The sequence below is a fragment of the Streptomyces sp. NPDC002306 genome (genome assembly GCF_053593435.1).
Map to the genome: position 1 here is coordinate 57,672 of NZ_JBSFCK010000021.1, position 55,448 is coordinate 113,119.

General features: G+C 71.8%; 53 protein-coding genes and 1 riboswitch (1 of these 54 only partly in view). Of the genes, 31 read left to right on the forward strand and 22 right to left on the reverse strand.

Features of this window, described 5'->3' with window-relative positions:
* Positions 1-176, forward strand: the 3' portion of a protein-coding gene (locus ACWCQK_RS30080) for a cell division protein PerM (protein WP_451160245.1). Its footprint begins 1,573 nt before the window's first position; the window shows 176 of its 1,749 coding nt (coding positions 1,574-1,749); its start codon lies off the left edge, out of view; its stop codon occupies positions 174-176.
* Positions 177-264: 88 nt separating this feature from the next.
* Here the strand turns inward: ACWCQK_RS30080 and ACWCQK_RS30085 are convergent, their stop codons facing one another.
* Complete coding sequence (locus ACWCQK_RS30085) at positions 265-1,050, reverse strand: hypothetical protein (RefSeq protein ID WP_451160247.1); 786 nt, start codon at positions 1,048-1,050, stop codon at positions 265-267.
* Positions 1,051-1,318: 268 nt separating this feature from the next.
* Here ACWCQK_RS30085 and purN point away from each other — a divergent pair, with 268 nt between their 5' ends.
* Together purN and purH are read left to right on the forward strand one after the other, a co-directional pair.
* On the forward strand, positions 1,319-1,948 hold the full coding sequence (gene purN / locus ACWCQK_RS30090; protein WP_451160249.1) for a phosphoribosylglycinamide formyltransferase: 630 nt from the start codon (positions 1,319-1,321) through the stop codon (positions 1,946-1,948).
* The gene (gene purH / locus ACWCQK_RS30095) at positions 1,945-3,516 is read left to right on the forward strand and encodes a bifunctional phosphoribosylaminoimidazolecarboxamide formyltransferase/IMP cyclohydrolase (RefSeq protein ID WP_451160251.1); all 1,572 of its coding nucleotides are present in this window, start codon (positions 1,945-1,947) and stop codon (positions 3,514-3,516) included. Before purN ends, purH begins: the two co-directional genes overlap by 4 nt.
* Positions 3,517-3,667: 151 nt before the next feature.
* Here purH and ACWCQK_RS30100 read toward each other — a convergent pair whose 3' ends face one another.
* Positions 3,668-4,291 carry a hypothetical protein gene (locus tag ACWCQK_RS30100; RefSeq protein ID WP_451160253.1) on the reverse strand — a complete coding sequence of 208 codons (624 nt, stop codon included), beginning with the start codon at positions 4,289-4,291 and terminating at the stop codon, positions 3,668-3,670.
* Positions 4,292-4,558: 267 nt separating this feature from the next.
* Between ACWCQK_RS30100 and ACWCQK_RS30105 the strand changes: the two genes are divergently transcribed.
* From ACWCQK_RS30105 to ACWCQK_RS30130, 6 genes are all read left to right on the forward strand, one after another.
* Positions 4,559-5,413, forward strand: coding sequence for a bifunctional methylenetetrahydrofolate dehydrogenase/methenyltetrahydrofolate cyclohydrolase (locus ACWCQK_RS30105; RefSeq protein ID WP_451160255.1), 855 nt, complete (start codon positions 4,559-4,561; stop codon positions 5,411-5,413).
* Between the two features lie 313 nt (positions 5,414-5,726).
* The gene (locus ACWCQK_RS30110; RefSeq protein WP_451160357.1) at positions 5,727-6,197 is read left to right on the forward strand and encodes a DUF3017 domain-containing protein; all 471 of its coding nucleotides are present in this window, start codon (positions 5,727-5,729) and stop codon (positions 6,195-6,197) included.
* A gap of 325 nt (positions 6,198-6,522) precedes the next feature.
* A complete protein-coding gene (locus tag ACWCQK_RS30115) occupies positions 6,523-6,984 on the forward strand; it encodes a helix-turn-helix domain-containing protein (RefSeq protein ID WP_451160257.1) in 462 nt (153 codons plus the stop codon).
* Between the two features lie 388 nt (positions 6,985-7,372).
* A complete protein-coding gene (locus ACWCQK_RS30120; RefSeq protein ID WP_451160259.1) occupies positions 7,373-8,563 on the forward strand; it encodes a helix-turn-helix domain-containing protein in 1,191 nt (396 codons plus the stop codon).
* Between the two features lie 409 nt (positions 8,564-8,972).
* On the forward strand, positions 8,973-9,962 hold the full coding sequence (locus ACWCQK_RS30125) for a malate dehydrogenase (protein WP_451160261.1): 990 nt from the start codon (positions 8,973-8,975) through the stop codon (positions 9,960-9,962).
* A gap of 134 nt (positions 9,963-10,096) precedes the next feature.
* Positions 10,097-11,221 carry a hypothetical protein gene (locus ACWCQK_RS30130; RefSeq protein ID WP_451160263.1) on the forward strand — a complete coding sequence of 375 codons (1,125 nt, stop codon included), beginning with the start codon at positions 10,097-10,099 and terminating at the stop codon, positions 11,219-11,221.
* A 13-nt stretch (positions 11,222-11,234) separates the two neighbouring features.
* Here ACWCQK_RS30130 and ACWCQK_RS30135 read toward each other — a convergent pair whose 3' ends face one another.
* Positions 11,235-11,924, reverse strand: coding sequence for a siderophore-interacting protein (locus ACWCQK_RS30135; protein WP_451160265.1), 690 nt, complete (start codon positions 11,922-11,924; stop codon positions 11,235-11,237).
* Positions 11,925-12,198: 274 nt separating this feature from the next.
* Here ACWCQK_RS30135 and ACWCQK_RS30140 point away from each other — a divergent pair, with 274 nt between their 5' ends.
* From ACWCQK_RS30140 to ACWCQK_RS30160, 5 genes are all read left to right on the forward strand, one after another.
* Positions 12,199-13,725, forward strand: coding sequence for an aldehyde dehydrogenase family protein (locus ACWCQK_RS30140; protein ID WP_451160267.1), 1,527 nt, complete (start codon positions 12,199-12,201; stop codon positions 13,723-13,725).
* Between the two features lie 49 nt (positions 13,726-13,774).
* On the forward strand, positions 13,775-15,340 hold the full coding sequence (locus ACWCQK_RS30145) for a GMC family oxidoreductase (protein WP_451160269.1): 1,566 nt from the start codon (positions 13,775-13,777) through the stop codon (positions 15,338-15,340).
* Positions 15,341-15,468: 128 nt separating this feature from the next.
* Complete coding sequence (locus tag ACWCQK_RS30150; RefSeq protein ID WP_451160271.1) at positions 15,469-16,545, forward strand: quaternary amine ABC transporter ATP-binding protein; 1,077 nt, start codon at positions 15,469-15,471, stop codon at positions 16,543-16,545.
* On the forward strand, positions 16,545-18,494 hold the full coding sequence (locus tag ACWCQK_RS30155) for an ABC transporter permease (protein ID WP_451160273.1): 1,950 nt from the start codon (positions 16,545-16,547) through the stop codon (positions 18,492-18,494). Before ACWCQK_RS30150 ends, ACWCQK_RS30155 begins: the two co-directional genes overlap by 1 nt.
* Position 18,495: 1 nt before the next feature.
* Positions 18,496-19,464, forward strand: coding sequence for an ABC transporter substrate-binding protein (locus ACWCQK_RS30160; protein ID WP_451160275.1), 969 nt, complete (start codon positions 18,496-18,498; stop codon positions 19,462-19,464).
* Between the two features lie 201 nt (positions 19,465-19,665).
* On the opposite strand, the gene ACWCQK_RS30165 is transcribed toward ACWCQK_RS30160, so the two are convergent.
* Positions 19,666-20,202, reverse strand: coding sequence for a carboxymuconolactone decarboxylase family protein (locus tag ACWCQK_RS30165; RefSeq protein WP_451160277.1), 537 nt, complete (start codon positions 20,200-20,202; stop codon positions 19,666-19,668).
* A gap of 47 nt (positions 20,203-20,249) precedes the next feature.
* On the opposite strand from ACWCQK_RS30165, the gene pdxR reads away from it, so the two are divergent.
* Positions 20,250-21,632, forward strand: a complete 1,383-nt coding sequence (gene pdxR / locus ACWCQK_RS30170; RefSeq protein WP_451160279.1) for a MocR-like pyridoxine biosynthesis transcription factor PdxR — start codon at positions 20,250-20,252, stop codon at positions 21,630-21,632.
* An 84-nt stretch (positions 21,633-21,716) separates the two neighbouring features.
* Here pdxR and ACWCQK_RS30175 read toward each other — a convergent pair whose 3' ends face one another.
* A complete protein-coding gene (locus ACWCQK_RS30175) occupies positions 21,717-22,580 on the reverse strand; it encodes a DMT family transporter (RefSeq protein ID WP_451160359.1) in 864 nt (287 codons plus the stop codon).
* 133 nt (positions 22,581-22,713) lie between these two features.
* Between ACWCQK_RS30175 and ACWCQK_RS30180 the strand changes: the two genes are divergently transcribed.
* From ACWCQK_RS30180 to ACWCQK_RS30190, 3 genes are all read left to right on the forward strand, one after another.
* The gene (locus tag ACWCQK_RS30180) at positions 22,714-23,079 is read left to right on the forward strand and encodes a hypothetical protein (protein WP_451160281.1); all 366 of its coding nucleotides are present in this window, start codon (positions 22,714-22,716) and stop codon (positions 23,077-23,079) included.
* A 31-nt stretch (positions 23,080-23,110) separates the two neighbouring features.
* Positions 23,111-24,295 (forward strand): glutathionylspermidine synthase family protein, encoded by a 1,185-nt coding sequence (locus ACWCQK_RS30185; protein WP_451160283.1) that lies wholly within the window; start codon positions 23,111-23,113, stop codon positions 24,293-24,295.
* A 147-nt stretch (positions 24,296-24,442) separates the two neighbouring features.
* Positions 24,443-24,531: riboswitch (ZMP/ZTP riboswitch) on the forward strand.
* Between the two features lie 41 nt (positions 24,532-24,572).
* Positions 24,573-26,027, forward strand: coding sequence for a glycine hydroxymethyltransferase (locus ACWCQK_RS30190; RefSeq protein WP_451160285.1), 1,455 nt, complete (start codon positions 24,573-24,575; stop codon positions 26,025-26,027).
* 100 nt (positions 26,028-26,127) lie between these two features.
* Here ACWCQK_RS30190 and ACWCQK_RS30195 read toward each other — a convergent pair whose 3' ends face one another.
* The 3 genes from ACWCQK_RS30195 to ACWCQK_RS30205 form a co-directional block, all read right to left on the reverse strand.
* Entirely contained in the window at positions 26,128-26,805 is a 678-nt protein-coding gene (locus tag ACWCQK_RS30195) for a hypothetical protein (RefSeq protein WP_451160287.1), read from the reverse strand.
* Between the two features lie 201 nt (positions 26,806-27,006).
* The gene (locus ACWCQK_RS30200; RefSeq protein ID WP_451160289.1) at positions 27,007-27,942 is read right to left on the reverse strand and encodes a hypothetical protein; all 936 of its coding nucleotides are present in this window, start codon (positions 27,940-27,942) and stop codon (positions 27,007-27,009) included.
* Positions 27,935-28,537, reverse strand: a complete 603-nt coding sequence (locus tag ACWCQK_RS30205; RefSeq protein ID WP_451160291.1) for an RNA polymerase sigma factor — start codon at positions 28,535-28,537, stop codon at positions 27,935-27,937. Before ACWCQK_RS30205 ends, ACWCQK_RS30200 begins: the two co-directional genes overlap by 8 nt.
* Before the next feature lie 232 nt (positions 28,538-28,769).
* Between ACWCQK_RS30205 and trpS the strand changes: the two genes are divergently transcribed.
* Together trpS and ACWCQK_RS30215 are read left to right on the forward strand one after the other, a co-directional pair.
* A complete protein-coding gene (trpS, locus tag ACWCQK_RS30210; RefSeq protein ID WP_451160293.1) occupies positions 28,770-29,783 on the forward strand; it encodes a tryptophan--tRNA ligase in 1,014 nt (337 codons plus the stop codon).
* 160 nt (positions 29,784-29,943) lie between these two features.
* Positions 29,944-30,522, forward strand: a complete 579-nt coding sequence (locus tag ACWCQK_RS30215) for a 2'-5' RNA ligase family protein (protein WP_451160295.1) — start codon at positions 29,944-29,946, stop codon at positions 30,520-30,522.
* 9 nt (positions 30,523-30,531) lie between these two features.
* On the opposite strand, the gene ACWCQK_RS30220 is transcribed toward ACWCQK_RS30215, so the two are convergent.
* Together ACWCQK_RS30220 and ACWCQK_RS30225 are read right to left on the reverse strand one after the other, a co-directional pair.
* Positions 30,532-31,287, reverse strand: coding sequence for a decaprenylphospho-beta-D-erythro-pentofuranosid-2-ulose 2-reductase (locus ACWCQK_RS30220; protein WP_451160297.1), 756 nt, complete (start codon positions 31,285-31,287; stop codon positions 30,532-30,534).
* A 47-nt stretch (positions 31,288-31,334) separates the two neighbouring features.
* On the reverse strand, positions 31,335-32,690 hold the full coding sequence (locus ACWCQK_RS30225; RefSeq protein ID WP_451160299.1) for an FAD-binding protein: 1,356 nt from the start codon (positions 32,688-32,690) through the stop codon (positions 31,335-31,337).
* A gap of 133 nt (positions 32,691-32,823) precedes the next feature.
* Between ACWCQK_RS30225 and ACWCQK_RS30230 the strand changes: the two genes are divergently transcribed.
* From ACWCQK_RS30230 to ACWCQK_RS30245, 4 genes are all read left to right on the forward strand, one after another.
* Positions 32,824-33,348 (forward strand): phosphatase PAP2 family protein, encoded by a 525-nt coding sequence (locus ACWCQK_RS30230; RefSeq protein WP_451160301.1) that lies wholly within the window; start codon positions 32,824-32,826, stop codon positions 33,346-33,348.
* Positions 33,345-34,325 carry a decaprenyl-phosphate phosphoribosyltransferase gene (locus tag ACWCQK_RS30235; RefSeq protein WP_451160303.1) on the forward strand — a complete coding sequence of 327 codons (981 nt, stop codon included), beginning with the start codon at positions 33,345-33,347 and terminating at the stop codon, positions 34,323-34,325. The genes ACWCQK_RS30230 and ACWCQK_RS30235 overlap by 4 nt, the downstream gene beginning before the upstream one ends.
* A gap of 167 nt (positions 34,326-34,492) precedes the next feature.
* Complete coding sequence (locus tag ACWCQK_RS30240) at positions 34,493-34,981, forward strand: GtrA family protein (protein WP_451160361.1); 489 nt, start codon at positions 34,493-34,495, stop codon at positions 34,979-34,981.
* Positions 34,969-35,871, forward strand: coding sequence for a YihY/virulence factor BrkB family protein (locus ACWCQK_RS30245; RefSeq protein ID WP_451160305.1), 903 nt, complete (start codon positions 34,969-34,971; stop codon positions 35,869-35,871). Before ACWCQK_RS30240 ends, ACWCQK_RS30245 begins: the two co-directional genes overlap by 13 nt.
* On the opposite strand, the gene ACWCQK_RS30250 is transcribed toward ACWCQK_RS30245, so the two are convergent.
* Positions 35,825-37,129: a D-alanyl-D-alanine carboxypeptidase family protein gene (locus ACWCQK_RS30250; protein WP_451160306.1), complete on the reverse strand. Its 1,305-nt coding sequence runs from the start codon at positions 37,127-37,129 to the stop codon at positions 35,825-35,827. The genes ACWCQK_RS30245 and ACWCQK_RS30250 overlap by 47 nt on opposite strands.
* A gap of 91 nt (positions 37,130-37,220) precedes the next feature.
* Here ACWCQK_RS30250 and ACWCQK_RS30255 point away from each other — a divergent pair, with 91 nt between their 5' ends.
* The 4 genes from ACWCQK_RS30255 (at position 37,221) to ACWCQK_RS30270 (ending at position 41,142) form a co-directional block, all read left to right on the forward strand.
* Positions 37,221-37,460, forward strand: coding sequence for an SCO4848 family membrane protein (locus ACWCQK_RS30255; protein ID WP_451160308.1), 240 nt, complete (start codon positions 37,221-37,223; stop codon positions 37,458-37,460).
* A gap of 22 nt (positions 37,461-37,482) precedes the next feature.
* The gene (locus ACWCQK_RS30260; protein WP_451160310.1) at positions 37,483-38,910 is read left to right on the forward strand and encodes a metallophosphoesterase; all 1,428 of its coding nucleotides are present in this window, start codon (positions 37,483-37,485) and stop codon (positions 38,908-38,910) included.
* Between the two features lie 174 nt (positions 38,911-39,084).
* Positions 39,085-40,626, forward strand: a complete 1,542-nt coding sequence (locus ACWCQK_RS30265) for an ABC transporter substrate-binding protein (protein WP_451160312.1) — start codon at positions 39,085-39,087, stop codon at positions 40,624-40,626.
* A gap of 108 nt (positions 40,627-40,734) precedes the next feature.
* Positions 40,735-41,142 (forward strand): ATP-binding protein, encoded by a 408-nt coding sequence (locus ACWCQK_RS30270; protein ID WP_451160314.1) that lies wholly within the window; start codon positions 40,735-40,737, stop codon positions 41,140-41,142.
* 215 nt (positions 41,143-41,357) lie between these two features.
* Here ACWCQK_RS30270 and ACWCQK_RS30275 read toward each other — a convergent pair whose 3' ends face one another.
* Positions 41,358-42,917 carry an ATP-binding protein gene (locus tag ACWCQK_RS30275; protein ID WP_451160316.1) on the reverse strand — a complete coding sequence of 520 codons (1,560 nt, stop codon included), beginning with the start codon at positions 42,915-42,917 and terminating at the stop codon, positions 41,358-41,360.
* Positions 42,914-43,603, reverse strand: coding sequence for a response regulator transcription factor (locus ACWCQK_RS30280; RefSeq protein ID WP_451160318.1), 690 nt, complete (start codon positions 43,601-43,603; stop codon positions 42,914-42,916). The genes ACWCQK_RS30275 and ACWCQK_RS30280 overlap by 4 nt, the downstream gene beginning before the upstream one ends.
* Positions 43,604-43,778: 175 nt before the next feature.
* Between ACWCQK_RS30280 and ACWCQK_RS30285 the strand changes: the two genes are divergently transcribed.
* Entirely contained in the window at positions 43,779-46,205 is a 2,427-nt protein-coding gene (locus tag ACWCQK_RS30285; protein ID WP_451160363.1) for an MMPL family transporter, read from the forward strand.
* Between the two features lie 54 nt (positions 46,206-46,259).
* Here ACWCQK_RS30285 and ACWCQK_RS30290 read toward each other — a convergent pair whose 3' ends face one another.
* From ACWCQK_RS30290 to ACWCQK_RS30305, 4 genes are all read right to left on the reverse strand, one after another.
* A complete protein-coding gene (locus tag ACWCQK_RS30290) occupies positions 46,260-47,000 on the reverse strand; it encodes a TetR family transcriptional regulator (protein WP_451160320.1) in 741 nt (246 codons plus the stop codon).
* Positions 47,001-47,011: 11 nt separating this feature from the next.
* The gene (locus tag ACWCQK_RS30295; protein WP_451160365.1) at positions 47,012-47,509 is read right to left on the reverse strand and encodes a thiol-disulfide oxidoreductase DCC family protein; all 498 of its coding nucleotides are present in this window, start codon (positions 47,507-47,509) and stop codon (positions 47,012-47,014) included.
* A 5-nt stretch (positions 47,510-47,514) separates the two neighbouring features.
* Positions 47,515-47,922 (reverse strand): hypothetical protein, encoded by a 408-nt coding sequence (locus tag ACWCQK_RS30300; protein WP_451160322.1) that lies wholly within the window; start codon positions 47,920-47,922, stop codon positions 47,515-47,517.
* An 86-nt stretch (positions 47,923-48,008) separates the two neighbouring features.
* A complete protein-coding gene (locus ACWCQK_RS30305) occupies positions 48,009-48,419 on the reverse strand; it encodes a VOC family protein (RefSeq protein WP_451160324.1) in 411 nt (136 codons plus the stop codon).
* A gap of 144 nt (positions 48,420-48,563) precedes the next feature.
* On the opposite strand from ACWCQK_RS30305, the gene ACWCQK_RS30310 reads away from it, so the two are divergent.
* Together ACWCQK_RS30310 and ACWCQK_RS30315 are read left to right on the forward strand one after the other, a co-directional pair.
* Positions 48,564-49,202, forward strand: coding sequence for a Uma2 family endonuclease (locus ACWCQK_RS30310; protein ID WP_451160367.1), 639 nt, complete (start codon positions 48,564-48,566; stop codon positions 49,200-49,202).
* A gap of 510 nt (positions 49,203-49,712) precedes the next feature.
* Complete coding sequence (locus ACWCQK_RS30315) at positions 49,713-50,264, forward strand: hypothetical protein (protein WP_451160325.1); 552 nt, start codon at positions 49,713-49,715, stop codon at positions 50,262-50,264.
* A gap of 1,011 nt (positions 50,265-51,275) precedes the next feature.
* On the opposite strand, the gene ACWCQK_RS30320 is transcribed toward ACWCQK_RS30315, so the two are convergent.
* The 5 genes from ACWCQK_RS30320 to sdhC form a co-directional block, all read right to left on the reverse strand.
* Complete coding sequence (locus ACWCQK_RS30320; RefSeq protein WP_451160327.1) at positions 51,276-51,785, reverse strand: hypothetical protein; 510 nt, start codon at positions 51,783-51,785, stop codon at positions 51,276-51,278.
* Positions 51,786-51,988: 203 nt separating this feature from the next.
* Positions 51,989-52,750 carry a succinate dehydrogenase iron-sulfur subunit gene (locus tag ACWCQK_RS30325; RefSeq protein WP_451160329.1) on the reverse strand — a complete coding sequence of 254 codons (762 nt, stop codon included), beginning with the start codon at positions 52,748-52,750 and terminating at the stop codon, positions 51,989-51,991.
* Positions 52,750-54,504, reverse strand: a complete 1,755-nt coding sequence (gene sdhA, locus ACWCQK_RS30330) for a succinate dehydrogenase flavoprotein subunit (protein WP_451160331.1) — start codon at positions 54,502-54,504, stop codon at positions 52,750-52,752. The genes ACWCQK_RS30325 and sdhA overlap by 1 nt, the downstream gene beginning before the upstream one ends.
* A gap of 24 nt (positions 54,505-54,528) precedes the next feature.
* Positions 54,529-55,011 carry a succinate dehydrogenase hydrophobic membrane anchor subunit gene (locus ACWCQK_RS30335; protein WP_451160333.1) on the reverse strand — a complete coding sequence of 161 codons (483 nt, stop codon included), beginning with the start codon at positions 55,009-55,011 and terminating at the stop codon, positions 54,529-54,531.
* 5 nt (positions 55,012-55,016) lie between these two features.
* Positions 55,017-55,397: a succinate dehydrogenase, cytochrome b556 subunit gene (gene sdhC, locus ACWCQK_RS30340; RefSeq protein ID WP_133043130.1), complete on the reverse strand. Its 381-nt coding sequence runs from the start codon at positions 55,395-55,397 to the stop codon at positions 55,017-55,019.
* Positions 55,398-55,448: the final 51 nt, after the last annotated feature.

Here is a 55,448-nt window from a genome sequence, read left to right on the forward strand (position 1 = left end):
GGCGCTCCGGGGCCGAGAGTCCGTACGATCTGCTGCCGGCCGACCCGCCCGCCGTGGAGGAGGTGCCGCTGCCGCTGTTCGGGTCCTGGTACGACGAGGATGCGCGTGAGGCTCGCTGGGCGGCGTTGCGGGACGCGTCCGGGCCGCCGGAGGAGGAGAGCGGGCCTCGGGACTGACGCCGGCCCCTCCGGGCCGGACGGCCCGGAGGGGATGGACGGCCCGGAGGGGATGGACGGACGGATGGACGGATGGGGCGGGCGTCGGTCAGTTCGTCCCGAGGACTCCGCGGAGTTCCTCCGGGAGGAGCTCCTTGCACGAGTGCTTCGCCTCGTTGGTGAGGGCGTCGGTCGTGCAGGTGTAGTAGTCGCGGTAGACGAGCTGCGCGGTGAAGCCCGCGGCGACCAGGGCGATCGCCAGGGACGCCGTGACCAGGCCGCTCACGGCGGCGGTGGTCTGCGGGCGGCCGCCGCCGGTGTCGGTGGACGGGGTGTTCGGGTCGGGGGTGCGGGGCTTGATCCGCAGGGCGCTGATGCCCCAGTAGAGGGACAGGGCGCCCAGCAGCAGGGCCACGTAGGGCCAGCTGAAGAGGGCGAAGAAGAAGGCCCACATGCCGCTCAACAGGGCGTAGCGCGCCCGGCGCTGGGCGGGGTCCGTCGGGTCCCAGCGCATGCCGGTGCCGGAGCCGCCGCCGGACGGCCCCTCCGGGCCGCCGCCGCTGTTGCCGCCGCCGGGGCGCTGGCCGAAGCCGCCCTGGCCGCGGCCGGGCTGCCGGTCGCTCCACTGGCTGCCCCAGGGAGCGTCGCCGTTGTCCCCCGCGCCGCCCGCCGGGCGCCGCGGCTGCCACGGCCGGTCGGGCGTGCCCTCCGGCGGCGGGGCGAAGGGGTTGTCCTCGGGAGCCGGGCCGTTGCCGCCCTGCTCGCCGCCGTTGTCCTTGCCCGAGGGGGTCTCCGGCGGCGAGGTGGGCCGCTCGCGCAGCAGCACACCGCTGCGCACCGCTCCCCGCGTCGACAGCGGGGGGAGCGTGAGGAGTCGCTGGCTGCGGTCCGGCATCAAGTGAGCGTCTTCCCCTTGGTGAATACGACTGGTATCGCGACGGGTCCTGCGTGAGCTGTCTCTTCGTGAACGCACCGCACACCGACCGCGTTCCCGAGCCCACTCCTCGCAGACGCTACCTTCCGGCCACGCCCCCGTCCCGTGGGGGCCGCCTCGTGTGCCGGTATCGTTGCTGACGGTCGGCCGCTTCGTAGACTTCCCCGTATCCCGGGGCGCGAAGCATTCGTACGACTGTACAAACGCTTCCCCGAGAAAGGGCTCCATCGTGGCCGCCAAGCCCGTGGCCAAGCGCCTCGTCGTGCTGGTCTCCGGATCAGGCACCAATCTCCAGGCGCTCCTCGACGCCATCGAGACCGTCGGTGTCGAGGCGTACGGAGCCGAGGTCGTCGCCGTCGGCGCGGACCGCGACGACATCGAGGGGCTCGCGCGCGCCGAGCGGGCCGGGCTGCCGACCTTCGTCACGCGGGTGAAGGACCACGGCAGCCGGCAGGAGTGGGACGCGGCCCTCGCGGACGCCGTCTCCGCCCACGAGCCCGACCTCGTCGTGTCGGCCGGGTTCATGAAGATCGTGGGCAAGGAGTTCCTCGCCCGGTTCGGCGGCCGGTTCGTCAACACGCACCCCGCCCTGCTGCCCAGCTTTCCCGGGGCCCACGGCGTACGGGACGCGCTCGCGTACGGCGCCAGGGTCACCGGTTGCACCGTCCACTTCGTCGACGACGGCGTCGACACCGGACCGATCATCGCCCAGGGCGTGGTCGAGGTCCGGGACGAGGACGACGAGAGCGCTCTGCACGAGCGCATCAAGGAAGTCGAGCGCACGCTGCTCGTCGATGTCGTGGGGCGGCTCGCCCGCAACGGCTATCGCATTGAGGGACGAAAGGTAGTTATCCAGTGACCGCCACCGCCGAGAGCAACAAGCGGGCCATCCGCCGCGCGCTCGTCAGCGTCTACGACAAGACCGGACTCGAAGAGCTGGCCCGCGGGCTGCACGAGGCCGGCGTCGAGCTGGTCTCCACCGGGTCCACCGCCTCCCGCATCGCCGCCGCCGGTGTCCCCGTCACCAAGGTCGAGGAGCTCACCGGCTTCCCCGAGTGCCTGGACGGCCGCGTCAAGACCCTGCACCCCAAGGTCCACGCCGGCATCCTGGCCGACCTGCGGCTGGAGAGCCACCGCGAGCAGCTCGCCGAGCTGGGCGTCGAGCCGTTCGACCTGGTCGTCGTGAACCTCTACCCGTTCCGTGAGACCGTCGCCTCGGGCGCCTCGGCCGACGAGTGTGTCGAGCAGATCGACATCGGCGGCCCCTCGATGGTCCGCGCCGCCGCCAAGAACCACCCGTCGGTCGCCGTGGTCACCAGCCCGCAGCGTTACGCCGACGTCCTGGCCGCGGTCGCGGACGGCGGGTTCGACCTCGCCACCCGCAAGCGGCTCGCCGCCGAGGCCTTCCAGCACACGGCGTCGTACGACATGGCGGTGGCGGGCTGGTTCGCGAGCTCCTACGCCCCCGTCGACGACTCGGTGTTCCCCGACTTCTTCGGCACCACCCTGGAGCGCAAGAGCACCCTGCGCTACGGCGAGAACCCGCACCAGCCGGCCGCGCTCTACGTCGACGGCACGGGCCACGGCCTCGCCGAGGCCGAGCAGCTGCACGGCAAGGAGATGTCGTACAACAACTACACGGACACGGACGCCGCCCGCCGTGCCGCGTACGACCACGCCGAGCCGGCCGTCGCGATCATCAAGCACGCCAACCCGTGCGGTATCGCGGTCGGCGCCGACGTCGCCGAGGCGCACCGCAAGGCGCACGCCTGCGACCCGCTGTCGGCGTTCGGCGGGGTGATCGCCGTCAACCGGCCGGTCAGCAAGGAGATGGCCGAGCAGGTCGCGGAGATCTTCACCGAGGTCATCGTGGCGCCCGGTTACGAGGAGGGGGCTCTGGAGGCCCTCGCCAAGAAGAAGAACATCAGGGTGCTGAAGGCCCCGGCGGCGCCCTCGAACCCCACCGAGGTCAAGCCCATCGACGGCGGCGCGCTGCTCCAGGTGACCGACCGGCTCCAGGCCGACGGCGACGACCCCGCCCACTGGACCCTCGCCACCGGCGAGGCGCTCGGCGCGGACGAACTGGCCGAGCTCGCCTTCGCCTGGAAGGCGTGCCGGGCCGTGAAGTCCAACGCCATCCTGCTCGCCAAGGACGGCGCCTCGGTCGGTGTCGGCATGGGACAGGTCAACCGGGTCGACTCCGCGAAGCTGGCCGTCGAGCGGGCCGGCGAGGAGCGGGCGCGCGGTGCGTACGCCGCCTCCGACGCCTTCTTCCCGTTCCCCGACGGCCTGGAGATCCTCACCGCGGCCGGCGTCAAGGCCGTGGTCCAGCCCGGCGGTTCGGTCCGTGACGAGCTGGTCGTCGAGGCCGCGGAGAAGGCGGGCGTCACGATGTACTTCACCGGGACGCGGCACTTCTTCCACTGAGCGCGTGCACGGAGATGGTGCGTGGAGCGTCGACTGAGACCGTGCGCCGAGTGCGTGGACAGCACGGGGGCCGTGTCCCTCCCCTCGGCGGGGGTGGGGCACGGCCCTCGGGTGGTGCGTCGGCGCGAACCGTGCGGCCGCGGCGCCCCGTTCAGTACCGCGGGCGGTTGAACCAGGCGGAGCCGGACGGGGCGATCATCGCCGCCGCCATGATGCCGCCGAAACCGATCCACAGCAGCGCCCACACCAGAGCGGCCGAGGAACCGGCGTCGGCCGCGCCGATCAGGATCAGGACGCCGAAGAGGGCGCCCAGGATGCCGTAGATCATGGTGGTGATGCGGATGCCCTGGCCGCCGCGGGCGAACTTCACGCCCAGGGTGATCGACAGTCCCGCCAGAGCCAGGAAGAGCACCGCGACGACGAAGATGATGCCCGCCGACGCGTGGCCGATGTCGGAGAAGCCGTTGTCGCCGAAGGCGTCCTCGCCCGAGTTGGAGGCGTCGTTGAGGGTGGCGGCGCCGAAGATCGAGAAGATGCCGATGAGAATCTGCACGGCCGCCACGATGTAGAGCAGGACCCGCGCGGTCATCATCAGACCCGGCATCGTCTGCGGCAGCGCGTTCACCCCGGGGTAACCGGGGTACCCCTGCTGCGGGTATCCGTAGCCCTGCTGCGGCGGGACGCCGGGCGGCTGCTGGGGGTAGCCGTAGCCGGGAGCGGCCGGCGGCTGCTGGGGCGGCTGCCCGTAGGGGTTGTTCGGGTCGCCGAAACTCATGGCGGTCCTTCCTCCGTGTTGCCCAAGTGCGGGGACGACGCGCGGCTCGGTTTCGGAGGAAAGTTCTACAGATGCGGTCCGTCCCCCCGGTACTGCCCGCGACACTGTGCTGCTCATGGTTCTTTAGACGCCTCTTACTTGTCCAGCCGCATTCCGTATGTGTTGTGCAAGTGCAACATCGACGATCAATGGGTGGATAGGGGGAGCGGACGGTCCCGGACGGACCCGGATTGGAACCGGGGGGCCGTCATCCGGGAGGATGGGGTCATGACCGCCCAGATTCTCGATGGCAAGGCCACCGCAGCCGAGATCAAGTCCGATCTGACCGCCCGCGTGGCGGTGCTGAAGGAGAAGGGCCTCACGCCCGGCCTCGGCACGATCCTCGTCGGGGACGACCCCGGCAGCCGGAAGTACGTCGCCGGCAAGCACCGCGACTGCGCCGAGGTCGGCATCGCGTCCATCCAGCGCGAGCTGCCCGCCACGGCCACGCAGGAGGAGATCGAGGCGGTCGTACGGGAGCTGAACGAGGACCCGTCGTGCACCGGTTACATCGTCCAGCTGCCGCTGCCCAAGGGCATCGACGAGAACCGCATCCTCGAACTGGTCGACCCGCACAAGGACGCCGACGGCCTGCACCCGACCAACCTCGGCCGGCTCGTCCTCAACGAGCCCGCTCCGCTGCCCTGCACCCCCAACGGCGTACTGACCCTGCTGCGCCGCTACGGCGTGGAGACCAAGGGCGCCGAGGTCGTGGTCGTCGGCCGGGGCGTCACCATCGGCCGGTCGATGCCGCTGCTGCTGACCCGGCGCAGCGAGAACGCCACGGTGACCCAGTGCCACACCGGCACCCGTGATCTCTCCGCCCACCTCCGGCAGGCCGACATCATCGTCGCCGCGGCCGGTTTCGCGCATCTGATCCGCCCCGAGGACGTCAAGCCGGGCGCCGCCGTCCTCGACGTCGGTGTCTCGCGCAACGCCGAGGGCAAGATCGTCGGTGACGTCCACCCGGATGTCGCCGAGGTCGCCGGCTGGATCTCCCCGAACCCCGGCGGGGTCGGCCCGATGACCCGCGCCCTGCTGCTCGTCAACGTGGTCGAGGCGGCGGAGCGCAGTGTCGCCTGAAGCGAAGGGCACCCGGCAGGAGCCCGCGCCGGACACGGCGGGGGACGAACCGCGCGACGCCGCGCGCCCTGACGCCCACGACGACGCGCAGGGCGAGGCGCGCGGCGAGGCGCAGGGCGAGGCGCGCGGTGACGCCCACGACGAGGCACCGGGGAACGCGAACGGTGGTGCGCACGCGGGCACGAACGGTGCCGCACCGGGGGACGCGAACGGCAGTGCGGGCGAGAACGCGAACGGTGGTGCCCGCGGTGATGTGAACGGCGACGCGCGCGACGACGTGAACGGTGGTGCGCACGGCGATGCGCGCGGTGACGTGAACGGTGACGTGGACGGCGACGGGGAACTCACCGTCCGCGATCCGATCAGCGCGCCCGACGCCGAAGGCGCGCCCCGGCGTACCACGCGCCGGTTCCCGCTGTTCACCAAGGACACCGCGCGCCCCGAGGGCGGTGGCCGGGCCGCGCCCGGCGACGCCCCGGCGCCCGCCCGGCAGTGGCCGATCCTCGCCGTGCTCATCGTGGTCGCGCTCGGTCTGCTGCTGACGGCGCTGGACCTGTTCCGGGTCGGGACGATACTGGTCGGCGCCGCCCTGCTCGCCGGAGCCGTGATGCGCTGGGCACTGCCCGGCGTCGGCATGCTCGCGGTGCGCTCCCGCTTCACGGACATCGCCACGTACGGCGTGCTGGGCCTCATCATCGTGCTCCTGGCACTGATGGCGCAGCCGAACCCGTGGCTGGTGATCCCGTTCCTGAAGGGCGCGCTGCACTTCAGCGTCAGCAGCTGATCTGCGGTTCCGCGGCCGCCCGCGCTGCTCCCGCGGCCACCGCGGCGCTCGGCCGCCGCGCCGCGGAGGCTCTCTTCCGCCGCGCGGATCCGCCGTACGTACGGCGGCCCGTCCTCACCCCCGATGAAGGACGGACCGCCGCCGGTATCCACCCTCCCCGCCGTGAACGGCCTGTTCAACGGCCGACAGCGCGCTGTGGCACGGAAGTGACCGTTCCGCTACCGTGTCGGCGCCATGCCACAGCTGGGGCGGTGCCCGGGAACCGATCGGCCGTCCCCCGTCGTCCCCCGATCGGGCAGGGCGAGGAACGCCGTGGAGGTGGGCGATGGGCGGCTGGCAGCCGCTGCCGGACGGGCTGCCGCCGGAGGTACGGCACTTCGTGGAACAACTGCGGCTCCTGAAGGACGGCACAGGCCTCAGCCTGGCCGCGCTCGGCGCGCGCACCGCGTACAGCAAGTCCTCCTGGCAGCGCTATCTCAACGCCGTGCAGCCCCCGCCCCGGCAGGCCGTGGCGGCGCTCTGCCGGGTCGCGGGGCTGGCCGGGGCGGACGCGGAACGCTACGGCGTCCGCTGGGAGTTGGCCGTCGAGGCCTGGCCCCGCCCGGCGGCGGAGCCCGCGCGGGGGACGGACGGCGAGGCGTACGAGGACGACCCGACCGTCCCGTGGTGGGAGCGCCCGGAGGAACAGCCGCCGCCCCGGCCGGCCGGACGCCTGCTGCTGTACGCGGTACTGCTCCTGCTCGTTCTGCTGCTCACCGCCGTCGTCGGCGCCGTGGTCGCTGGGTGATCCGAACACCCCTGTGGCACAAGTGATGGCGGGTGTGCGCCCGCTGTGTCGATGAGTTGGCACATTCGAAAAACATCCCGAATGTCCGTACAGCGCGACTAACGTGTCCCATCGGGACGGTCCGGAACGTCGTTCGGGGAGGTCTCTCGGGGGGCGTCCTCACCGGGACGTCCTGAGCTCGGCCAGGCGTGCACGGGTGCGCGCACATCGCCCGAACGCTCCCGTGCGCCCCCGCTCCGGGAACTGAGCCCCTTGCCGGGCGCATCCCTGTGGGTAGGCCAGAACGGGACTTGGCCGGGCGACGCGACTCGGCGAAGGGCGTCACGTACGGGGAACGACCGGCACGTACCAGGGGGAAGAGGGGGGTTCCATGCCTCGTTGGAGGGCCTTGCCGGATGAACTCGATCCGCAGGTCAGAGAGTTCGCCAGTCAGCTGCGGCGGCTGGTGGACCGGAGCGGCCTGAGCGTTGCGGCGGTGGCCGACCGCACGGGCTACAGCAAGACGTCCTGGGAGCGCTACCTCAACGGACGGCTCCTCGCGCCGAAGGGTGCGATCGTCGCCCTGGCCGAGGTCACCGGCACCAACCCGACGCACCTGACCACCATGTGGGAGCTCGCGGAACGCGCCTGGAGCCGTTCGGAGATGCGACACGACATGACCATGGAGGCGATCCGGATCTCGCAGGCGCGTGCCGCGCTGGGGGAGTTCGGCGCGCCGCCGGCGAACGCCAAGCCGGGCCGGGCGGCCCGCAAGGGCGGCAGCGCCACGGTGGCCCCGGGTGTCGCGGGCCCCGCGGGTGTCGCCCCGACGGTGCCGCCGCAGCCGACGGCACCCGACGCGGGCGGCCGGGAGCGGGACACCGCCGCACGAGGCGGCTCCGACGCCGGTTTCGGTTCCCTCTCCGGTTCCGCCGCCCGCCCGGGGCCCGGTTCGGGTCCGGGCCCCATACCCGGCGCCGGCATCGGGCTGGGCGCCGGCACGGGCGCCAAGCCCCCGTCCCAGGCGGCCGCGAGCCCGTACGGTGAGCCGCCGCAGGGCGCGGGGCCGGGGGACGGCGCTGCGCGGGACGGCTCCGGTTCCTCGGGCGGGAAGCGGCGGGCCACGATGTTCCTCGCGGGCCTCGTCGGGGTCCTCGTCGTCATGGCCGCCGTGTTCTTCTTCGCGGGCGGGGACGGTTCCGGGAAGAACAAGAAGGCGACCGCGTCGCCCTCGCCGTCCGTCAGTGGCGGCCCCGCTCTGCCCGCCGGGGTGAAGTGCGCCGGCGCCGGCTGCACCGGCAAGGACGCGGAGAGCATGGGCTGCAGTGGCGACCTGGTGACCACCGCCAAGAGCGCCACCGTCGGCGCGACCGTTCTGGAGGTCCGCTACAGCAAGGCCTGCGGGGCGGCGTGGGGGCGCATCACCCAGGCGGCGCAGGGGGACGAGGTCCAGGTGAAGGTCGGTACGGCCGAGCAGTCCGGGAACATCACGACCGTAGGGGACACCATCGCGTACACGCCGATGCTGGCCGTGAAGGACGCGGGCGAGGCGACGGCGTGCGCGACGCTGGCGTCCGGGCAGAAGGGGTGCACCCGGTAGGCGGCGACAGGCCGTCGAAACAAACCGGTGAGAGACAGGCATGGTCGCCGGCATCCGGGGCAGGCGGATGTCACCCCCACGGGAGTCCGGCGATCCGGCACCCCCACGGCGGCCGCCTGTGTCCCCTCTCCCGGACCGGCGGCCGCCTCCTTTTCCCGGCCGGGTCACCTGTGGGCGGCGCCCTGTTCACACCGTCGGCGCCACTCTGTGGGACGGGCCACACGGACCCGCGCCACCGGGATCCCGTGGGCGCGATAGCCTGACCGCTGGATCTCTCTTGACGCCAAGAGATCGATCATTCGCACGGTTGATCGATCATCGCGGCCGGCGCCGGTCACGAGCCGACGGCGGGGATCCCGAACCCCCGGGGCAGGGACGCCCCACCGCCAGCTGTCATACGGAGAACGCCATGACCCGCACTCCCGTGAACGTCACCGTCACCGGCGCGGCCGGCCAGATCGGTTACGCCCTGCTCTTCCGCATCGCCTCCGGCCAGCTGCTCGGCGCGGACGTGCCGGTCAGGCTGCGCCTGCTGGAGATCACCCCGGCGCTGAAGGCCGCCGAGGGCACGGCGATGGAGCTGGACGACTGCGCGTTCCCGCTCCTGCAGGGCATCGACATCTCGGACGACCCGAACGTCGCCTTCGACGGCGCCAACGTGGCCCTCCTGGTGGGCGCCCGTCCGCGCACCAAGGGCATGGAGCGCGGTGACCTGCTCTCCGCCAACGGTGGCATCTTCAAGCCGCAGGGCAAGGCCATCAACGACCACGCCGCGGACGACATCAAGATCCTCGTCGTCGGCAACCCGGCCAACACCAACGCGCTCATCGCCCAGGCCGCCGCGCCGGACGTACCGGCCGAGCGTTTCACCGCGATGACCCGCCTGGACCACAACCGCGCGCTGACCCAGCTCGCGAAGAAGACGGGCAGCACGGTCGCCGACATCAAGCGCCTGACCATCTGGGGCAACCACTCCGCCACCCAGTACCCCGACATCTTCCACGCCACGGTCGCCGGCAAGAACGCGGCCGAGGTCGTCAGCGACGAGAAGTGGCTGGCCGAGGACTTCATCCCGACCGTCGCCAAGCGTGGCGCCGCGATCATCGAGGCCCGTGGCGCGTCCTCCGCGGCCTCCGCCGCCAACGCCGCCATCGACCACGTGCACACGTGGGTCAACGGCACGGCGGACGGCGACTGGACCTCCATGGGCATCCCGTCGGACGGCTCCTACGGCGTCCCGGAGGGCCTGATCTCCTCCTTCCCCGTCACCACGAAGGACGGCAAGTACGAGATCGTCCAGGGCCTGGACATCAACGAGTTCTCCCGCGCCCGCATCGACGCCTCCGTCAAGGAGCTCGAGGAGGAGCGCGAGGCGGTCCGCGGTCTCGGCCTCATCTAGCCTTCGCGTGGTTTCCGCGGTTCTGTCACGACCGCGCACAGGCCCTGTTCCGGTTTCGGCCGGAACAGGGCCTGTGGCCGTTTTCGCCGCTACCGTCAGAAGTGATACCCAGCAGGGGCGTTCGGGGGGTCACGATGGGCGGATTCGGATGGAACGGCTCCGGCTCCGAGGCGGAGCACGGGCATGGGCACGGGCGCGAGAACGAGCACGAACACGAGCCGAGCGAGGAGAGCGGCCGGGCGGCCTGGGCCGCCGAGGACGGCTCGACCCCGCCGTGGGCCTCGGCGGAGACCCGGACCGGCACGGCGCTTCCGCCGCCGTGGGCACCGCCGCCGACTCCGGCCGGCGACGCGCTTCCCCCGCCGTGGCCGCCCGCGCCGCCCCAGGTCGACGGAAGCCCCCCGCCCCCGTGGACGCCCACGGCCGGTCACGGTCCCACGCCGGGGTACGCCGCGACGCCCGGGTACGCCGCCACGCCCGGGTACGCCGCCATGCCGGGGCAGGCCCCCGCGCCCACGTATGCCCCCGCCCCCACGCAGGCTCGCCCGCCCGCCCCCGCTCGTGTGCGCGGGGCTCGCGTCCTGCTCGTCGTCACCGCCACGGTCGTCTTCGGCGCGGGCGCCGGAGCCGGGATCTGGTACTTCGCCCTCGACCACTCCGCCGCGACCGGCGCCACCCCGTCCGTCGGTGCCGGCGTGACCTCATCGCCCGCGAAGACACCCGCGAATACCCCCGCGTCGCCATCGCCCTCGGCGCCGACGTCCGCCCCGGCCGAGCCGGTCGTCTCCCCGTCCGCGTCGGCCGCCCCGGGCTATCGCACGGCCCGCGACCCGGTCGGCTACACCGTCGCCGTCCCCGAGGACTGGACCCGCAGACAGAAGCAGGGCGAGAAGGCCCCGATCGTCTACTACGACTCCCCGGACGACGGCCGCCAGCTCCAGATCTTCGCGCTCACCGAGTCCACGCCGGCCGCTTCCCTGGACCTCGCCGAGCGCGACCCCGGCTACGGCTTCGCGCGCCAGCCCGGTTACGCGGCCCTCGACCGCACGTCCGACGCGGCCTGGTCCGAGCTGACCTACCGCTACGACGACGCGGACAAGGGTCCCCGGCAGGTGATCGACCACCGCTTCCGGGCGGCCGACGGCACCCTCTACGCGATCCGGGCCAGTGGCCCCGAGAACCTCGCCGCCGACCTGGTCCGCGCGCCGCTCACCACGGCGCTGGCCTCCTTCTGTCCGCCGGGCGGCGCGTGCGCGTGACCTCCGGCCCCTCCTACTCCAGCCCCCGCTTGCCCGGTGCCCAGAACGGCTTGGTGAGCACCGACCGCCGGTCCCACCCGGCCTCCCGGACGAGCACCCGGCGCACCTCCTGAACCGTCCGCGCCTCCCCGGCGACATACGCGACCCCGCCGGGCCCGGGAGCCAGCCTCCGTACGGCGTCGGGGAGCGAGGTCTCGCCCCGGACCACCCAGTCGAGCCGTTCGGCGTGGGCCACCGGCAGCCGGTCCGCCGCCGTCCGCGTCTCCACGCAGCCGGAGACCCGCGCTCCCTCGGGCAGCGCGGCCAGCATCGAACCGAAGGCGACCGACGCCGTCTCCTCCCCGACGAAGACATGGTGGGCGGCGTCGGGGCGGAGCGTGAACGACCCCTCGGGCTTGCCCAGGCGGACCTGCGCGCCGACCTCCACGTCATGGCCCCAGCGTGCTCCGGGCCCCGCTCCGGCGTGGTCCAGCACGCACAACTCGACCGCGCCGGAGGGGTCGTAGCGCCACACCGAGTACGTACGACGGGTCAGTCCGGAGCCGACCAGGACGCGGACCTGCTGCCCGGGGCGGACGTCGAGGCCGGCGAGTGTGTCGCCCTCGACGCGCAGTCGGCGCATGCGGGCGGTGACCGGTTCGGCCTCGGTGACGGTGCCGCGGAGCATCAGCAGGTCGAGGACGGGGTTCAGGAGAGCGGGCACGGGTGGCTCCTCAACTGGGCGGTGGGGGAGGGAAGGTGACAGCGAAGGCGGGACGAACGCGACAGTATCGCGTTCACGGCCGGACGCGATAGTGCGCGTTCTTGTCGGACGCGGCACCCTTTGGCGCCGCGTGTCCGGTTGTTCCGTGACGCGGCGCACTTTCGGTCATGAATCGCGCATGCATCCGGAGGCCGAGGGCAGGCGCTCACGGTCCCGGTGAGTGACAGTCCTGTCACACAGGGGCGCTGAACAGGAACGGAAGGCAATACCGATCATGGCCGACAGAACGGAACTCCAGGCGCGCAGGACCATCCACGCGGGAGGGGAATGGCGTGAAGCCGTCTCCGGCGCCACGCGCGAGATCCTCGACCCCGCGGACGCCCGGCCGTTCGCCGTGGTCGCCGAGGGCGACGAGAAGGACACCGACCTGGCCGTGGCGGCCGCCCGCGAGGCCTTCGGCGGCGGTCAGGGCGAGTGGCCCCGCACCCCCGTGGCCGAGCGCGCCGCGCTGCTGCGCCGCGTCGCCGGCCTCCTGCTGCGCGACCGCGAGCCGCTCGGACTGCTGGAGAGCCGGGACGCGGGCAAGACGCTCCAAGAGGGCCGGGTCGACATCGACTGCGTCGCCGACGCCTTCCGCTACTTCGCCGATCTGGTCGCCGCGGAGGCCCCCGGCCGCGTCGTCGACGCGGGCTCGCCCGACGTCCACAGTGTCGTCGTCCACGAACCCGTCGGGGTGTGCGCCCTGATCACCCCCTGGAACTACCCCCTTCTCCAGGCGAGTTGGAAGATCGCTCCCGCGCTCGCGGCCGGCAACACCTTCGTCGTCAAGCCGAGCGAGATCACGCCCCTGACCACCGTCGCGCTGATCGACCTGCTCGTCGAGGCGGGTCTGCCCGCCGGGGTCGCCAACCTCGTCACCGGCCCCGGCCACTCGGTCGGCGCCCGGCTCGCCGAACACCCCGACGTCGACCTCGTCTCCTTCACCGGCGGCCTCGCCAGCGGCACCGAGGTCGCCCGGGCCGCCGCCCCGAGCGTGAAGAAGGTCGCCCTCGAACTCGGCGGCAAGAACCCCAACGTGGTCTTCGCCGACGCCTGCGCCACCGACGAGTCCTTCGACACGGCCGTCGACCAGGCTCTCAACGCGGCCTTCATCCACAGCGGCCAGGTCTGCTCGGCCGGCGGCCGCCTCCTCGTCGAGGAGTCCCTCCGGGAGCGCTTCGTCGCCGAACTCGCCCGCCGGGCCGGCCGGATCCGCCTCGGCCGCGGCACCGAGGACGGCGTCGAGTGCGGCCCGCTCGTCTCCGAGCAGCAGCGCGCCAAGGTCGAGGCGTACGTCGAGTCCGCGCTCGCCGAGGGCGCGGTGCTGCGGGCCGGCGGCAGGCGACCGGAGCCCACCGCGACCCGGCCCGCCACCGGCTACTTCTACGAACCGACGGTCCTCGACCAGTGCCACCGCGAGATGCGGGTCGTCCGGGAGGAGGTCTTCGGGCCGGTGCTCACCGTGGAGACCTTCCGCACCGAGGACGAGGCGGTCGCGCTCGCCAACGACACCGAGTACGGCCTCGCCGGCGCCGTCTGGACCGCCGACGCCGGACGCGCCCGCCGCGTCGCGGGCCGCCTGCGCCACGGCACCGTCTGGATCAACGACTTCCACCCCTACCTCCCGCAGGCGGAGTGGGGCGGCTTCGGAAAGAGCGGAGTGGGGCGCGAACTCGGCCCCGCCGGACTCGCCGAGTACCGCGAGACCAAGCACGTCTACCAGAACCTCGCACCGCGGCCGGTGCGCTGGTTCACGGGCTGAGTTCCCCCCTCCCGACTCGCCCGAACCCCCCACCCCTTGGAGCCCCTCCATGTCCGCGAACCCGCCGACACCCGAGAATCCGCCCACGCCCGGCACCCCCCACGCGTACGACTACGTCGTCATAGGCGGCGGCACCGCCGGATCCGTCATCGCCTCCCGCCTCACCGAGAACCCCGACGTCACCGTCGCCGTCATCGAGGGCGGCCCCAGCGACGTCGGCCGCGACGACGTCCTCACCCTGCGCCGCTGGATGGGCCTGCTCGGCGGCGAGCTGGACTACGACTACCCGACCACCGAACAGCCCCGCGGCAACTCGCACATCCGGCACAGCCGGGCCCGCGTCCTGGGCGGCTGCTCCTCCCACAACACGCTCATCGCCTTCAAGCCGCTGCCGTCCGACTGGGACGAGTGGGAGGCGGCCGGGGCGAAGGGCTGGGGCGCGGTGCCGATGGAGGCGTACTTCGCCCGCCTCCTCAACAACATCGTCCCGGTCGACGAGAAGGACCGGAACGCCATCGCCCGCGACTTCGTCGACGCGGCACGGGAAGCGCTCGGCGTCCCCCTGGTCGAGGGCTTCAACAAGAAGCCCTTCACGGACGGCGTCGGCTTCTTCGACCTCGCCTACCACCCCGAGAACAACAAGCGGTCCAGCGCGTCGGTGGCGTACCTGCACCCGGTGATGGACGAACGCCCGAACCTGACGATCCTGCTGGAGACCTGGGCGTACCGGCTTCAGCTGAGCGGCACCCGCGCCGAGGGCGTGCACGTGCGCACCAAGGACGGCGAGGAGATCCTCGTACGGGCCCGGCGCGAGGTGCTGCTGTGCGCCGGTGCCGTCGACTCGCCCCGGCTGCTGCTGCACTCCGGCATCGGCCCGCGCGAGCAGCTGGAAGCCCTCGGCATCCCCGTCGCGCACGACCTGCCCGGTGTCGGCGAGAACCTGCTCGACCATCCCGAGTCGGTGATCGTCTGGGAGACCCACGGACCCCTTCCGGAGAACTCCGCGATGGACTCCGACGCCGGTCTGTTCGTGCGCCGCGACCCCGACCACGCGGGCCCGGACCTGATGTTCCACTTCTACCAGATCCCGTTCACCGACAACCCGGAGCGACTGGGCTACCAGCGCCCGGAGTTCGGTGTCTCCCTGACCCCGAACATCCCCAAGCCGAAGAGCCGCGGCCGGCTCCACCTCACCAGCGCGGACCTGTCCGTCAAGCCCGCGCTGGACTTCCGCTACTTCAGCGACGAGGACGACTACGACGGCCGCACCCTCGTCGACGGGATCCGCATCGCCCGCGAGATCGCGAAGACCGAGCCGCTGGCCGGCTGGCTCAAGCGGGAGGTGTGCCCGGGCCCGGAGGTGCTGGGCGACGCCGAGCTGAGCGAGTACGCCCGCAAGGTCGCGCACACCGTGTACCACCCGGCGGGCACCTGCCGCATGGGCGCCGCCGACGACACGGGGGCGGTCGTCGACCCCGAGCTGCGCGTGCGCGGCCTGGACGGCATCCGCGTCGCCGACGCGTCCGTCTTCCCGACGATGCCCGCCGTGAACCCGATGATCGGGGTGCTGATGGTCGGCGAGCGGGCCGTGGACCTGATCGGAGGCGGTGCGTGATGAGCGAGTCCCGTGTGTCCCCTGTAAGCGAAACCCGTGCGAGCGAAACCCGTGCGAGCGAAACCCGTGCGAGCGAGACCCGTGGAAGCGAATCCCGTGCGAGCGACCCCTCTTTGAGCGGCACTCCCGTGAGCAGTGCTTCCGGCGGCGGTACGTCCGGCGGCGGCACGCCCGTCTTCTCCGTCGAGGGTCTGTGGAAGGTGTTCGGCCCGAAGGCCGAGCGGATCCCCGCCGACCCCGGGCTCACCGCCCTCGACCCCGCCGAACTGCGTACCCGTACCGGTTGCACGGCCGCCGTCCGGGACGTGGCCTTCGACGTCCGCAAGGGCGAGGTCTTCGTCGTGATGGGCCTGTCCGGCTCCGGCAAGTCCACGCTCGTGCGCTGCCTCACCCGGCTGATCGAACCGACCGCCGGCACCATCGCCATCGATGGCGAGGACGTCCGCGCCATGGACCGGGCGCGCCTGCGCGAACTGCGCCGTCACCGGGCCGCGATGGTCTTCCAGCACTTCGGCCTGCTCCCGCACCGCACGGTCCTCGACAACGTGGCGTACGGCCTGGAGATCCAGGGCGTGTCCCGCCGCGAGCGGCGCGAGCGGGCCGCCGAGGTCGTCGCCAAGGTCGGCCTGGAGGGCATGGAACAGCGGCGGCCCGGCCAGCTGTCCGGCGGCCAGCAGCAGCGGGTCGGCCTGGCCCGCGCCCTCGCCGTCGACCCCGAGGTCCTGCTCTTCGACGAGCCGTTCAGCGCGCTCGATCCGCTGATCCGGCGTGACATGCAGGAGGAGGTGATCCGGCTGCACCGCGAGGAGGGCCGCACGATGGTCTTCATCACCCACGACCTGAACGAGGCCCTCAGGCTCGGCGACCGCATCGCCCTCATGCGCGACGGCCGCATCGTGCAGCTCGGCACCCCGGAGGAGATCGTGGGCTCCCCGGCCGACGACTACGTACGCGAGTTCGTCCGGGACGTCCCGCGCGAACAGGTCATGACGGTCCGCACGATCATGCGCGCCGGGGGCTGCGGCGGTCCGGACCACCCCGGCGCGCTCGCCCCCGACACGGTGGTCGCCGACGCGATCAGGGTCGTCGCCGACAGCGGCAGGGCGGCCTGTGTGGTGCGCGACGGGCACTGTCTGGGGGTCGTCGACCACGAGCGGCTGCTCGGCGTGGTCGCCGGAACGGAGACCTCCGAGGAGGCGGCGTGATGGCGACGGTCACCGCTCCCGCCCCGCGTACATCCCTGCCGGGCGTCCTCGGCCACCGTGCTGTGGCCAAGCTGGCGCTCCTCGCGCTCGCCGCGGCGGTCCTGGTGCCGCTCGCGGCTGCCCGCTGGCCCGACGGCAGCTGGCCGCACGCGCTCACCGTCGACCTGACCGAGCCGCTGTCCAGAGCCAGCGACTGGATCATCGACAACCGCGACAGCCACCCCCTGTTCCTGTACTTCCTCGGCTACGTCAGCAACGCGGTCGTCCTCTCCGTACGCGCCGTGTACCTGCTGCTCCTCGGCGCCGGCTGGGCGGGCGTGACCGTCCTCGGCGCGCTCGTCGCCTGGCGGGCGGCCGGGGTGCGCCTCGCGCTCGGCACGGCCGCCGGATTCCTGGCCTGCGGGCTGCTCGGCATGTGGGTGCCGACCATGCAGACGCTCGCCCTCATGGTGGTCGCGGTCCTCGCCTCGGTCGCCGTGGGCGCCCTGCTGGGCCTGGCGGCCGGTCTGTCCGACCGTATGGACCGGGCCCTGCGCCCGGTCCTGGACACCATGCAGGTGATGCCCGCCTTCGCCTACCTGCTCCCGGTCGTGCTCGTCTTCGGCATCGGCGTCCCGGCCGCCGTGCTCGCCACCGTCGTCTACGCCGCACCGCCCATGGCCCGGCTCACCGCGCTCGGTCTGCGCGGCGCCGACCAGGGGGTCCTGGAGGCCGTCGAGTCGCTCGGCGCCACCGGCCGCCAGCGCCTGCTGACCGCCCGGATCCCGCTCGCCCGCAAGGAACTCCTCCTCGGCGTCAACCAGGCGATCATGATGGCGCTGTCCATGGCCGTCATCGCGTCGGTGATCGGCGCGGGCGGCCTCGGCGACCGCGTCTACCAGGCGCTGGCCTCGGTCGACGTCGGCGCGGCGCTCGCCGCCGGCATCCCGATCGTGCTGCTCGCCGTCGTCCTGGACCGGGTGACGGGCGCGGCGGGGGAGCGGCTGGGCGACCCACGCCCCGGGCAGGCCCGCGCGCAGGGGGCGTACGCCCTCGCCGCCGTGGTCGCCGTGGCCCTCGTCGGCCGCTGGGCGGACCGCCTCGACTGGCCCGACGCGCTCACGGTGCGCATCGCCGAGCCGGTCAACCGCGTCGTCGACTGGATGACCGCCCACCTGTACTCGGGCGTCCCGTACGTCGGCGGCACCGCCGACTGGGCCGGCCGTTTCACCACCTGGGTCCTGGACCCGCTGCGCGACGGCCTGCAATGGCTGCCCTGGTGGTCCGTGCTGCTGCTCGTCGCGGCCCTCGCCTGGCTGATCGGCACCTGGCGCACCGCGCTCACCGCCGTCCTTGCCATGGCCGCGATCGGCGTGCTCGGCGTGTGGGAACCGGCCCTGGACACGCTCTCGCAGGTCCTGGCGGCCGTCGCCGTCACCCTCGTCCTCGGCTTCGCCACGGCCGTCGCGGCCGCCCGCGACGACCGCATCGAACGCGCCCTGCGCCCGCTCCTGGACGTCTGCCAGACGATGCCGCAGTTCGTGTACCTGATCCCGGTCGTCGCGCTGTTCGGCGTCGGCCGCGCCCCGGCCGTGGCCGCCGCGATCGTCTACGCGCTCCCGGCCGTCGTCCGCATCACCACCCAGGGCCTGCGCCAGGTCGACCCGGCCGCGATGGAGGCCGCCCGCTCGCTCGGCGCGACCAGCGGCCAGCAGTTGCGCCAGGTGCAGTTGCCGCTGGCCCGGCGGTCGCTGCTGCTCGCCGTCAACCAGGGCGTGGTCCTGGTCCTCGCCGTCGTCATCATCGGCGGCCTGGTCGGCGGTGGCGCGCTCGGCTACGACGCCGTCTTCGGCCTCGCCCAGGGCGACCTCGCGACCGGCCTGGTGGCCGGCGCCGCGATCGTCTGCCTCGGCCTGATGCTCGACCGGGTGACCCAGCCGACCGGGCGACGCCCGAAGAAGGGAGCGTGACATGCGACGTCGTACGCGTACGACATCCGCGACCGCGATGGCCGGCGCGGCGGCGCTCCTGCTGCTGACCGGCTGCGGCGCCGCCGACATGACGAAGCAGGCCTCGCCCTTCGCCAACGCCCAGGGCGCGAAGACGGTGACCCTGTCCGTGCAGTCCTGGGTGGGCGCGCAGGCCAACGTGGCCGTGGCCCAGTACATCCTCGAACACAAGCTTGGCTACCGCGTCGACACCGTCCAGGTCGACGAGGTCCCCGCCTGGGACGCCCTCAGCCAGGGCCGGGTCGACGCGATCCTGGAGGACTGGGGCCACCCCGACCAGGAGAAGCGGTACGTCGAGGACAAGAAGACGATCACCTCCGGCGGCGAGCTCGGGGTCACCGGACACATCGGCTGGTACGTCCCGAAGTACTTCGCCGAGCAGCACCCCGACGTCACCGACTGGAAGAACCTCGACAAGTACGCCTCTCAGCTGCGCACTGCCGAGAGCGGCGGCAAGGGCCAGCTGATGGACGGCTCGCCCTCCTACGTCACCAACGACAAGGCGCTGGTGGAGAACCTCAAGCTGGACTACCAGGTGGTGTTCGCCGGTTCGGAGGCCGCGCAGATCACCCAGATCCGGCAGTTCGCGAAGGAGAGGAAGCCCTTCCTCACCTACTGGTACGCGCCGCAGTGGCTGTTCGAGAAGGTCCCGATGACCGAGGTGGAACTGCCGGCCTACAAGGAGGGCTGTGACGCGGACCCGGCGAAGGTGGCCTGCGCCTACCCGCACACCCCGTTGCGGAAGTACCTCAACGCCGGCTTCTCCGCGGACGGCGGCGAGGCGGCCGCCTTCCTGAAGAAGTTCCGGTGGACGACCGAGGACCAGAACGCCGTGTCACTGATGATCGCCGACCAGAAGCTGAGCCCCGAGGAGGCGGCGAAGAAGTGGGTGGACGGCCACGAGTCAACCTGGAGGACGTGGCTGCCCTGATCCCGAGTCCTCGGGGAGGACGCGGCTGCCCTCCTCCCCTACCTCGGGGAGGACATGACTGCACGCCTCCCCGAGTCCTCGGGAAGGACAGGGTGCCCCGGCCGCCGAGTCCTCGGGGCGGACGCGACGCACTGACCCTCCGAGTCCTCGGGGAGGACGCGGCTGCCCCGGCCACGGTGGTGGGCAGCCGCGTGCGGGCGGTCAGGCGTGCTGACCCGGCCGGTAGTGCCCGGGCACCATGCGGGTGCTCACGCCGAACCGGTTCCACGCGTTGATCACCGTGATCGCGGCGATCAGCTGGGCCAGCTCGGCCTCCTCGAACTGTCCGGCGGCCTTCTCGTACACCTCGTCCGGCACGAACCCGTCTGTCAGGACGGTGATCGCCTCGGTCAGTTCGATCGCCGCGAGCTCCTTCGCGGTGTAGAAGTGCCGCGACTCCTCCCACGCGCCGAGCTGGATGATCCGCTCCACGCTCTCACCCGCCGCGAGCGCGTCCTTGGTGTGCATGTCGAGGCAGAACGCGCAGTGGTTGAGCTGCGAGGCGCGGATCTTCACCAGTTCGAGCAGCCGCGGGTCGAGCCCGGCCCGCGCGGCCGCGTCCAGCCGGACCATCGCCTTGTAGACCTCGGGCGCGTGCTTGGCCCAGGCCAGGCGGGGGGTGTGCTCGGGTGCGTACTCGTCGACCGGCGCCGTACCGTCGCCGGCGTTGTCCTCGGTGGTGATCTGGTTCGTACTCATGATGTCGACCCTAGGCCTGAGGCAGCCCGGAGGTATGGTCCATTTCCATGGCAAAATCCTGGGCCACTTTAGGCGTCGACCTTCATCTGGAACCGGCCGGACCGGGCCTGCGCCGCGGCCTGACCGACGCCCTGCGCGAGGCGGTCCGCGGCGGCCGTCTGGCCCCCGGTACCCGGCTGCCGTCCTCACGCTCGCTCGCCGCCGACCTGGGCATCGCCCGCAACACGGTCGCCGAGGCCTACGCCGACCTGGTCGCGGAGGGCTGGCTGACCGCCCGCCAGGGCTCCGGCACGCGCGTCGCCGAACGCGCCCTGCCCCGGCCGCCCGGCCATCCGGCACGCCGGCCCCGCCGGCCCGGCCTCCCCGCCCACAGCCTCGCCCCGGGCACGCCCGACCTCGCGTCCTTCCCCCGCGCCGACTGGCTCAAGGCCGCCCGGCGCGCCCTCGCCACCGCCCCGAACGACGCCCTCGGCTACGGCGACCCGCGCGGCCGCGTCGAACTGCGCACCGCGCTCGCCGCCTACCTCTCCCGGGCCCGGGGCGTACGCGCCGACCCCGACCGCGTCCTCGTCTGCTCCGGATTCGCCCAGGGCCTGCGGCTGCTCGGCGAGGAACTCCACGACCGCGGCCTGCGCACCCTGGCCGTGGAACCGTACGGCCTCGATGAGCACCGCGACCTCGTCGAGCGCACCGGCCTGCGCACGCTCCCGCTGCGCGCCGACGACCGCGGCGCCCGCACCGAGGACCTGCCCGACGCGCAAGCGGTGCTGCTGACCCCGGCACACCAGTTCCCGATGGGCGTGGCCCTGCACCCGGAACGCCGGGCCGCCGCGGTCGACTGGGCCCGGCGCACCGACGGCCTGATCCTGGAGGACGACTACGACGGTGAGTTCCGCTACGACCGCCAGCCCGTCGGCGCCCTCCAGGACCTCGACCCCGACCACGTGGTCTACCTGGGCACGGCCAGCAAGGCCCTCGCCCCCGGCCTGCGGCTGGGCTGGCTGGTCCTGCCCCCGTCCCTGGACCCCGAGGCACTGGCCGCCCGCGGCGCGTCCACCAGCGCCCTCGACCAGCTGACCCTGGCCGAGTTCCTCACCTCCGGCGCCTACGACCGCCATGTGCGCGCCGCCCGCCAGCGCTACCGGCGCCGCCGTGACGCCCTCGTCGCGGCCCTCGCCGACCACGCGCCGGACATCCGCGTCACCGGCATCGCCGCCGGGCTGCACGCCGTCGTCCGGCTCCCGCCCGGCACCGAGCAGTCGGTGGTCCGGGCCGCCGCCTGGCAGGGGCTGGCCCTGCACGGCCTGTCCCGCTACCGCCACGCACGGGCCACCGTCGAGGCCCCGGACGCGCTGGTCGTCGGCTACGGCACCCCCTCGGACCACGCGTGGACGGGCGCCCTGGAGGCACTCCTGAGGGTGCTGCCGTAGAACCCGAACCGATTCGCTCGCCCGTAGACCTTCTGGAACCGCTCCCATGACCATGCGGCTCCGGGCTGATCCGAACGGCAGGCCTCAGGGAAGGTCCCCCGTGCGCGAGGGCACCGCACGCGTCCGCGCCGCCGTCTCCTGGGGTGCCTCCCCGAACCGCGCCAGCGCCAGCGCACCCGCCACCGCGACCGCGAAGCCGAGGACGGCCACCCAGGCGAGCCCCTCGCGCGTACGGTCCCCGAGCCACACCACCCCCACCGCCGCGGGCCCGATCGTCTCCCCGATCACCATCCCGGCGGTGGCCGTCGTCACCGAGCCGCGCTGCAGGGCCGACGTGAGCAGCAGGAACGCGGCCCCGCCGCCGAGCAGCAGCGCGTACGTCGCCGGATTGACCGCCAGGGTGCCGGGGGACAGGTCGTCGATGAGCCGGACCGCCACCTCGACGACCCCGAACCCGAAGCCCGCACCCAGCCCCAGCAGCAGCGCCCGCCCGCGCTCCGGCAGCCGCCCCGCCACCAGTCCCAGCAGCAGCACGGCCCCGGCCGCCGCGAGCATCGCCCACTTCAACGCGGTCGACCCCGCCCGCTCGCCCTCCGGCCCGGACGCCAGCCCCAGCATCGCCAGCCCCGCGCACACCACCCCCACCGCGCCCCACTCGACCCTGCTGAGCCGCACCCGCAGCAGCCGCGCCGCGACCACCGCCGTCACGGCGAGACTGGCGGCCAGCGCCGCGCCGACGGCGTAGATCGGGATCGACCGCAGCGCCGCGACCTGCAACAGGAACCCGAGCCCGTCCAGCGCGAGCCCGGCCAGATACCGCCACTGCCGCAGTGCCCGCAGCAGCAGCGCCGCCTCCCCGCCCCCGGCGGCGCCGGCCGTGCGCGCGGCCATCGCCTGCAACACCGTGGCCGTACCGAAGCAGACCGCCGCACCGAGCGCACACACCATCCCAAAGAGCACGAAGCGACTGTAGGGGAGGGGATGCGGCAGGGGGGCCTCGCGTGGGCTCTCCGGCCGGTATCTAGGCTGACCACAAGGACAGCCCGCCGACCGGCGGGCCTGGGCGAGGGGGAGACACCGCATGGCGCAGGCACGCAGACGGCTGCGATCGAGCACGGTCGTGCTCGGCGGGATGGGCGTCATCGCGGCGGCCCTGACCTCCTGCGGATCCGAACCCGACCGCCGGTGCGTGGACCGCGACAGCTACGACGCCCTCGACGGCTACCGGATCGTCGCCGACCAGAACTGCAAGTCGAGCGCCTCCGGCTCCTCGTCCACCGGCAAGAACCGCAAGCCGGCCGGCACCGGGACGAGCAAGAAGGCCGACGCCGCCTGGTACTACGACGCCGACGTCACCGGCAAGTACGCCGACTACGGCACCTTCAGCCACAGCGAGGCCGTCGACCGCGGCGGCTTCGGCTGCTCGGGCTCCGGCAGCGGCGGCTGAGCGCCCGCACGAGAGCCGACGAACGCACACCATGGAACGCCGCACCATCGACCCCCGCCCCGGCTGGCAGCAGATTGTCGAGGAGCAGGGGCTCGTGTATCCGCTGACCCGCCTGCCCGACGACACCCTGCGCCCCTACTGGGACGAGAGCGCGTACTACGCCTTCACCCTGGCGGAGGTCGAAGAGCTGGAAGAGGTCGTCGAGGAACTCCACCGCATGTGCCTGGCGGCGGCGGACCACATCGTCACCGCCGGCCGCTACGCCGACCTCGGCATCACCGACCCGCGCGTGGCCGCCACGGTCGCCGAGGCCTGGCGCCGCCGCGATGAACTCCCTTCCGTGTACGGCCGCTTCGACCTCCGTTACGACGGCACCGGCCCGGCCAAGCTGCTGGAGTACAACGCCGACACACCCACCTCCCTGGTCGAGGCCGCCTCGCCCCAGTGGTTCTGGATGGAGGACCGCTTTCCGGGCGCCGACCAGTGGAACTCCCTCCACGAGCGTCTTGTCGACGTCTGGAAGAAGCAGGCCCCCCTCCTCCCGCCCGGCAACCCCCTGTTCTTCGCGCACTCCACCGCCGACGAACTCGGCGAGGACCTGATGACGGTCGCCTACCTGAAGGAGACCGCCGAACAGGCGGGCCTGGACACCGCCTGGATCCCGATGGAGGAGATCGGCTGGGACCCGCTCTCCGGCCGCTTCGTCGACAACCGGCTCCGCTTCATCCGCAGCTGCTTCAAGCTCTATCCGTGGGAGTGGCTCACCACCGACCGCTTCGCCGACCACGTCCTCGACACCCTGGACAACGGCGGCGGCACCGGCACCACCCTGTGGATCGAGCCCGTCTGGAAGATGCTCCTCAGCAACAAGGCCCTGCTGGCGATCCTCTGGGAGCTCTTCCCGGGCCACCCCAACCTCCTCCCCGCCCACCTCGACGGCCCCCGCGACCTGGCGGCCACCACCGGCTACGTGGCCAAGCCGCTCCTCGGCCGCGAAGGCGCCGGAGTGACGGTCCACCGGCCCGGCACCGCCCCGGTCCCGCGGGACGAACCGTGCTGCTACCAGGAACTGGCCCCCCTTCCCGCCTTCGACGGCAACCACGTGGTCCTCGGCGCCTGGATCGTCGGCGACGAGTCCGCCGGCCTCGGCATCCGTGAGTCCTCCGGCCTGATCACGGACGAGTACGCCCGCTTCCTGCCCCACGTGATCCTCTAGCCCACTCCGCCCGAGCGCGCGTCCGGCCACGCACGCCTGCTCGTCAGCCCCGGTCCAGCAGCCGTTCGGAGACCTCGCTGACCCCCTTCCATCGTCGCTCGTATGGTGGACGCGGGACCCTCCGTCGCGACGTGCCCGGTAGGCTTTCGGGCAGGCCGTGACTGGCGCGCTGGGATGGGACGGACCATCGGGGAGCGGCCTGTGAGTGATCAGTGCCGTGCGCCTGGGCCGAGCCGTGAACCGTGACCGTCAGTAGCCACGCCGCCCGGAGGCCGAGATGACAGAGCAGCAGCCCCTCTCCACCGAGTCCACCGCCTTCCGCGCCGCCCTCGACGTCATCCGCGCCGTCGAGCCGCGCGTCGCCGACGCCATCGGCCAGGAGGTCGCCGACCAGCGCGAGATGCTCAAGCTGATCGCCTCCGAGAACTACGCCTCCCCGGCCACCCTCCTGGCCATGGGCAACTGGTTCAGCGACAAGTACGCCGAGGGCACCGTCGGCCGCCGCTTCTACGCCGGCTGCCGCAACGTCGACACCGTCGAGGCCCTCGCCGCCGAACACGCCCGCGAGCTCTTCGGCGCCCGCCACGCCTACGTCCAGCCGCACTCCGGCATCGACGCCAACCTCGTCGCCTTCTGGGCCGTCCTCGCCCAGCGCGTCGAGACCCCCGCCCTGGAGAAGGCGGGCGTGCGCCAGGTCAACGACCTCTCCGAGGCCGACTGGGCCGAGCTGCGCCGCGCCTTCGGCAACCAGCGCATGCTCGGCATGTCCCTGGACGCCGGCGGTCACCTCACCCACGGTTTCCGCCCGAACATCTCCGGCAAGATGTTCGACCAGCGCTCCTACGGCACCGACCCCGCCACCGGCCTCATCGACTACGAGGCCCTGCGCGCCTCCGCCCGTGAGTTCAAGCCGCTGATCATCGTCGCCGGCTACTCCGCCTACCCCCGTCTCGTGAACTTCCGCATCATGCGCGAGATCGCCGACGAGGTCGGTGCCACGCTCCTGGTCGACATGGCCCACTTCGCGGGCCTGGTCGCCGGCAAGGTCCTCACCGGCGACTTCGACCCGGTCCCGCACGCCCAGATCGTCACCACGACCACCCACAAGTCGCTGCGCGGCCCGCGCGGCGGCATGGTGCTGTGCGACGACTCCCTCAAGGACCAGGTCGACCGCGGCTGCCCGATGGTGCTCGGCGGCCCGCTCCCGCATGTCATGGCCGCCAAGGCCGTCGCCCTGGCCGAGGCGCGTCAGCCCTCCTTCCAGGACTACGCCCAGCGCATCGTCGACAACTCCCGCGCGCTGGCGGACGGCCTGATGCGGCGGGGCGCCACCCTCGTGACCGGCGGCACGGACAACCACCTCAACCTGATCGACGTCACCTCCTCCTACGGCCTCACCGGCCGCCAGGCCGAGGCCGCCCTGCTCGAATCGGGCATCGTCACCAACCGCAACTCCATCCCGGCCGACTCCAACGGCGCCTGGTACACCTCCGGCATCCGGATCGGGACCCCCGCCCTGACCACGCGCGGCCTGGGCACCGCGGAGATGGACGAGGTCGCCGGCCTCATCGACCGTGTCCTCACCACCGCCGAGGCCGGTACCACCTCCAAGGGCGCCCCCTCCAAGGCCCAGCACATCCTCGACCCGAAGATCGCGGACGAGATCTCCCACCGCGCCTCGGACCTCGTCTCCGGCTTCCCGCTGTACCCGGAGGTCGACCTCGGCGTCTGACGCCGCCGGTCCCGGCAGACGGGGCCGACACGGTCGGTGCAGATCGCTACGGGCCGACCAGTACAGATCACCACGGGCCGGGGACAGCCCCTAGAGGACCCTAGAGGTCGATCAGCTCCTGGTGGGGTTCCTCCCGCGGCGGTCCGGCATCGCGCCGGGCCGCCGCGCGGCGTATCAGCAGCGTCCCGCCGGAGCCCAGGGCGACGCCCGCGGCCACTCCTGGCAGCGTCCACCACCAGTGCGCCCAGCCGTCGTCGGCCGCGTCCGGCAGGGAGGCCCGCACGGCGACCGTCCCCGTGCCGGCCTCCGGCGCGGCCGTGGCGCCCTCCGACTGCCACGGTGCCGGGGGGATGCCGGAGTGGCCCTTGTCCGAGGCCTTGCCCGTCACGCCCATCTTCGCGAGCAGGGCGCGCAGTTCGGCGGGATGGTCGGCGCGGTGCCAGAGACCGTTCAGGTTCTCGGGCACGTCGGCCGCCGTGTGGATCCAGACCGTCCGCGGCCCGGACTCGACGGGGAAGACCCGGTCCAGCCGCCAGGGCGAGATGTCGTGCGCCAGCCATGTGACGTTGATCTGCGAGGCGACGCTCAGATCGGCCTCCGGCGGCTTGTCGCGCGTGCCCGTGCCCGAGGGGCCGAGCAACTGTGCCAGCTTGTCGTACTCCTTGTCCGAGTAGTACCGCGCGGTGGCCTGTCCGCTCGCGGGTGAGGTCACCAGCACACTGGTCGGGCCGCCCGCCGCAGCGGACGACGCACCCCACACCATCAGCGTGAGCGTCATCGCCAACGCTCCGGTCAGCGCTCCGAGTTCACGAACCGTGCCTTTCCGTCCGCCCATCATGTCCCCCAACCGTCCGTCCCCGGCGGTCCGTCCGCGGGCCGCCTGTCACTTCTGGTACACCGCCCGAGCCGCCGGGGTTCCCACCTCGCCCGCACTGTTTCGAACTGTCGCGACCGCGCCGCCCGCGCCGACCCACCGCCTTTACGCGTCGCCGTCCGGGCTGCCTTCCGGGACGTCGCCCGTGAGCGACAGGGCGATCCGCACCGCCCGCTCCTTCGACGGCACCCCCTCCAGCCGCAGCGTCACCTCACCGGGCCCCGCGCCCGCGCCGGTGTCGGTGTTCGGCGCGTGGGTCCACAGCAGCGTCGGCCCCGCCGTCCGCCGCTCGCGGGTGAAGCGGGTGCCGTCCGCGTCCACCAGCCAGAAACTCAGCAGGTGCGGGCGCGGGAACCACAGCGCAGGCTCCGGGGCCCCACCGCCGTCCGGGGACGGGGTGCCCAGCGACAGCCATTCCGGCTGTTCGCGCACGGTCTTGGCGAAGCCCACGTCCAACCGCGCCGGGAACTCGTCCAGCCGGACGACATGCCCCCGCTCGCGCCAGCACAGGCTCACCAGGGACCGCCCCCGCGGCTCACCGGTCACCGTCACCGCGTCCGGCACACCGAGCGCCCGCGGCACCAGGGGCTCGAAGCCGGCCTGCCGCGCGGCCTGCGCGAGCGACACCGAGCGTCCGCAGCCCGGGATCTCGGCCCCCGGCGAAGGCACCGCCGACGGGTCGTACCGCACCTCGACCCCGCCGAAGCCGAACCAGTCGAAGACCGCCGCCCGCACCGGAGGCGTGAGCACGAGCACCGTCAGCAGGGCGCACAGCGTCGCCGTCAGCGAGCGCCACCGCGCCCCCGTCCAGCGCCGCACCGCCCGCAGCCGCTCACCGGGCCCCGGCGGCTCGGCCACCGGTACCGGCAGCCGCTCGGCGAGTATCCGCTCCAGCACCCGCTCGGCCATCGACTCCGACCGGGCCGCCGTCCCAGGAGGGTCCAGCGACCGCCCGAGCTCCCGCAGCTCGTCCGGAAGCCGACCGCGCGCGCCCTCGTAGGACCCGTGGCCCTCCTCGTACGACCTGTGGCCCTCACTCAAGATCATCACCTCCTTCCCGGGGCCGGAAGTCCGGCAACAGTCGCCCCAGCCTGCGCAGCGCGCGGTTCAGCCGGGACTTCACCGTGCCGCGCGGCCAGCCCAGCGCCTGCGCGGTCTCGGACTCGTCCATCTCCAGGAGATAGCGGTAGGTGACGACGAGCCGATGCTCGTCGCTCAGCTTCTCCAGGGCGGCCAGCAGTGCCGCCCGGCGCTCCGTCTCCAGCGTCGCCACGGCCGGGTCCGCCGACTCCGGTATCAGCGGCTCCGCCTCCGCGAAGGCCGCCTCCCGGCCGGCGAGCGTGCGCTGGCGCGCCGCCGTCCGCATGGTGTTCCTCGTCTCATTGGCGACGATCGAGAGCAGCCACGGCTTGAACGCCGCGCCGTCCCGGAACCGCCCCAGCGAGCAGTAGGCCTTCACGAAGGCCTGCTGCACCACGTCCTCCGCGTCCGCCCCCGCCCCGAGCGCCGCGGCGGCCCGCAGCGCGATGCCCGTATGGGCCCGCACCAGCTGCGCGTACGCCTCCGGCTCCCCGGCGCGTACGCGTGCGATCACCGCGGCCTCATCGACGATGCGGCCCCCCTCCCGCGTCCTCACATTCTTGTTACACCGCAGAGGGCGGATCGGTTCCCATCCGTCACGGACCAGTTCGCACCAGTCCCGCACCCCCTCGGACGGGCGAGGCCCGCACCTCCACGGATGGGCGACGTCCGCGCCCCCGCGGATCAGCGAGAGCGAGGGACCGTTCGCCCGCTGGACGGGCGAACGGCGCGAGCCGGGAATCCCCCGCTGTTTTTCGGGGGAGCCTTCAACTGAGAGAATGGTGAACATGGCCTCTGACCGACCCCGCGTGCTCTCCGGAATCCAGCCCACCGCAGGCTCGTTCCACCTCGGCAACTACCTGGGCGCCGTCCGCCAGTGGGTGGCGCTCCAGGAGTCCCACGACGCGTTCTACATGGTCGTGGACCTGCACGCGATCACGGTCCCGCAGGACCCCGCGGAGCTGCGCGCCAACACGCGCCTGGCCACCGCCCAGCTCCTCGCGGCCGGTCTCGACCCGGAGCGCTGCACGCTCTTCGTCCAGAGCCATGTGCCCGAGCACGCGCAGCTCGCCTGGATCATGAACTGCCTCACCGGCTTCGGCGAGGCCTCCCGCATGACCCAGTTCAAGGACAAGTCCGCCAGGCAGGGCGCGGACCGGGCGTCCGTCGGCCTGTTCACGTACCCGATCCTCCAGGTCGCCGACATCCTGCTCTACCAGGCCAACGAGGTCCCGGTCGGCGAGGACCAGCGCCAGCACATCGAGCTCACCCGTGACCTCGCCGAGCGCTTCAACGGCCGCTTCGGCCCCACCTTCACCATCCCGAAGCCGTACATCCTCAAGGAGACGGCGAAGATCTACGACCTCCAGGACCCGTCGATCAAGATGAGCAAGTCGGCGTCCACGCCGAAGGGCCTCATCAACCTCCTCGACGACCCCAAGGCCACCGCCAAGAAGGTCCGCAGCGCGGTCACCGACACCGACACCGTCATCCGCTTCGACCCGCAGGACAAGCCGGGCGTGAGCAACCTGCTGTCGATCTACTCGACCCTCACCGGGGCCGGTGTGGCCGAACTGGAGGAGAAGTACGACGGCAAGGGCTACGGTGCGCTGAAGACGGACCTGGCCGAGGTCATGGTCGAGTTCGTGACGCCGTTCCGGGAGCGCACCCAGCAGTACCTGGACGACCCGGAGACGCTGGACTCGATCCTGGCCAAGGGCGCGGAGAAGGCGCGCGCGGTCGCCGCGGAGACCCTCTCCCAGGCGTACGACAGGGTCGGCTTCCTGCCCGCCAAGCACTGAGGCGCACGACCGCACACACGTACCACTGGACAGAGCGCTGCACATCACTACGGCTGCGCCTGCCCACAGCCCAGCCGTGGCCTTAAAGTCGATAGCCGGACGGCAGAGAACAAACCCGGCACCCATCCGGCATACACCCGACACGACGACAGGAGACGACGTGGGGACCGTAACGATCGGCGTGTCGATCGCGGTCCCGGAGCCTCACGGCAGCCAGCTCCAGCAGCTGCGCGCGGGCTTCGGCGACGCCGCGGCTCACGGCATCCCCACCCACGTCACCCTGCTCCCCCCGACCGAGGTCGCCGCGGCCGTGGTCCCCGCGGTCGAGGCGCACCTCGTCGAGGTCGCGGGCGTCGGCCGCCCCTTCCCGATGCGGCTGCACGGCACCGGCACCTTCAGGCCCCTGTCGCCGGTGGTGTACGTGCGGATCGTCGCCGGCACCGAGTCCTGCGCCTGGCTCCAGCAGCAGATCCGGGCCGCCTCCGGGCCGGTCGCCCGGGACCTCCAGTTCCCGTACCACCCGCACGTCACGGTGGCGCACGGCATCGACGACGCTGCGATGGACCGCGCCTTCGCGGAGCTCGCCGACTACGAGGCCGAGTGGCCGTGCACCGGCTTCGCCCTCTACGAGCAGGGACCCGACGGGGTCTGGCGCAAGCTGCGGGAGTTCCCCTTCGGGGGAGCGGTGGTACCGCCGCAGGCCGGCCCCGTGGAACACGGCTCCCTCCCCACCAGGTAGGACCGGCTCCTAGACCGGCAGCCGCCGGAAGACCCCGCGTGGCAGATGCCGCAGTGCCGTCATCACCAGGCGCAGCACCCCGGGCACCCACACCGTCTCCGAGCGTCGGCGCAGGCCCAGCTCGATGGCCGTGGCGACCGCCTCCGGTGTCGTCGCGAGCGGTGCCTCCTCCAGCCCGTCGGTCATCCTCGACCGTACGAACCCGGGGCGTACGACCATGACGTGGACGCCGGTGCCGTGCAGCGCGTCGCCCAGGCCCTGGGCGAAGACGTCCAGGCCGGCCTTGCTGGAGCCGTAGATGAAGTTCGAGCGGCGGGCGCGCTCGCCCGCGACCGAGGACAGCACCACGAGCGAGCCGTGGCCCTGCGCCTGGAGCGCGCGGGCGCTGACGAGTCCGGCGGACACCGCGCCGGTGTAGTTGGTCTGCGCGACGCGCACCGCGTTCGCCGGTTCGCGCTCGTCGTGCGCCTGGTCGCCGAGGACGCCGAAGGCGAGGAGCACCATGTCGATGTCGCCCTCCGCGAAGACCTTGCCGAGCACGGTCTCGTGGGAGTCGGGGTCAAGCGCGTCGAAGGGGACGGTGTGCACGTCGGCCCCCAGCGCGCCGAGCTGTGCCGCGGCCTGTTCGAGACCGGGGGACGGGCGTCCGGCCAGCCACACCGTGCGGGTGCGGCGGGCGATCAGGCGGCGCGCGGTGGCGAGCGCGATCTCCGACGTGCCGCCGAGGACGAGCAGGGACTGGGGGATGCCGAAGGCGTCCTTCATGACAGCTCCTAGCGAGTGGCGAGGGGATCGCGAGGGGGACGGGGGTCTCAGAGGCCGAGGCGCCGGGACAGGTCGGATCTGAAGACACCGCGCGGGTCGAGCTCCGCACGCAGATCCTGGAAGTCGGCGAGCCGCGGGTACATCGCGCCGAGCAGCTCGGGCCGCAGCCGGGAGTCCTTGGCGAGGTAGACGCGCCCACCGGCGGCGGCCACCTCGTGGTCCAGGTCGTCCAGTAGGGCGCCGAGGCCCGGCAGTCCGGCCGGGATGTCCAGGGCGAGCGTCCAGCCGGGCACCGGGAAGGACAGCCAGCCCGGGTCGGCGTCGCCGAAGCGCTTGAGGACGGCGAGGAAGGACGGGCAGCGGTGCCGGGCGATGCGCCCCACGATCCGGCGCAGGGCCTCCTCCTCGCCGTGTCCGACGACGAACTGGTACTGCACGAAGCCGCCGCGGCCGTAGACGCGGTTCCAGTGGGGAACCCCGTCCAGCGGGTGGAAGAAGGCCGAGATCTTCTGTAGTTCGCCGGTGCGCGCGTGGGGCGCCTTCCGGTACCAGAACTCGTTGAACAATCCCACGGTTCGCCGGCTGAGCAGTCCCTCGGGCAGGAAGGCGGGCGCGGCCGGCAGGCGCAACGGCCGGAAGGCGAAAGGGTCCCTACGCGCGCGTGCGCCGGCCGGCAGCGCGTCCAGCGGCGCGTGGTCGCCGCGCGTCAGCACGGCGCGGCCGGTCGCCGCGCCGCGTGCCAGCAGGTCGATCCACGCGACCGAGTAGCGGTAGAGGTGGTCGGTGGCCGTCATACGGGCCATCAGGTCGTCGAGGTCCGTGGCGCGTTCGGTGTCGACGGACATGAGCGAGGTCTCGACGGGCTGGAGCCGCAGGGTGGCGGTGAGGATCACCCCGGTCAGGCCCATGCCGCCCGCGGTCGCGTCGAACAGGGGCGTGCCCTGGCTCACCGTCCTGACCGAGCCGTCCGCGGTGAGCAGTTCCAGCGACAGCACATGGCGGGAGAAGGAGCCCGACACGTGGTGGTTCTTGCCGTGGATGTCCGCGCCGATCGCCCCGCCGACCGTCACGTGGCGGGTGCCGGGGGTCACCGGCACGAACCAGCCGAGGGGCAGCAGGATCTGCATCAGCCGGTGCAGGGAGACGCCCGCCGCGCAGAGCACGGTCCCGCCGTCGGCGTCGATCGCGTGGACGCGGTCCAGGCCCGTCATGTCGAACACCGCGCCGCCGGCGTTCTGCGCCGCGTCCCCGTACGCCCGTCCCAGCCCCCGGGGGATGCCGCCGCGGACTCCGCAGTCCCGGACGGCGATCACGGCCTCCTCGTAGGTCCTGGGCCGGACCAGACGGGCTGCGGAGGGAGCGGTGCGGCCCCATCCCGTGACGGAAACGGTGTCGGCAGGCATGACGGTGACCGTATCGCCCTTGTATGGGGGATTAGTTCTGAAACATAGCTACCCTCCCCGAAATGGGTGATTAATGGGATGTCGCTCAATATTGCCGGAGTTCCGGCGGTGTCGGCGTGAACAGTGAACAGACATGGACGACATGGACCACATGGAGCACAGAGTCGACCTCGACCACCGCATCCTCACGGCGTTCCACACCCGCGGCACGGACCCCCGCGTCGCGGGCGCCGCGCGTGCCCTGTCCCGAGTGGGGGAGCACGGCGCGCTCTGGGTCGCGGCGGGCCTCGCGGGCGCCGCGGTGGACGGCGCGCGACGCGGTGTCTGGCTGCGCGGGACCGCGCTCACCGCGGGCGCGCACATCGTCAGCATGGGGGTGAAGAGGGTCGTGCGCCGTCCGCGCCCCACCCACGTCCGGCCCCGGGTGCGCACCCTCGGACGGCACTCCTTCCCGAGCTCGCACGCGACCTCCGCCGCGGCCGCCGCCGTCGCCTACGGAACGCTCGGGGTGTACGTCGTCCCGCCGCTCGCCGTCGCGATGTGCCTCTCCCGCCTGGTCGCCGGCGTCCACTACCCGTCGGACGTGGCCGCGGGGGCCGCCCTCGGAGCATGCACGGCGCTGCTCGGGGCGCGTTGGATGAGTGAGGGGTGCCGATGACCGGGACCGTGCCCTCACCGAGCGCCGCACACGCCACCGAAACGTCTCTTCTGGAGCAGCGCGCCCGACGCGAGCGGCCCGTACCGCACCCGCGCGGCGGCGCCGTCGGCGGTCTCCTCAAGACCGCGCGGCCCAAACAGTGGGTCAAGAACGTCCTGGTCCTGGCCGCCCCGGCGGCGGCGGGCCGGCTCTTCTCCGTCCACGCGGCCACCCGACTCGCCCTCGTCTTCGCCCTGTTCACGGCCTGCGCGGCCGCCGTCTACCTGATCAACGACGCCCGCGACGCCGAGGCCGACCGCGCCCACCCCACCAAGCGCCGCCGCCCGGTGGCCGCCGGGCAGGTCCCGGTGCCGCTCGCGTACGCCGTGGGAGCCGCCCTGGCCGTCCTGGCGCCGGCCGCCGCCGCGTGGCTGACCTCGCCCGCCGTCGCGGCCCTGCTGACGGCGTACATCGGCATGCAACTGGCGTACTGCGTCAGCCTCAAGCACGTCCTCGTGGTGGACCTCGCCGTCGTCACGACCGGCTTCCTGATGCGGGCGATGATCGGCGGGCTCGCGCTCGGCATCCCGCTGTCGCGCTGGTTCCTGATCACGACCGGATTCGGGGCCTTGTTCATGGTGGCGGCCAAGCGCTACTCGGAAGCCGTCCAGATGGCCGGAAAAGCGGGCGCCACGCGCGCGTTGCTCACCGAGTACACCACCGGCTACCTCCGGTTCGTCTGGCAGCTGGCCGCCGGGGTCGCCGTCCTCGGCTACTGCCTGTGGGCCCTGGAGGAGGGCGGGGTCCCGCACACCGGCCTGCTGCCCTGGCGCCAGCTGTCGATGGTCGCCTTCATCCTGGCCGTCCTGCGCTACGCCGTCTTCGCCGACCGCGGCACCGCGGGTGAACCCGAGGAGGTCGTGCTGCGCGATCGCGCCCTCGCCCTCATCGGCCTGGTCTGGCTCGCGATGTACGGGCTGGCGGTGGCCAATTGGTGAGCGGGCCGCTCAGCCGCCCGACGCCCCGCCCACCGAGCGAACCGGCGAGTCACCCCCTGTGCGGCCCGGCGCGTGGACCGTCGGCCACACAGGTGCACCCAGCGGCGAGCCGTCCGGCGACCGGTCCCGCCACGAGCCGGGCGGTGGGTCGCCCCGCGCGCGGTCCGGTGGGGCGGCCCGCCCGCGGACCCACCGTCCGCCTCCCGCACCGCGAACTCCTCGGCTTCGCCGCCGTCGGCCTCCTCGCGTACGCCGTCGACCTGGCCCTCTTCGGCTACCTGCGCGGCCCCGCCGCCCTCGACCCCCTCTCCGCCAAGGCCCTGTCCTTCGCCGCGGGCTGCACGGTCGCCTACGCCGGCAACGCCCTGGGGCCGTACCGGGGCCGGGGCGGCTCGCCCTGGCGCCGGTACGCCGTCTTCCTCGCCGTGAACGTCGCCGGCGCGCTGGTGCAGTTGCTGTGCCTGACCGTCAGCCACTACGGCCTCGGTCTGACCTCCCCGCGCGCGGACATCGTGTCCGGAGCGGGAGTCGGCATGGCGCTGGCCACGGTCCTGCGGTTCTGGGGTACCAGGACACTTGTCTTCCGCGTGAAGGAAGACAAGAGCGACCAGGGCGACAAGGGCGACGAGGACAGGGTCGGGTCATGGACTGGCTGAAGAAGCTTCCCGGGATCGGGCCGTTGCTGACGCGCCTGATGACCACGCACGCGTGGCGTTCGTACGAGCGGCTGGACCGGGTGAAGTGGACGCGGCTCGCGGCCGCGATGACGTTCGTCAGTTTCATCGCGCTCTTCCCGCTGCTGACGGTGGCCGCGGCGATCGCCGCGGCCACGCTCAGCACCGAACGGCAGAAGACGATCGAGGACCAGATCGCCGACCAGGTCCCCGGCATCTCCGAACAGCTCGACCTCGACGCCCTGATCCAGAACGCCGGCACGGTGGGCCTCATCGCCGGCGCGGTCCTGCTGTTCACCGGCATCGGCTGGGTCGGCCAGATGCGCGAGTGCCTGCGCGCGGTGTGGGAGCTGCCGGACAGCGAGGAGAACCCCCTCCTGCGCAAGGCCAAGGACACCGGCGTCCTGATCGGCCTCGGCGGCGCCGTGCTGATCACGTTCGCCGCGTCCGCCGTCGCCTCGTCCGCCGTCGGCTGGAGCGCCCGGCACATCGGGCTGGACGAGCACAGCTGGGGCAGCGTCCTGCTCCAGATCATCGCGTTCGCCGTCGCCGTGATCGCCGACTTCCTGGTGCTCCTGTACGTCCTCACCCTGCTGCCGGGCGTCGAACCGCAGCGCCGCCGGCTGGTCGTGGCGGCGCTGATCGGCGCGGTCGGCTTCGAACTGCTGAAACTGCTGCTGAGCGGCTACATGCAGGGCGTCGCCACCAAGAGCATGTACGGGGCGTTCGGCGTCCCCGTCGCCCTGCTGCTGTGGATCAACTTCACCACGAAGCTGCTGCTGTTCTGCGCCTCCTGGACGGCGACGCGGAGCAAGGAGAGCGAGCTCAGCGGCGACGGCGCATCAGATCCGGCAGCGGCCACCGGCGGTTGACCAGGAACGCGCCGCCCGCGAGCAGCACCAGCAGCCCGCCGATGACCGCGAGCGCGATCCACACCCCGCCGGTTCCGTCGTCGGACGGGGCGGCGGCCACCGACTTCGAGGACGTCGTACCGGTGCCGTCGTCGGCGCCCCCGGCCTCACCGGCCGCGGCGGTGGTACCCGGCTGGGCGCTCTGCTCGGTGCCCTTCGGTGCCACCAGCTCACCCACCGGCTGGACCTTGCCGGCCGCCTTGAAACCCCAGTCGAAGAGCTTCGCGGTCTCCTTGTAGACCTCGTTGTGCTCGTCCTTCTCCGGCTTCATGACCGTGACGAGCAGCACCCGGCCGTCGCGCTCGGCGACACCGGTGAACGTGGCGCCCGCGTTGGTGGTGTTGCCGTTCTTGACGCCGGCGATGCCCTGGTAGACCGAGATGTCGCTGTCGCCGCTGAGCAGCCGGTTGGTGTTCTGGATCTCGAAGGTCTCGCGGACCGGCTTGCCCTTGGCGTTCTTCGTCGTCGCGCCGGGGAAATCGGCCCGCACGGTCGAGCAGTACTCGCGGAAGTCGGCCTTCTGCAGCCCCGAGCGGGCGAACAGCGTCAGGTCGTACGCGGAGGAGACCTGGCCGCCGGCGTCGTAGCCGTCCGGGGTCACCACGTTCGTGTCGAGGGCCTGGAGCTCCTCGGCGTGCTCGTTCATCTCCTTGACGGTGTTGGCGGTGCCGTGGTTCATCGAGGACAGCACGTGCACCGCGTCGTTCCCGGAACGCAGGAAGACGCCGAGCCACAGGTCGTGGACCGTGTAGGTCTCGTTCTCCTTTATCCCGACCATGCTGGACCCGGCTCCGATGCCCGCCAGGTCGGCGGGCGTGACCTTGTGCTTCTCGGTGCTCGGGAACTTCGGCAGCAGGGTGTCGGCGAACAGCATCTTCAGGGTGCTCGCCGGGGGCAGCCGCCAGTGGGCGTTGTTCGCGGCGAGCACCTCGCCGGACTCGGCGTCGGCGACGATCCAGGAGCGCGCCGTCAGGTCCTTCGGCAGCACGGGGGCCCCGGCGCCCAGATTGACCTGCGTACCGGCCCGGCCGAGCTGCGCACCGCCCACACGCGACATGTTCGCCGGGGGCTTGGCCGACGGACTCGTCGAGGGCGTGGCGGGCGGACTCGTCGACGGACCAGGGGCCGCGAGGGCGGCGGGCGCGGTCAGCGCGAGGGACAACAAGGTCGCGGAAGTGACCAGCAGGGGCCGCCTGCCGGTCTTCAGGGGTGCGGGCACGACCGAGAACGTACATGCCGCACCCCGCGATGTCCCAGCACCCACCCCACCCCGGTCACGGAACCGGACACCGGACCGCGATACTGAACGCATGAAGCTCAGCCGCCGGATCTCCTGGTTCCTGCTCGCCTTCGGGGTGTGGAGCTGGGTCATCTGGGTCACTTTCGTCAAAAACCTGATCAAGGACAGCAGTGGGCTCGCGTTCGACGACGGGCAGCCCACCGCGTACTTCTGGGTGCACCTGACGCTCGCCGTCGTCTCCTTCGTATTGGGGACGGTCGTCGGGGGCATCGGGTTGCGCGGACTGCGCGCACTGCGCCGCACGTCATAACGGCAACGGGGGTCACGGCACAGTGGTCATCGTCCTCGCGCTGCTCGCCCTGGCCGTCGTGGCCGTCGTGGTGGTGGCCAACCGGTACCTGTGGCGGCGTCTGTTCCGCGACACGACGAGCGGTCCCGGCCCGGTCCGCCGGGCGGGCGCCGCGCTGATCGCGGCCGGCTGGGCGCTGGCCGTCGGGGCGCTGGTCGCCGAGCGCACCGGCGCGCCCTTCTGGCTCCAGCGCGCGCTGGCCTGGCCGGGGTTCCTGTGGCTGGCCCTGTCGGTCTACCTGCTGCTGGCCGTCCTGGCCGGCGAGGTCGTGCGCCCCCTGCTGCGCCGCTTCCTGGAACGGCGGACGCGGGCGGCCGGGACCGTACCGCGGCGCGAGACCGTATCGGCGACAGCGACAGCGACAGCGACAGCGGCGGCGACGGGTACGACGATGGCGACGGCGGCAGCCACGGCGGCGCCGGCACCGCACGACGCCACGCGGTCGCCCGAGCCTGTCGAGTCACCTGAGCTCCCTGAGCTCCCTGAGCCCCCCGAGTCACCTCAGTCCCCGGAGTCACCTGAGTCCCCGAAGTCACCTGAGTCCCCCGAGTCACCTGAGCCGGAGGCTCTCCGCCCCCTCGCGGCCCCCTCCCGCCGCCTGTTCGTCTCCAGGGTGGTCGGCGGCACGGCGGCCGCGGCCGCCGTCGGCACGGTCGGCTACGGCACGTACGGCGTCCTGCGCGGCCCGAGGGTGAAGCGGGTCACCGTGCCGCTGGCCAAGCTCCCGCGCGCCGCCCACGGCTACCGGATCGCGGTCGTCAGCGACATCCACCTCGGCCCGGTCCTGGGGCGCGGTTTCGCCCAGAAGGTCGTCGACACGATCAACGCGACGCAGCCCGACCTGATCGCCGTCGTCGGCGACCTGGTCGACGGCAGCGTCAAGGACCTGGGCCCGGCCGCCGCGCCGCTCGCGCGGCTCAGGGCGCGGCACGGGGCCTTCTTCGTCACCGGCAACCACGAGTACTTCTCCGGCGCCGAGCAGTGGGTCGAGGAGGTCCGCCGGCTGGGCCTGCACCCCCTGGAGAACGCCCGCACCGAACTGCCCCACTTCGACCTCGCCGGGGTCAACGACCTCCGCGGCGCGAGCGAGGGCCAGGGTCCGGACTTCACCCGGGCCCTCGGCGACCGCGACACCACGCGCGCGTGCGTGCTCCTCGCCCACCAGCCGGTCCAGATCCACGAGGCCGTCGCCCACGCCGTCGACCTCCAGCTCTCCGGCCACACCCACGGCGGCCAGCTCTGGCCCGGCAACCTCATCGCGGCCGCGGCCAACCCGACGGTCGCGGGCCTGGAGCGCTACGGCGACACCCAGCTCTACGTCTCCCGGGGCGCGGGCGCCTGGGGACCGCCCACGCGCGTGGGCGCGCCCTCGGACATCACGGTGATCGAACTGGCGTCGGCGCAGGCCTGACACCCCCCTGTGGGAAGCCTGTGAAACCCACCGGAAACACCCTTGGGCGCGTTCTCCCTCCTCTCACCGGAATGCCCTTCCCCCACCGGAAACTCCTGTGGTTAGGTGTCCGCGCCGCTTAGGGAGCGGCTCTGCGCTGGGGCGCCTGGGGAGGGCACCGTGCGATCTGTCCGGATGCGAATTCTGGCCACGCTGCTCGTGCTGGCGGCCATCGGAGTGGGCGCCTGGCAGCTGTTGCCGTCGCAAGGGAGCAAGGACGGGACCATCAGGGTCGGCACGACGGACATCGTCACGTCGCTCGACCCGGCCGGAGCCTACGACGCCGGCTCCTGGGCCCTGTACAGCAACGTCTTCCAGTCACTGCTCACGTTCGAGCCGGGCGGCAGCACGCCCGTGCCGGACGCGGCCGAGAGCTGCGCCTTCGACGAGGGCGGCCTTCGTACGTACCGGTGCAGGCTGCGCAAGGGCCTGACCTTCTCCGGTGGACGCGCGGTGACCGCGCAGGACGTGAAGTTCTCCTTCGACCGGGTCAAGAGGATCAACGCCGATGTCGGTCCGGCGTCCCTGTTCTCCACCCTCGGGTCGGTGGACGCCGCGGGCTCCACCGTCACCTTCCACCTGACCTCCGCCGACGCCACGTTCCCGTTCAAGGTGGCCACCGGCGCCGGGGCGATCGTCGACAGCACGCGCTACCCGAAGGACGGCCTGCGCACCGGTACGGACGTCGACGGCAGCGGACCGTACGTCCTGTCGTCGTATACGAAGGGCAGGACCGCGGCGCTGTCGCCCAACACGCGGTACAAGGGCGCCCTGAAGGGCACCGGGCGGCCCGTCGAGCTGCGCTACTACAGGGACGCCGGCGCGCTCGACAGCGCCTGGAACGCCGAACAGCTGGACGTCGTCGGCCGGCAGTTGCCGCCCAAGGTCCTCGCCGGTCTCTCGGCCAGTGACCCCGGCCGACGCGTCTTCGAGGCCGACAGCTCCGAGACCCGCAACCTGTACTTCGACACCCGCGCGAGCTCCCCGCTGCACGACCGGCGGGTCCGGCGCGCCCTGGCCTGGCTGGTCGACCGTGACGAACTGGCCTCGACGGTGTACGCAGGCACCGTCGAGCCGCTGTACTCGCTGATCCCGACCGGCATCACCGGCCACACCACGTCGTTCTTCGACACCTACCCGGCGCGGAGCGTCGCGCGGGCGAGGCAACTGCTGGCGGACGCCGGGGTGAGCACCCCGGTCCGCTTCACGTACGGCTACGGCATCGGCAGCGGCGCCGCCGCCGAGGAGGCCGCCGAACTCAAGCGGCAACTGGAGGCCGGCGGCCTGTTCCAGGTCACGGTCGAGGGCTACGAGTGGACCGACTTCCAGAAGCGGTGGGCGAACGGCAGACTCGACGCGTACGCGGTCGGCTGGGTCGCCGACTACCCCGACCCGGACACCTTCGCCGCGCCGCTCGTCGGCACCGGCAGCACCATGAACACCGGCTACAGCAGCAAGGACGTCGACCGGCTGATCGAGTCCACGCAGCAGTACGCCGACCGGGGCCGCGTCGCCTCGGACTTCCGCGAACTCCAGGCGGACGTGGCCGAGGACGTGCCGCTCGTCCCGCTGTGGCAGCGCAAGGAGTACGTCGTCAGCAGCGAGGACATCGGCGGCGCTCAGTATCTGTCGGACGGCAGCGGCGTCTTCCGGCTGTGGGGTCTGACCTGGATCTGACCCCGCCGCAGGACCCGACGCCGTGGACCCGCTTGGGCGGGTGCGGCGGCGGGCAGTCACCCCACGCAGCATCATGTGACGGAGGTGTGGGCGGGGTGAGGAGCCGACGTGTTGAGACGCAACTCCTTCCGGCTGCCCAGGCATCCGGCGTCCGTCGGACTCGCCAGGCGCCGGGTGCGGGACCATCTGGCCGACTGGGGGCACACGCCCGGTGACCCGGCGCTGGACGACGCCGTCCTGCTCGTGTCCGAGCTCGCCACCAACGTCGTACGTCACGGGCCGCTGCTGGAGAGGGAGTTCGAGGTGGCGGTGACCGCCCTCGCCGACGGCTCCTGCCTCATAGAGGTCTCCGACGAGGGCCGGCTGGAACCACGGCTGCGGGTGGTGGGGGAGTGGGCGGAGACGGGCCGAGGCCTGCACCTCGTGGAGCATGTCGCCACGGCCTGGGGGGTGTGGAGCCGGGGCCGGCACGGGAAGACGGTGTGGGCACTGGTCATGGCCCCGGACCCGCTCTAACACCCGGCCCCCGATCCGCTCCCGGACCCGGGCACCCGATCCGCTCCCGGACCCGGGCACCCGATCCGCTCCCGGACCCGGGCACCCGACCCGCTCCAGCACCCGGGTCCCCGACCCGCTCCAGCACCTGGCCCCCGACCCGCTCCAGCACCTGCCCCCGACCCCGGGGCCCGGCCCGGCCGCCGGAGGTCCCGGCCGCCCACCCGCCCCGTCCGTTACGGCCGTACCGGCGGGCGCGCGGGCAGGGTCACCGTCACCGTGAGTCCCTCGCCCGGTGCCGTGCGCACCGCGACGTCGCCGCCGTGCGCCCGCACCACCCCCTGCACGATCGCCATGCCCAGTCCGCTGCCCGCGCCGCCCCCGGCCCGGAAGAAGCGGTCGAAGATGCGTGACGCGTCCTCCGCCGCGAGTCCCGGTCCCTCGTCCGCCACACACAGCCGTACGACGCCGTCCGCGCGCTCCACCCCGAGCCGCACCGGCACCTCGGCGGGCGTGTGCGTGCGCACGTTGGCGACCAGGTTGCCGAGCACCTGCCGCAGCCCCGACTCGTCGGCGTGCACCAGCAGCGCGCCGTCGGCGCCGACCGTGACCGGCCGTCCGGGCTGCTGCGCCCGCAGGTCCTCGGCCGCGTCCCGCACCAGGCAGCTGACGTCGACGTGCCGCAGCCGCAGTTCGGGCTGCTGGTCGAGCCGGGCCAGGGTGAGCAGTTCGTCCACCAGGTGCCCCATGCGGTCGGCCTCCCCCGTCATCCGGTCCCAGGCCCGTTTCCGCTCGGCGGGATCGCGCAGCATCCCCTTGTCGTACAGCTGGAGATAGCCGCGGATCGCGGCCAGCGGCGTGCGCAGCTCGTGCGAGGCGTCGGCGACGAACCGGCGCAGCTGGGCCGCCGTGCGCTCGCGCGTGCGGTACGCCGACTCCACCTGGTGGAGCATGGCGTTGAGGGCCAGCCGCAGTTGCTCGACCTCCTGTGTCGGATGGTGACGGGAGGGGATCCGCCGGGTCAGGTCCCCCTCGGCTATCGCCGACGAGGTCTCCACCATGTCCTCCAGCGGCAGCATCCGGCGCCGCACGCTGAACAGCGTCAGACAGGCCAGCAGCGCCAGCAGCATCGTGCCCACGGCGAGGTCGAGCTTGAGGGCCTTGGCTATGCCCTTGTGCAGGGCGTCCGTCGACGTGGCCAGCAGGACGTCGGTGCCGTCGGAGAGCCGGGTCCCGGTCGCGCGGTACGGGGCGCCGCGGACCGTCACGTCGTGCGGCTCGGCGTCGTCGGCGAGCGCGCCCGGGTCGGTGACCGCCTCCGCGAGGCCCCGCTGCGCGTCGGTCGGCGCGACGCCGAGGACGGTGACGGCCTCGCCGGTGTCACCGTCGACGGCGACGAAGAGGGTGTCGGGCGTCGGCCGGTCGTCGCTCTCCCCGGGGACGGCCCAGTCGCGGGCGAGGCCCAGCACGGCGATCGAGTCGATCTGCCGCATGGTGACGTGCGAACCGGCCAGCGAGTCCCGGGTCTGGGTGAGTTCGGCGTCGATCTGGTCGAGCAGATAGTGCCGCATGCCCATGAGGCTGACGGCGGTGGCGGCGACGATGCCCAGGGCGAGCAGCGCCACGTTGGCCAGGGTGAGTTTGACGCGCAGCGAGTGGATGCCCCGGGTGGAGTGCAGTCTCGGACGACAGCCGAGCAGCTTGCGGAGGCCGGGGAGCCGAAGGGACCTGGAGAGCTTCAGGGACCTGGGGAGCCTCGGGGACCTGGGCGGTTTCAGTGCGCGGGGGAGCCTCATGCCAGCCCGTATCCGACACCCCGCCGCGTGGTGATCACCGGCGCTCCCAGTGTGTCCAGCTTGCGGCGCAGATAGCTGATGTAGGTCTCGACGACCGTCGACTCCGGCGGGGTGTGCTCGTACTGCCAGACATGGCGCAGGAGTTGCTCCTTGGGCACGATCCGGCCGCCGTTGCGCACCAAAAAGCGCAGCAGCGCGTACTCGGTGGGGGTGAGCTCGACCGTGCGGCCCGCGCGGTGCACCGAGTACGTCGTCTCGTCCAGTTCCAGGTCGCCGTAGCGCAGGGGCGGGCGCTGCGGGAGGACGTCGGCCGGGCGGGTGCGGCGCAGCACCGCGGTGATCCGGGCGACGACCTCGTCGATGTTGAACGGCTTGGTGATGTAGTCGTCGCCGAAGCCCAGGGCGCCGACGATCTCGGCGGGGGAGTCCCGGGCGGTCAGGAACACCAGCGCCAGTTCCGGCCGCGCGGCGCGCAGTTCACGGCCCAGGGCACGTCCGTCGCCGTCCGGGAGCATGACGTCGAGCAGCGCGACATCGGGCCGGGTGCGGGCGACGAGGGCGAGCGCCTCGCGGACGGTGCCCGCGATCATGACCTCGAAGCGGTGGTAGCGCAGCGCGATGGCGAGGACGTCCGCGATGCTCGGCTCGTCCTCCACGACCAGCACGGTGCCAGGGGCCGTCGACATGACCCCAGTATCGGCGCGGCCACTGACAGCCGGGCCCGTTCCCGCTTTGGAGTTCCTTGAGAGTCATGCCCGAGCCGTGTCCACGCGCGTGCGGCGCCGCCGATCCTGTTGCCCAGGACCTGGGGGACCGACCGATCGACCGGCAATCGAACAAGGAGCGTTGAACGTGGCGGCATTGGCGCGGTGGTGCTATCGGCACCGGCTGGTGGTCCTCTTGCTGTGGGTGGGTGCCCTGTTCGGCCTGGGCTTCTCGGCCTCGACGGCGGGCACGGACTACGCGAACGTCTTCTCCCTCCCGAACACGGACTCCAAGAGCGCGTACGACCTGATGGCGAAGGCCTTCCCCGCGCGCGCGGGCGACACCGACACGGTGGTGTGGAAGGTCGACGACGGCTCGGTCCGTGACCAGGACGTACGGGCCCGGATCCAGCCCGCGCTGGCGGAGCTGGCGAGGATGAAGGGGGTCGGCGAGGTCGCCGGCCCCTACACCGACCGGGGCGCGGCACAGATCAGCCGTGACGGGCGCATCGCGTACGCCCAGATCACGTTCACCGAGCGGGCCAACTCCGTCCCCAAGGAGCTCGTCCAGGACGTCGTCGACACCGCGCGGGGCGCCGAGACCGACGGACTGCGGGTCGAGCTGGGCGGCCAGGCCATCCAGCGCGTGCAGGAACCGCCCACGGGGCTCGCCGAGATGGTCGGCCTCGGGGCGGCGGCGGTCGTGCTGTTCCTCGCCTTCGGCTCGCTCTTCGCGATGCTCCTGCCGATCGGCGTGGCGATCTTCGGCGTCGGTACGGGCCTGTTCTCCACCCAGCTCCTCAGCCACGTCACCGACATCCCCGACCTGGCGCCCCTGCTGTCGTCGCTGATCGGCCTCGGGGTCGGCATCGACTACGCCCTGTTCATCGTCACCCGGCACCGGCGCGGCATCCTGCGCGGCGCCGACCCCGAGGAGTCGGCGGTCACCGCCCTCGACACCTCCGGCCGCGCGGTGCTGTTCGCGGGCGGCACGGTGTGTATCGCGCTGGCCGGGATGCTGGTGACGAACCTGCGCTTCCTGGACGGCGTGGTCATCGGCACCTCGCTCACGGTCGTGCTGAGCGTGCTCGCCGCCACCACCCTGCTGCCCGCCCTGCTCGGCTTCCTCGGCCCGCGCGTCCTCAGCCGCCGCCAGCGGCGCCGGCTGGCCGCCGACGGCCCCGAGCCGGAGCGTACGAGCGGTCTCGCGGCCCGCTGGTCGGCGGGCGTGCAGCGGCGTCCGCGCCGGATCGCCGCACTCGCCGTCGTCGTCATGGCCGTACTCGCGGTACCCGTGCTGTCGTTGCGGCTGGGCGCCACCGACCAGGGCAACGACGACGCCACGACGACCACCCGGCAGGCGTACGACCTGCTCGCCGAGGGCTTCGGGCCCGGCTTCAACGGACCGCTCCAGGTGGTGGCGACCGGCGGCGACACGGCCGCGCTGGCCGAGGACATCGAGGCGACCTCCGGGGTGGCCCAGGTCGTCGCGCTGCCGCCCGCCCGGGGCGTCACGGTCATCCAGGTCGTCCCCACCACGTCACCCCAGTCGAAGGGGACCGACGACCTCATCGACACCCTCCGCGACGACGTGATCCCGCGCGCGGGCGCGACCGCTCACGTCGGCGGAGTCACCGCGGTCTCCAAGGACTTCGCGTCCGTCACCGGCGACCGGCTGCCGCTCTTCGTCGTCACCATCATCGGGCTGAGCTTCCTGCTGCTCCTGATCGCCTTCCGTTCCCTGGTGGTGCCGCTGACGGCCGCCGTGATGAACCTGATAGCCGCGGCGGCCTCCTTCGGCGTCCTGGTCGCGATCTTCCAGTGGGGCTGGGGCCTGGAACTGCTCGGCCTCGGCAAGGAGGGTCCGATCAACGCCTTCCTGCCGGTCATCATGCTGTCCCTGCTGTTCGGCCTCTCCATGGACTACCAGGTGTTCCTGGTCAGCCGGATGCACGAGGAGTGGGTGCACACGCGCGACAACGCGCGCGCGGTCCGGGTGGGGCTCGCGGAGACCAGCCGGGTCATCAACAGCGCGGCCCTGATCATGGTCTGCGTGTTCCTGGCGTTCGTCCTCAGCGGCGACGCGGGCGCGGCGGTGGCGGGCGTCGGTCTGGCGGCGGCGGTGGCGCTCGACGCGTTCATCCTGCGTACGGCGCTGGTGCCGGCCATGATGCACCTCCTGGGCGACTCCAACTGGTGGCTGCCTTCCTGGCTCGACCGGCGTCTGCCGCATCTCGCGGTGGAGCCGAAGGAAGAGGCGTCGGCGCCGGCGGTGCCGGAGGGCGGCGTCGTCGAGCGGGACGGTCCCGCCACGGTGGTCCACGGCTTCGTCCGCACCGCCGACGGCGACCCGGTGGAGGGCGCCGCGGTGACCCTGCTGAGCCGGGGCGGCGGCCGGCAACTGGACCGGGTGTCCTCCCTGGCCGACGGCTCGTACATCCTCTCCGTCCCGTCCCCGGGCAGCTATCTGCTGGCGACGGCCGCCCCGTCGTACGGCTCCCGCGCCCGGCTCGTCGTCGTGGCGGACGGCCCGCTGGTCCACGACGTGGAGCTCACCGAGGGCGAGATGGACACCGTGAACTGACCGGCCGGACCCGTCACCGCCGGACCCCTCAGGAGGGGGCCGGTGCCGGACCCGTCAGGAGGTGGACCTGCGTGCCGCTGGATCGGGGAGTGCCTTCGTCATCCCCGGCAGGAAGTCCGTGAAGAGTTCGTGCACTTCCAGCACCAGCGGCCGCAGCACCCGGAAGCGGGCGAGCGCGACGCCGCGCGCGGTGAGGCGGGCGCCGCGCTCGGCGAGCCGGTAGCTGCGTTCGCGCCCGTCGGTCCGGTCGAAGATCCAGTACAGGACGAGTCCCATCTGGGAGAGCCACATCAGCTCCGGCAGCACGTCCCGCAGTTCCTCGGGCACCTTGCCCTTCGCCCCCGCGAGCACCTCCCGGTGGACGCCGATGGCCTCCACGCGCGCGTGCTCCGACTCCGGGGAGAAGGGGCTGAGCGGGCTGTCGGGGTCGGCGGCGTTCTTGAAGAACTGCACCGCGAACTCGTGGTACGGCGTGGCGACGTCGAGCCAGGTGCGCAGGACGCCCGCGAGCCGCGCCTCCAGGCTCGTCTCGCGGGCCAGGACCTCCCGGACCGCCTCGCGGTGCTCGGCGGCGAGACGGTCGTAGAAGCCCTGGATCAGGTGTTCCTTGCCGGAGAAGTAGTAGTACGCGTTGCCGACGGAGACCCCGGCCTCCTGGGCGATGGCCCGCATGGTCGTCTTGTCGTAGCCGCGCTCCTGGAACAGCCGCATCGCCGTCTCCAGGATCAGCGCGCGGGTCTGCTCGGACTTGCTGGGCGCGTCGCCCTCACCGGGGCTGTCGTTGTTCGCAGGCACGGGAAGAGAGCCTAACGAGTGGCGCAGGTGCCATCGGCGCAGTCCGGGGCGGAGCCGGCGGCGTACGTCCACCCTCGGGCGGGGTCGTACGACCACCCGTCCACGCGCGCGTACGCCCGCCCGCCCCACTGCGCCCCGCGCCACCGGGCGGCGGCGAGGACGGCGCCCTTGGCGAGCTTCGCCCCGGCGGGGGTGCTCAGGCGGTGCGCGAGCGGGCGGTGCTCGCGCAGTGCCCACAGGGTGACGATCCAGGCGGCCGCGCCCCGGTAGACCTGCCCGCTGTCGCCCACGACGGTGACGTCGTCGAGCGTGGCCCGGTGGTCGAGACCGGGGAAGCGCCGACGTGCCTCGTCCGAGGCGGCCGGTACGAGTTCCAGAGGCACCAACTGGGGCTGGCGGGCGAGCCAGTCGCGTACGAAGGCGCACACCGAGCACTCGGCGTCGTACAGCACGGTGAGCCGGCGGACCGGGACGCGTACGGCGTCCCGGTCCGCGGTGGTGGCCGTCATCCCGCTCACGCCCCGGCGGTGGGGGCGACCCAGCCCTGCGGCGCGACCGGCGGCACCTGCTCGCGCTCCAGCACCCCGCGGCGCCGGATCCGGCTGAGCACGTACACGTTGCCCAGGTGCATCACGCCGAGCACCAGCAGCACCACGCCCAGCTTGGTCGACAGGGCCTCGAAGACCCCGCGGGTGTCGGCGATGTCGTCGTCGCCACTGAGGTACAGCGCGACGAAGCCGAGGTTGACGAGGTAGAAGCCGACCACCAGGAGGTGGTTGACGGCGTCCGCGAGCTTCTCGTTCCCGTGCAGCACGTCCGCCAGGAAGACCCGCCCGTTGCGGCTGAGCGTGCGGGCCACCCAGATGGTCAGACCGATGCTGACCAGCAGGTAGATGACGTACGCGACGACTGTGAGATCCATGTCCCCACCCCTTGTTGAACGCGTTCAAAACACTGTCAGGACTGACTGTAGACCTGTTTTTGAACGCGTTCAACCCTGCTGTGCGGCTAGCATCTCCGCCCGAGTCCGGGCCGCTTGGTGTAGTCCGTGAATCCGATGACGTTCCCCCACGGGTCGGCGATCTCGACCGTCCAGCCGGTCGCCACGGAGGCCGGCTCGTCGAGCGCCGCGATCCCGGCGTCCGCCAGCTCCCGCATCGCCGCGCGGGCGTCCGGCACCTCCAGCCAGACACGGGGCGAGGGCCACGGCGGCGGCCGGTGCCCGAGCCCCTCCTCCTGCCGCAGCAGAATCCCGGGCGTCTCGCCCCCGACCCTCAACTGCGCGATCCCGCCCTCGTCGAACCGGAACCCCACCGCGAACCCGGCACGCTCGTAGAACCCGACGGCCTCCCCGATGTCCCCGACGGGAAACAGCACGTTGTCGAAGCCGAGCAGCTCGTACGACTGGTCATCTGACATACCGTCAGGCTAGAAGCCGCGCGAGGCGGACCCCGCCGCACGGGCCGCGGACCGACCATGTGATCACCCGTTGAGGTGAAGCAGACGTGACGGCCCCTGGGTAGGCTGAGACGACAGGCGAGACTCCGTCCCATGGGAGCAGTGATGAGCGCCGCGTCCGAGAACGATCCGGATCGGAGCGATACGTCGGCGTACCGCTGGCCGATCCCGCCTCCCGAGGGCTGGACCGCGGACGACCTCGATCGGATTCCGGGCCTCCCACGGCACACGGAGTTGATCGACGGGAGTCTCGTCTTCATGAGTCCGCAGACGGCCTTTCACGGGCGCTGCATGCGCCTGCTGGAGCAGACGCTCCTGGAGCAGGTACCGGACCATCTCGACGTTCTGCGTGAGATGACGATCAGGCTGGACAGCAAGAACCGGCTCGAGCCGGATGTCCTCGTGTTTCCCCTGTCGGCGAACACCGGCCCCGAGCAGACCTGGTTCGAACCCGAGGACATCCTCCTCGCCGTCGAGGTCGTCTCCGCGGACTCACGCGAACGCGACCGCGAGGTCAAGCCGCGCAAGTACGCGGCCGCCGGTGTGCCGCACTTCTGGCGAGTCGAGCAGGACGACGACAAAGGGTTCCCCGTCGTGTACGTCTACGAACTCGACCCGGCCACGAAGTCCTACGGCCTCACCGGCATCTTCCACAACCGCCTTAAGATCTCCGAACCTTTCGTTCTCGAGATCGACCTGACGACGATCAACAGCCGTCGGCTCGGCCCTCCGCCTGGGAACTGAGGCGAACGGCGGCATCGCCTGCCCTCGTGCCGATCAGACCCGCGCCGCATTGATCGGCGGCCATACTGGAGAGATCCAGTTACGTATGGGGTTTGTGGGGTGCGGGGAGGCGGCTTCGTGCGGCGGCTGTGGACGGTCGGCTTCGTGCCGTGCGGGCTGTTCGTCATCTGCGTGTGGGGCCTCGCCCGAGCCGGAAGTTTCACGGGACACAGCGATTGGAGCCGGGTGGTGCCCCGGGATCGGGCTGGTGCATCAGGGGCGGCACTGCTTCTTGTTGCGTGCACGGCACTACTCGCCCTGCTCCTCCAGCCATTCCAGGTGCGCGCTGTCCGGGTGCTGGAGGGGTACTGGGACCGGTGGCCGGTGATGGTCGGTCCGGCTGGAGTCCTCGTGGAAGTTCAGCGACGGCGCTGGGAGGTGCTGCGGGAGCAGGCAGAGGGAGCGGCACGTGACGGAGCCGCACGCCGCCGACGAGCCGATGCCGGGCGCAGACTGAGTGCGCGCCCTTCCGTGGACGTTCTGCTGCCTATGGCTCTCGGCAATGCGCTGCGTTCTGGGGAACTCAGCGCCGGCGAACGCTACGGTCTCTCTACGCTCGGTTCCTGGCCACGTATCTACATGCAGGTCTCCGATCGCATGGTCGAGATCCTCCGCTCGACGAGAGACGCCCTGGACGCGGCCGTCAATCTCTGTTGGAGCCTTGTGGCGGTGGCGGTGGTGTCCGGGATCGCCCTGTACGACGAGACGGGCCTGTGGTGGTTGTGCGCCGCCGCCCTACTTCTCGCGACTGTCGCCTACAAGGGGGCGGTGATTGCCGCACAGGCCTACTCGGGGTTGATGCATGTGGTGTACGACCTGCATCGGTTCGAACTGCTGGACGCGCTACGCCTTCCGCTGCCGGCCGACGAGGAACAGGAGCGGCAGATCTTCGCCGAGGTCTCTGCCACGTTCTCCGGCCGCGGCCGCCCTGGCGTTGCCTATGAACACGGGAGCCGCCGGTCAGACCCTGACGATGCCGACGACTCCGCATATCCCGAGAACATGGATGGTCAAGCCGGTTGACGCGTCCGGGGGCTCCGTTGGCTTGGGACCCGTGTCCGCCACTCGTGTGAGGACTGTTCCGGATGTGTGCACTCTTATCCACCGGTCTCGTGGAACGGCCACCCGTACATGCCCGGCGATCGCAGTCACGTGCAGGATGGACTCCTGGTCCCTCGGCGCCCGCGTGAGATCGGCTCGCAGCTCGCCGAGTACGGCCCGGACGGTCACCGTCCCGCGTACTTCTTCCGGCAGTACCACTCGTCCAGACGTCAGGACCCGACTCCAACTCGGCTTTCGCCTCGCGGCGGAGACGTCGAGCACGATGGCGGCCCCGCCCAGCGCGAGAAGACCGGGCAGCGCCAGGTTCATGAGGACGCGTGAGCCCGCTCCGTCGGACCGAGCCAGCCCGATCACGGCGACGGAGATGAGGAACAGCGGACCGACGAGCGAGCCAGTCGGCAGCGCCGATCGCAAGAGGCTCACCACGGCCAGGACCAGCAGGCCCCAAGGCCACCAGCGGACGCCGAACCCCACCGCAGTACGCGCTCGCTGCTCCACATCTCCGGCGAGATAGCAGCCGAGGGTCACCGCGAGGAGACCGATCCACACGCGGCTGCGTGAGGTGCGGGCACCGCTCTCGCCCTGCGCCATCGCCGCCTACCGCCTCCGCGCCCTGCGGGCCGGGGAGGCAACCGCGGCGACATGTTAGTCCGGAGTGTCAACCGGACTGACGGGGAGGGGAGGGGTCGATGAGCTTGTCACGCACCAGTTGCTCCAGTCGGACGGCCTCCTCGAAGTCCAGGGCGTGGGCGATGACCGCCGCGTGAGCCTCGTACAGAGGACAGTCCGGCGAGGTGTGCCGGACCTCGGAGTGGTGCTTTTTCAGTAGCGCTTGTAGTTCCTCCTGTGAGCGCTCCAGAGCTCGTCGAAAAGCGGTCGTGTCCGGTACGGCGCGGCTGTTGAGTTCTCCCCCGCACCCATGGCACAAGAATGGTGCGTGGGGCACACCTGGCAGCACAGTGTCGTACAGCATCAACTCTCCCTTTTGGTCTCGCTTCTGAAGATCAGGAACCAGATCCATACGGCTTCCACAACTGTGGCTGCAGTCACCATCGAACAGGCGATCCATCGCCAGACCACTTGCTTGCCACAGTTGGGCGGCGCCAATGCGCAGGCGATGCCCAAACCGAGCAGCAGGACACCAATGTTGAAGCAGTAGACCGAGGGCCGGGCGAACCGTACGTACCGCTTGTAGGACGCGGCACGAATACGTTGGAATCCCAGGCTCCGCTGAGAGTCGGTCTTGTTGCTCCACAGGGCCACATGTGCCAGCTGCTCCTCTATCTCCTTGAGTGAGAAGGAGAATTGGCGTGCGTAGTACTGGAGTTGGATCGCCGCGATGAGGATCAGCGAACTGGCGACAAGTAACAGAAGGGTCAACCCCGGTAGTAGAAACTCGTCGTCGGCGCCGGCGACCACGCCGGCCAGCGAGAGAGAAGCGGCGGTGAAGAGGGGAGCCGCAAGGAAGAAGGCTTCCTTCATCGCGGCTTGGTACCCGTACGGCACCGGGACGGGCTCGTCAGCGGGTCTGTCCGTCACGTTGCCCCCTCCGGCGTGCGGCATCACCCATGTCGCAGTGTGACTGTGGAAGCAGCCAGTCGGTAGGGGTGGAAATCCGCCAAAAACACCAGAGGGCCCTGTTCCCGAAGCGTCGGGAACAGGGCCCTGAGGTTGGACTCAGAAGATCAGAAGCGGCGCGTGATCAGTGCCCTCTTCACTTCCTGGATCGCCTTTGTGACCTCGATGCCTCGGGGGCAGGCGTCCGTGCAGTTGAAGGTGGTGCGGCAGCGCCACACGCCGTCGCGGTCGTTGAGGATCTCCAGGCGCTGCTCGGCAGCCTCGTCACGGCTGTCGAAGATGAAGCGGTGCGCGTTGACGATGGCCGCCGGGCCGAAGTACTGGCCGTCGTTCCAGAAGACCGGGCACGAGGACGTGCACGCCGCGCACAGGATGCACTTCGTGGTGTCGTCGAAGCGCTCGCGGTCCTCCGCCGTCTGGAAACGCTCGCGGGTCGGCTCGTTCGTGTCCTTCGTGATGAGGAAGGGCATGACGTCGCGGTACGCCTGGAAGAACGGCTCCATGTCGACGACCAGGTCCTTGAGGACCGTCAGGCCCTTGATGGGCTCGACCGTGATCGGCTTGTCGGGGTTGATGTCCTTGATCAGCGTCTTGCAGGCAAGGCGGTTCTTGCCGTTGATCCGCATGGCGTCCGAGCCGCAGATGCCGTGCGCGCACGAGCGGCGGAACGTGAGGGTGCCGTCGACGTCCCACTTGATCTTGTGGAGGCCGTCGAGGACGCGCTCCTTCGGGTCGATCTCCAGCTGGAAGTCTTCCCAGGTCGCCTCGTCCGAGATCTCCGGGTTGAAGCGGCGGATCCGGAAGGTGACCGTGATGTAGGGAGAGGCGGCGGACTCCGCCTCGACCTTGTCCAGAACGGGGGTTGCCATCAGTACTTACGCTCCATCGGCTGGTAGCGGGTCTGCACGACCGGCTTGTAGTCGAGACGGATGGACTCGGTGCCGTCGTCGCCGACCTCGCGGTACGCCATGGTGTGGCGCATGAAGTTGATGTCGTCGCGGTTCGGGTAGTCCTCGCGGTAGTGACCGCCGCGGGACTCCTTGCGGGCCAGCGCGGAGACCGCCATGACCTCGGCCAGGTCGAGCAGGTTGCCCAGCTCGACGGCCTCCAGCAGGTCCGTGTTGAACCGCTTGCCCTTGTCCTGGATCGAGACGTTCCGGTAGCGCTCGCGCAGCTCGGCGATCTTCTCGACCGCCGTCTTGATGGTCTGCTCGGTGCGGAACACCATGACGTTCGCGTCCATGGTCTCCTGCAGCTCGCGGCGCAGGACCGCCACCCGCTCGGTGCCCGTGGACGTACGCAGCCGCTCGATCTGCGCGACGACCAGGGACGCCGGGTCCTCGGGGAGCTCGACGTAGCCGGCCTTCTGCGCGTACTCGGCGGCGGCGATGCCCGCCCGGCGGCCGAACACGTTGATGTCCAGCAGCGAGTTCGTGCCCAGGCGGTTCGCGCCGTGGACCGACACGCAGGCGACCTCGCCGGCCGCGTACAGGCCCGGGACGACCGTGGTGTTGTCCGACAGGACCTCACCCTGGACGTTCGTCGGGATGCCGCCCATCGCGTAGTGCGCGGTGGGCTGGATCGGGATCGGGTCCGTGTACGGCTCGATGCCCAGGTAGGTGCGCGCGAACTCCGTGATGTCCGGGAGCTTCGCGTCGAGCTGCTCCGGCGGGAGGTGCGTGAGGTCCAGGTAGACGTGGTCGCCCTCGGGGCCGCAGCCACGGCCCTCGCGGATCTCCGTGTAGATGGAGCGGGAGACGACGTCACGGGACGCGAGGTCCTTCATGACCGGCGCGTACTTCTCCATGAAGCGCTCGCCGTCCTTGTTGCGGAGGATGCCGCCCTCACCGCGGGCGCCCTCCGTCAGCAGGATGCCCATGCGCCAGATGCCGGTCGGGTGGAACTGGAAGAACTCCATGTCCTCCAGCGGCAGCCCGCGACGGTAGACCGCGGCCTGGCCGTCACCGGTCAGCGTGTGCGCGTTGGAGGTCACCTTGAAGAACTTGCCGGTGCCGCCGGACGCGTAGATCACGGCCTTCGCCTGGAAGACGTGGATCTCGCCGGTCGCCAGTTCGTACGCCACGACACCGGCCGAGCGCTTGACGCCGTCGACCTCGGTGATCAGCTGGTCGAGGACGTAGAACTCGTTGAAGAACTCCACGCCCTCCTTCACGCAGTTCTGGTACAGCGTCTGGAGGATCATGTGACCGGTGCGGTCGGCCGCGTAGCAGGACCGGCGGACCGGGGCCTCGCCGTGGTTACGGGAGTGACCGCCGAAGCGGCGCTGGTCGATCCGGCCCTCGGGCGTCCGGTTGAACGGCAGGCCCATCTTCTCCAGGTCGAGGACCGAGTCGATGGCCTCCTTCGCCAGGATCTCCGCGGCGTCCTGGTCGACCAGGTAGTCACCGCCCTTGACCGTGTCGAAGGTGTGCCACTCCCAGTTGTCCTCCTCCACGTTGGCGAGCGCGGCGGCCATGCCGCCCTGCGCGGCGCCCGTGTGGGAGCGGGTGGGGTAGAGCTTGGTCAGCACGGCGGTGCGGCTGCGCTTCGTCGACTCGATGGCGGCGCGCATACCGGCGCCGCCGGCGCCGACGATGACGGTGTCGTACTTGTGGATCTTCATGAGTGGTTTACCTCAGCCCCGTGCCTAGCGGATGTTCGGGTCGAAGGTGAAGATCACCAGCGTGCCCAGCAGGATGGTGAACACCGTGGCGGTGTAGAGCAGGCCCTTGAGCCACAGCCGGGTGTTCGCGCGCTCCGCGTAGTCGTTGATGACCGTGCGCAGGCCGTTCGCGCCGTGCAGCATCGCGAGCCACAGCATCAGCAGGTCCCAGACCTGCCAGAACGGGGAGGCCCAGCGGCCGGCCACGAAGGCGAAACCGATCTTGGAGACGCCGCCGTCCAGCACCAGCTGGATGAGCAGGTGGCCCAGGACCAGGACGACCAGCACGACGCCGGACAGGCGCATGAACAGCCAGCCGTACATCTCGAAGTTGCCCCGGGTGGACTTCGGGGTCTTCTTGGTGCGGGCGCGCGGGGCCTCGATGAAGGGTGCCGGGTTGTCGACGTCGAAGACGGAACCGCCCTCGACAGGACCGATCCCGGACGCGGTGGTTTCAGTGGTGGACATCGGCGTCAGCTCCCGAACAGTTCACGAGCGGCGTGGCCGAGGACGGGGTAGATCGCCCCGATCATCAGCACGACCCAGATGCCGACGACGGACCAGAGCATCTGCTTCTGGTAGCGCGGCCCCTTCGACCAGAAGTCGACAGCGATGACGCGCAGTCCGTTGAGCGCGTGGAAGAGGATGGCGGCGACGAGGCCATACTCCAGCAGCCCGACGATCGGGGTCTTGTACGTGGCTACGACCTTGTCGTAGTCCTCAGGCGAGACACGCACGAGAGCGGTGTCCAGCACGTGAACGAACAGGAAGAAGAAGATGAGGACGCCGGTGACTCGATGAGCCACCCAGGACCACATTCCTTCCCGGCCGCGGTACAGCGTTCCAGCCGGCACGGAAGAACCCTCCGGGAGCGGGGATTGGGGCCTGCCGGCTTCGGTGTCGGA

Excerpts from the sequence above, each read along its gene's own strand:
- ACWCQK_RS30245 (WP_451160305.1), top strand. The coding sequence starts at position 34,969 with ATGGACTGGCTGAAGAAGCTTCCCGGGATCGGGCCGTTGCTGACGCGC.
- ACWCQK_RS30320 (WP_451160327.1), bottom strand. The coding sequence starts at position 51,785 with ATGAAGGAAGCCTTCTTCCTTGCGGCTCCCCTCTTCACCGCCGCTTCT.
- ACWCQK_RS30155 (WP_451160273.1), top strand. The coding sequence starts at position 16,545 with ATGGCGACGGTCACCGCTCCCGCCCCGCGTACATCCCTGCCGGGCGTC.
- ACWCQK_RS30275 (WP_451160316.1), bottom strand. The coding sequence starts at position 42,917 with ATGAGGCTCCCCCGCGCACTGAAACCGCCCAGGTCCCCGAGGCTCCCC.
- ACWCQK_RS30180 (WP_451160281.1), top strand. The coding sequence starts at position 22,714 with ATGGCGCAGGCACGCAGACGGCTGCGATCGAGCACGGTCGTGCTCGGC.
- ACWCQK_RS30100 (WP_451160253.1), bottom strand. The coding sequence starts at position 4,291 with ATGAGTTTCGGCGACCCGAACAACCCCTACGGGCAGCCGCCCCAGCAG.
- ACWCQK_RS30130 (WP_451160263.1), top strand. The coding sequence starts at position 10,097 with ATGGGCGGATTCGGATGGAACGGCTCCGGCTCCGAGGCGGAGCACGGG.
- ACWCQK_RS30125 (WP_451160261.1), top strand. The coding sequence starts at position 8,973 with ATGACCCGCACTCCCGTGAACGTCACCGTCACCGGCGCGGCCGGCCAG.
- ACWCQK_RS30105 (WP_451160255.1), top strand. The coding sequence starts at position 4,559 with ATGACCGCCCAGATTCTCGATGGCAAGGCCACCGCAGCCGAGATCAAG.
- ACWCQK_RS30085 (WP_451160247.1), bottom strand. The coding sequence starts at position 1,050 with ATGCCGGACCGCAGCCAGCGACTCCTCACGCTCCCCCCGCTGTCGACG.
- ACWCQK_RS30310 (WP_451160367.1), top strand. The coding sequence starts at position 48,564 with ATGAGCGCCGCGTCCGAGAACGATCCGGATCGGAGCGATACGTCGGCG.
- ACWCQK_RS30335 (WP_451160333.1), bottom strand. The coding sequence starts at position 55,011 with ATGTCCACCACTGAAACCACCGCGTCCGGGATCGGTCCTGTCGAGGGC.
- ACWCQK_RS30185 (WP_451160283.1), top strand. The coding sequence starts at position 23,111 with ATGGAACGCCGCACCATCGACCCCCGCCCCGGCTGGCAGCAGATTGTC.
- ACWCQK_RS30280 (WP_451160318.1), bottom strand. The coding sequence starts at position 43,603 with ATGTCGACGGCCCCTGGCACCGTGCTGGTCGTGGAGGACGAGCCGAGC.
- sdhA (WP_451160331.1), bottom strand. The coding sequence starts at position 54,504 with ATGAAGATCCACAAGTACGACACCGTCATCGTCGGCGCCGGCGGCGCC.
- ACWCQK_RS30145 (WP_451160269.1), top strand. The coding sequence starts at position 13,775 with ATGTCCGCGAACCCGCCGACACCCGAGAATCCGCCCACGCCCGGCACC.
- ACWCQK_RS30220 (WP_451160297.1), bottom strand. The coding sequence starts at position 31,287 with ATGAAGGACGCCTTCGGCATCCCCCAGTCCCTGCTCGTCCTCGGCGGC.
- ACWCQK_RS30325 (WP_451160329.1), bottom strand. The coding sequence starts at position 52,750 with ATGGCAACCCCCGTTCTGGACAAGGTCGAGGCGGAGTCCGCCGCCTCT.
- ACWCQK_RS30295 (WP_451160365.1), bottom strand. The coding sequence starts at position 47,509 with ATGACGGCCACCACCGCGGACCGGGACGCCGTACGCGTCCCGGTCCGC.
- ACWCQK_RS30165 (WP_451160277.1), bottom strand. The coding sequence starts at position 20,202 with ATGAGTACGAACCAGATCACCACCGAGGACAACGCCGGCGACGGTACG.
- pdxR (WP_451160279.1), top strand. The coding sequence starts at position 20,250 with ATGGCAAAATCCTGGGCCACTTTAGGCGTCGACCTTCATCTGGAACCG.
- ACWCQK_RS30255 (WP_451160308.1), top strand. The coding sequence starts at position 37,221 with ATGAAGCTCAGCCGCCGGATCTCCTGGTTCCTGCTCGCCTTCGGGGTG.
- ACWCQK_RS30190 (WP_451160285.1), top strand. The coding sequence starts at position 24,573 with ATGACAGAGCAGCAGCCCCTCTCCACCGAGTCCACCGCCTTCCGCGCC.
- ACWCQK_RS30235 (WP_451160303.1), top strand. The coding sequence starts at position 33,345 with ATGACCGGGACCGTGCCCTCACCGAGCGCCGCACACGCCACCGAAACG.
- ACWCQK_RS30115 (WP_451160257.1), top strand. The coding sequence starts at position 6,523 with ATGGGCGGCTGGCAGCCGCTGCCGGACGGGCTGCCGCCGGAGGTACGG.
- ACWCQK_RS30195 (WP_451160287.1), bottom strand. The coding sequence starts at position 26,805 with ATGACGCTCACGCTGATGGTGTGGGGTGCGTCGTCCGCTGCGGCGGGC.
- ACWCQK_RS30225 (WP_451160299.1), bottom strand. The coding sequence starts at position 32,690 with ATGCCTGCCGACACCGTTTCCGTCACGGGATGGGGCCGCACCGCTCCC.
- ACWCQK_RS30265 (WP_451160312.1), top strand. The coding sequence starts at position 39,085 with ATGCGAATTCTGGCCACGCTGCTCGTGCTGGCGGCCATCGGAGTGGGC.
- ACWCQK_RS30160 (WP_451160275.1), top strand. The coding sequence starts at position 18,496 with ATGCGACGTCGTACGCGTACGACATCCGCGACCGCGATGGCCGGCGCG.
- ACWCQK_RS30175 (WP_451160359.1), bottom strand. The coding sequence starts at position 22,580 with ATGGTGTGTGCGCTCGGTGCGGCGGTCTGCTTCGGTACGGCCACGGTG.
- ACWCQK_RS30305 (WP_451160324.1), bottom strand. The coding sequence starts at position 48,419 with ATGTCAGATGACCAGTCGTACGAGCTGCTCGGCTTCGACAACGTGCTG.
- trpS (WP_451160293.1), top strand. The coding sequence starts at position 28,770 with ATGGCCTCTGACCGACCCCGCGTGCTCTCCGGAATCCAGCCCACCGCA.
- ACWCQK_RS30230 (WP_451160301.1), top strand. The coding sequence starts at position 32,824 with ATGGACGACATGGACCACATGGAGCACAGAGTCGACCTCGACCACCGC.
- ACWCQK_RS30300 (WP_451160322.1), bottom strand. The coding sequence starts at position 47,922 with ATGGATCTCACAGTCGTCGCGTACGTCATCTACCTGCTGGTCAGCATC.
- ACWCQK_RS30140 (WP_451160267.1), top strand. The coding sequence starts at position 12,199 with ATGGCCGACAGAACGGAACTCCAGGCGCGCAGGACCATCCACGCGGGA.